Origin of the sequence: Agrobacterium sp. LR_9 (assembly GCF_041954855.1) — a bacterium.
GTDB classification, from domain to species: Bacteria; Pseudomonadota; Alphaproteobacteria; order Rhizobiales; family Rhizobiaceae; genus Agrobacterium; species Agrobacterium leguminum.
In genome coordinates, this window is record NZ_JAVAYA010000003.1 from 228,626 (window position 1) to 284,594 (window position 55,969).

Annotated in this window: 55 protein-coding genes (2 of these 55 cut by a window edge); 22 read left to right on the top strand and 33 right to left on the bottom strand. The window is 59.8% G+C overall.

Going from position 1 to position 55,969, the window contains the following annotated elements; all coding sequences use genetic code 11:
• The 3 genes in view from leuS to holA are tightly spaced (at most 11 nt apart) and all read left to right on the top strand, a layout consistent with a single transcriptional unit that may run on beyond the window.
• Window positions 1-1,494 carry the 3' portion of a leucine--tRNA ligase gene (leuS, locus tag RAC79_RS05615; protein ID WP_125145356.1) on the top strand. 1,137 nt of this gene lie to the left of the window's left edge, so 1,494 of the gene's 2,631 nt are visible here — the last part of the coding sequence; the start codon falls outside the window, past its left edge; it ends in the stop codon at window positions 1,492-1,494.
• Entirely contained in the window at window positions 1,487-2,032 is a 546-nt protein-coding gene (gene lptE / locus RAC79_RS05620) for an LPS assembly lipoprotein LptE (protein WP_161987770.1), read from the top strand. Before leuS ends, lptE begins: the two co-directional genes overlap by 8 nt.
• Window positions 2,033-2,043: 11 nt before the next feature.
• Complete coding sequence (holA, locus tag RAC79_RS05625) at window positions 2,044-3,081, top strand: DNA polymerase III subunit delta (protein ID WP_125145357.1); 1,038 nt, start codon at window positions 2,044-2,046, stop codon at window positions 3,079-3,081.
• A gap of 74 nt (window positions 3,082-3,155) precedes the next feature.
• Here holA and fdxA read toward each other — a convergent pair whose 3' ends face one another.
• The 4 genes from fdxA to RAC79_RS05645 form a co-directional block, all read right to left on the bottom strand.
• The gene (gene fdxA, locus RAC79_RS05630) at window positions 3,156-3,494 is read right to left on the bottom strand and encodes a ferredoxin FdxA (RefSeq protein ID WP_003520294.1); all 339 of its coding nucleotides are present in this window, start codon (window positions 3,492-3,494) and stop codon (window positions 3,156-3,158) included.
• Between the two features lie 158 nt (window positions 3,495-3,652).
• Complete coding sequence (locus tag RAC79_RS05635; protein WP_065656882.1) at window positions 3,653-4,069, bottom strand: RNA-binding S4 domain-containing protein; 417 nt, start codon at window positions 4,067-4,069, stop codon at window positions 3,653-3,655.
• A gap of 4 nt (window positions 4,070-4,073) precedes the next feature.
• Window positions 4,074-7,154, bottom strand: a complete 3,081-nt coding sequence (locus tag RAC79_RS05640; protein WP_065656881.1) for a helicase-related protein — start codon at window positions 7,152-7,154, stop codon at window positions 4,074-4,076.
• Window positions 7,155-7,610: 456 nt separating this feature from the next.
• Window positions 7,611-8,936 (bottom strand): ubiquinone biosynthesis hydroxylase, encoded by a 1,326-nt coding sequence (locus RAC79_RS05645; protein WP_374996949.1) that lies wholly within the window; start codon window positions 8,934-8,936, stop codon window positions 7,611-7,613.
• Between RAC79_RS05645 and tesB the strand changes: the two genes are divergently transcribed.
• The 6 genes from tesB (at window position 8,912) to RAC79_RS05675 (ending at window position 16,361) form a co-directional block, all read left to right on the top strand.
• Window positions 8,912-9,796: an acyl-CoA thioesterase II gene (tesB, locus tag RAC79_RS05650; RefSeq protein ID WP_142844422.1), complete on the top strand. Its 885-nt coding sequence runs from the start codon at window positions 8,912-8,914 to the stop codon at window positions 9,794-9,796. The genes RAC79_RS05645 and tesB overlap by 25 nt on opposite strands.
• 212 nt (window positions 9,797-10,008) lie before the next feature.
• Window positions 10,009-10,359, top strand: coding sequence for a P-II family nitrogen regulator (locus RAC79_RS05655; RefSeq protein WP_004444057.1), 351 nt, complete (start codon window positions 10,009-10,011; stop codon window positions 10,357-10,359).
• Window positions 10,360-10,388: 29 nt separating this feature from the next.
• The gene (locus RAC79_RS05660; protein WP_065656878.1) at window positions 10,389-11,738 is read left to right on the top strand and encodes an ammonium transporter; all 1,350 of its coding nucleotides are present in this window, start codon (window positions 10,389-10,391) and stop codon (window positions 11,736-11,738) included.
• A gap of 214 nt (window positions 11,739-11,952) precedes the next feature.
• A complete protein-coding gene (locus tag RAC79_RS05665) occupies window positions 11,953-14,619 on the top strand; it encodes a DNA translocase FtsK (protein WP_174044952.1) in 2,667 nt (888 codons plus the stop codon).
• 50 nt (window positions 14,620-14,669) lie between these two features.
• Window positions 14,670-15,395 (top strand): outer membrane lipoprotein carrier protein LolA, encoded by a 726-nt coding sequence (locus RAC79_RS05670; RefSeq protein ID WP_052025744.1) that lies wholly within the window; start codon window positions 14,670-14,672, stop codon window positions 15,393-15,395.
• Between the two features lie 162 nt (window positions 15,396-15,557).
• Window positions 15,558-16,361 carry an exodeoxyribonuclease III gene (locus tag RAC79_RS05675; RefSeq protein WP_065656875.1) on the top strand — a complete coding sequence of 268 codons (804 nt, stop codon included), beginning with the start codon at window positions 15,558-15,560 and terminating at the stop codon, window positions 16,359-16,361.
• A gap of 20 nt (window positions 16,362-16,381) precedes the next feature.
• Here the strand turns inward: RAC79_RS05675 and RAC79_RS05680 are convergent, their stop codons facing one another.
• The gene (locus RAC79_RS05680; RefSeq protein WP_003520283.1) at window positions 16,382-16,837 is read right to left on the bottom strand and encodes a cyclic nucleotide-binding domain-containing protein; all 456 of its coding nucleotides are present in this window, start codon (window positions 16,835-16,837) and stop codon (window positions 16,382-16,384) included.
• 147 nt (window positions 16,838-16,984) lie between these two features.
• Window positions 16,985-17,668, bottom strand: coding sequence for a response regulator transcription factor (locus tag RAC79_RS05685; protein WP_003505216.1), 684 nt, complete (start codon window positions 17,666-17,668; stop codon window positions 16,985-16,987).
• A 286-nt stretch (window positions 17,669-17,954) separates the two neighbouring features.
• Between RAC79_RS05685 and RAC79_RS05690 the strand changes: the two genes are divergently transcribed.
• Window positions 17,955-18,458 (top strand): L,D-transpeptidase, encoded by a 504-nt coding sequence (locus RAC79_RS05690; RefSeq protein ID WP_125145361.1) that lies wholly within the window; start codon window positions 17,955-17,957, stop codon window positions 18,456-18,458.
• Between the two features lie 76 nt (window positions 18,459-18,534).
• On the opposite strand, the gene RAC79_RS05695 is transcribed toward RAC79_RS05690, so the two are convergent.
• Window positions 18,535-19,104: a CarD family transcriptional regulator gene (locus tag RAC79_RS05695; RefSeq protein ID WP_003505223.1), complete on the bottom strand. Its 570-nt coding sequence runs from the start codon at window positions 19,102-19,104 to the stop codon at window positions 18,535-18,537.
• 541 nt (window positions 19,105-19,645) lie between these two features.
• On the opposite strand from RAC79_RS05695, the gene RAC79_RS05700 reads away from it, so the two are divergent.
• Together RAC79_RS05700 and RAC79_RS05705 are read left to right on the top strand one after the other, a co-directional pair.
• The gene (locus tag RAC79_RS05700; protein WP_374996943.1) at window positions 19,646-24,406 is read left to right on the top strand and encodes an NAD-glutamate dehydrogenase; all 4,761 of its coding nucleotides are present in this window, start codon (window positions 19,646-19,648) and stop codon (window positions 24,404-24,406) included.
• Window positions 24,407-24,512: 106 nt separating this feature from the next.
• On the top strand, window positions 24,513-25,889 hold the full coding sequence (locus RAC79_RS05705) for an MFS transporter (protein ID WP_174039744.1): 1,377 nt from the start codon (window positions 24,513-24,515) through the stop codon (window positions 25,887-25,889).
• Between the two features lie 56 nt (window positions 25,890-25,945).
• Here RAC79_RS05705 and phaR read toward each other — a convergent pair whose 3' ends face one another.
• Window positions 25,946-26,521: a polyhydroxyalkanoate synthesis repressor PhaR gene (gene phaR / locus RAC79_RS05710; protein WP_003520279.1), complete on the bottom strand. Its 576-nt coding sequence runs from the start codon at window positions 26,519-26,521 to the stop codon at window positions 25,946-25,948.
• 243 nt (window positions 26,522-26,764) lie between these two features.
• Between phaR and RAC79_RS05715 the strand changes: the two genes are divergently transcribed.
• From RAC79_RS05715 to bfr, 4 genes are all read left to right on the top strand, one after another.
• Window positions 26,765-27,946: an acetyl-CoA C-acetyltransferase gene (locus tag RAC79_RS05715; RefSeq protein ID WP_104679599.1), complete on the top strand. Its 1,182-nt coding sequence runs from the start codon at window positions 26,765-26,767 to the stop codon at window positions 27,944-27,946.
• Between the two features lie 171 nt (window positions 27,947-28,117).
• Window positions 28,118-28,843, top strand: coding sequence for an acetoacetyl-CoA reductase (gene phbB, locus RAC79_RS05720; protein WP_003520276.1), 726 nt, complete (start codon window positions 28,118-28,120; stop codon window positions 28,841-28,843).
• Window positions 28,844-29,109: 266 nt separating this feature from the next.
• Window positions 29,110-29,421: a bacterioferritin-associated ferredoxin gene (locus RAC79_RS05725; protein ID WP_003505234.1), complete on the top strand. Its 312-nt coding sequence runs from the start codon at window positions 29,110-29,112 to the stop codon at window positions 29,419-29,421.
• Window positions 29,387-29,872: a bacterioferritin gene (gene bfr / locus RAC79_RS05730; protein WP_003520274.1), complete on the top strand. Its 486-nt coding sequence runs from the start codon at window positions 29,387-29,389 to the stop codon at window positions 29,870-29,872. The genes RAC79_RS05725 and bfr overlap by 35 nt, the downstream gene beginning before the upstream one ends.
• A 42-nt stretch (window positions 29,873-29,914) precedes the next feature.
• On the opposite strand, the gene RAC79_RS05735 is transcribed toward bfr, so the two are convergent.
• The 14 genes from RAC79_RS05735 to rplU all read right to left on the bottom strand — a co-directional run bounded on the left by RAC79_RS05735 (window position 29,915) and on the right by rplU (window position 42,105).
• The gene (locus RAC79_RS05735) at window positions 29,915-30,427 is read right to left on the bottom strand and encodes an RNA pyrophosphohydrolase (protein ID WP_020811992.1); all 513 of its coding nucleotides are present in this window, start codon (window positions 30,425-30,427) and stop codon (window positions 29,915-29,917) included.
• A gap of 46 nt (window positions 30,428-30,473) precedes the next feature.
• Complete coding sequence (locus RAC79_RS05740; RefSeq protein WP_174039745.1) at window positions 30,474-31,673, bottom strand: divergent polysaccharide deacetylase family protein; 1,200 nt, start codon at window positions 31,671-31,673, stop codon at window positions 30,474-30,476.
• 62 nt (window positions 31,674-31,735) lie between these two features.
• Entirely contained in the window at window positions 31,736-33,064 is a 1,329-nt protein-coding gene (locus RAC79_RS05745) for a S41 family peptidase (protein ID WP_065656868.1), read from the bottom strand.
• Window positions 33,054-34,451: a murein hydrolase activator EnvC gene (locus RAC79_RS05750; RefSeq protein WP_080857110.1), complete on the bottom strand. Its 1,398-nt coding sequence runs from the start codon at window positions 34,449-34,451 to the stop codon at window positions 33,054-33,056. The genes RAC79_RS05745 and RAC79_RS05750 overlap by 11 nt, the downstream gene beginning before the upstream one ends.
• A gap of 159 nt (window positions 34,452-34,610) precedes the next feature.
• Window positions 34,611-35,093, bottom strand: coding sequence for a 23S rRNA (pseudouridine(1915)-N(3))-methyltransferase RlmH (gene rlmH, locus RAC79_RS05755; protein ID WP_174039746.1), 483 nt, complete (start codon window positions 35,091-35,093; stop codon window positions 34,611-34,613).
• 167 nt (window positions 35,094-35,260) lie between these two features.
• Entirely contained in the window at window positions 35,261-35,704 is a 444-nt protein-coding gene (rsfS, locus tag RAC79_RS05760; RefSeq protein WP_035236703.1) for a ribosome silencing factor, read from the bottom strand.
• Between the two features lie 113 nt (window positions 35,705-35,817).
• Complete coding sequence (locus tag RAC79_RS05765) at window positions 35,818-36,402, bottom strand: nicotinate-nucleotide adenylyltransferase (protein ID WP_052025747.1); 585 nt, start codon at window positions 36,400-36,402, stop codon at window positions 35,818-35,820.
• A 42-nt stretch (window positions 36,403-36,444) separates the two neighbouring features.
• Entirely contained in the window at window positions 36,445-37,731 is a 1,287-nt protein-coding gene (locus RAC79_RS05770) for a glutamate-5-semialdehyde dehydrogenase (protein WP_174039747.1), read from the bottom strand.
• Window positions 37,724-38,893 carry a glutamate 5-kinase gene (gene proB, locus RAC79_RS05775; RefSeq protein WP_059759775.1) on the bottom strand — a complete coding sequence of 390 codons (1,170 nt, stop codon included), beginning with the start codon at window positions 38,891-38,893 and terminating at the stop codon, window positions 37,724-37,726. The genes RAC79_RS05770 and proB overlap by 8 nt, the downstream gene beginning before the upstream one ends.
• Entirely contained in the window at window positions 38,890-39,960 is a 1,071-nt protein-coding gene (gene obgE, locus RAC79_RS05780; RefSeq protein ID WP_035265258.1) for a GTPase ObgE, read from the bottom strand. Before obgE ends, proB begins: the two co-directional genes overlap by 4 nt.
• A gap of 169 nt (window positions 39,961-40,129) precedes the next feature.
• Window positions 40,130-40,720, bottom strand: a complete 591-nt coding sequence (locus tag RAC79_RS05785; RefSeq protein ID WP_174039748.1) for a GNAT family N-acetyltransferase — start codon at window positions 40,718-40,720, stop codon at window positions 40,130-40,132.
• Entirely contained in the window at window positions 40,717-41,349 is a 633-nt protein-coding gene (locus RAC79_RS05790) for a GNAT family N-acetyltransferase (protein WP_374996944.1), read from the bottom strand. Before RAC79_RS05790 ends, RAC79_RS05785 begins: the two co-directional genes overlap by 4 nt.
• A gap of 131 nt (window positions 41,350-41,480) precedes the next feature.
• The gene (gene rpmA / locus RAC79_RS05795; protein ID WP_003492686.1) at window positions 41,481-41,750 is read right to left on the bottom strand and encodes a 50S ribosomal protein L27; all 270 of its coding nucleotides are present in this window, start codon (window positions 41,748-41,750) and stop codon (window positions 41,481-41,483) included.
• Window positions 41,751-41,790: 40 nt separating this feature from the next.
• Window positions 41,791-42,105 (bottom strand): 50S ribosomal protein L21, encoded by a 315-nt coding sequence (rplU, locus tag RAC79_RS05800; RefSeq protein WP_003492690.1) that lies wholly within the window; start codon window positions 42,103-42,105, stop codon window positions 41,791-41,793.
• Between the two features lie 330 nt (window positions 42,106-42,435).
• Here rplU and RAC79_RS05805 point away from each other — a divergent pair, with 330 nt between their 5' ends.
• The gene (locus RAC79_RS05805) at window positions 42,436-42,876 is read left to right on the top strand and encodes a metallopeptidase family protein (RefSeq protein WP_003520258.1); all 441 of its coding nucleotides are present in this window, start codon (window positions 42,436-42,438) and stop codon (window positions 42,874-42,876) included.
• Window positions 42,877-42,895: 19 nt separating this feature from the next.
• Here the strand turns inward: RAC79_RS05805 and RAC79_RS05810 are convergent, their stop codons facing one another.
• Both RAC79_RS05810 and RAC79_RS05815 read right to left on the bottom strand, forming a co-directional pair.
• Window positions 42,896-43,102: a DUF1737 domain-containing protein gene (locus RAC79_RS05810; RefSeq protein ID WP_003505258.1), complete on the bottom strand. Its 207-nt coding sequence runs from the start codon at window positions 43,100-43,102 to the stop codon at window positions 42,896-42,898.
• Window positions 43,099-44,010: a CoA ester lyase gene (locus RAC79_RS05815; RefSeq protein WP_174039749.1), complete on the bottom strand. Its 912-nt coding sequence runs from the start codon at window positions 44,008-44,010 to the stop codon at window positions 43,099-43,101. Before RAC79_RS05815 ends, RAC79_RS05810 begins: the two co-directional genes overlap by 4 nt.
• Window positions 44,011-44,120: 110 nt before the next feature.
• Here RAC79_RS05815 and RAC79_RS05820 point away from each other — a divergent pair, with 110 nt between their 5' ends.
• The 3 genes from RAC79_RS05820 (at window position 44,121) to leuB (ending at window position 46,457) form a co-directional block, all read left to right on the top strand.
• Complete coding sequence (locus tag RAC79_RS05820; protein ID WP_020809819.1) at window positions 44,121-44,351, top strand: hypothetical protein; 231 nt, start codon at window positions 44,121-44,123, stop codon at window positions 44,349-44,351.
• A gap of 165 nt (window positions 44,352-44,516) precedes the next feature.
• Entirely contained in the window at window positions 44,517-45,122 is a 606-nt protein-coding gene (gene leuD, locus RAC79_RS05825) for a 3-isopropylmalate dehydratase small subunit (protein WP_003520255.1), read from the top strand.
• Between the two features lie 222 nt (window positions 45,123-45,344).
• Entirely contained in the window at window positions 45,345-46,457 is a 1,113-nt protein-coding gene (gene leuB / locus RAC79_RS05830; protein ID WP_142844431.1) for a 3-isopropylmalate dehydrogenase, read from the top strand.
• Here leuB and RAC79_RS05835 read toward each other — a convergent pair.
• From RAC79_RS05835 to cobA, 3 genes are all read right to left on the bottom strand, one after another.
• A complete protein-coding gene (locus RAC79_RS05835; RefSeq protein ID WP_121490422.1) occupies window positions 46,438-47,688 on the bottom strand; it encodes a cytochrome-c peroxidase in 1,251 nt (416 codons plus the stop codon). The two genes, leuB and RAC79_RS05835, sit on opposite strands and share 20 nt — an antisense overlap.
• 222 nt (window positions 47,689-47,910) lie before the next feature.
• Window positions 47,911-49,227, bottom strand: coding sequence for a cobyrinate a,c-diamide synthase (locus RAC79_RS05840; protein WP_080856882.1), 1,317 nt, complete (start codon window positions 49,225-49,227; stop codon window positions 47,911-47,913).
• Window positions 49,224-50,012 (bottom strand): uroporphyrinogen-III C-methyltransferase, encoded by a 789-nt coding sequence (gene cobA, locus RAC79_RS05845; protein WP_080856883.1) that lies wholly within the window; start codon window positions 50,010-50,012, stop codon window positions 49,224-49,226. The genes RAC79_RS05840 and cobA overlap by 4 nt, the downstream gene beginning before the upstream one ends.
• A gap of 58 nt (window positions 50,013-50,070) precedes the next feature.
• Here cobA and RAC79_RS05850 point away from each other — a divergent pair, with 58 nt between their 5' ends.
• Window positions 50,071-51,201 carry a cobalt-precorrin-5B (C(1))-methyltransferase gene (locus RAC79_RS05850; RefSeq protein ID WP_065656858.1) on the top strand — a complete coding sequence of 377 codons (1,131 nt, stop codon included), beginning with the start codon at window positions 50,071-50,073 and terminating at the stop codon, window positions 51,199-51,201.
• On the opposite strand, the gene cobM is transcribed toward RAC79_RS05850, so the two are convergent.
• Genes cobM through cbiE form a run of 3 tightly spaced genes read right to left on the bottom strand, consistent with a single transcriptional unit; the run spans window position 51,156 to window position 53,598 of the window.
• Window positions 51,156-51,929, bottom strand: a complete 774-nt coding sequence (gene cobM, locus RAC79_RS05855; RefSeq protein ID WP_080856884.1) for a precorrin-4 C(11)-methyltransferase — start codon at window positions 51,927-51,929, stop codon at window positions 51,156-51,158. The two genes, RAC79_RS05850 and cobM, sit on opposite strands and share 46 nt — an antisense overlap.
• The gene (locus RAC79_RS05860; RefSeq protein ID WP_162934139.1) at window positions 51,926-52,345 is read right to left on the bottom strand and encodes a cobalamin biosynthesis protein; all 420 of its coding nucleotides are present in this window, start codon (window positions 52,343-52,345) and stop codon (window positions 51,926-51,928) included. Before RAC79_RS05860 ends, cobM begins: the two co-directional genes overlap by 4 nt.
• Complete coding sequence (gene cbiE, locus RAC79_RS05865; protein WP_080856886.1) at window positions 52,339-53,598, bottom strand: precorrin-6y C5,15-methyltransferase (decarboxylating) subunit CbiE; 1,260 nt, start codon at window positions 53,596-53,598, stop codon at window positions 52,339-52,341. The genes RAC79_RS05860 and cbiE overlap by 7 nt, the downstream gene beginning before the upstream one ends.
• On the opposite strand from cbiE, the gene RAC79_RS05870 reads away from it, so the two are divergent.
• Window positions 53,597-54,379, top strand: coding sequence for a cobalt-precorrin-6A reductase (locus tag RAC79_RS05870; protein WP_374996945.1), 783 nt, complete (start codon window positions 53,597-53,599; stop codon window positions 54,377-54,379). The genes cbiE and RAC79_RS05870 overlap by 2 nt on opposite strands.
• Here RAC79_RS05870 and RAC79_RS05875 read toward each other — a convergent pair.
• The 3 genes in view from RAC79_RS05875 to RAC79_RS05885 are tightly spaced (each overlapping or abutting the next) and all read right to left on the bottom strand, a layout consistent with a single transcriptional unit that may run on beyond the window.
• Window positions 54,346-55,107, bottom strand: coding sequence for a precorrin-3B C(17)-methyltransferase (locus tag RAC79_RS05875; protein ID WP_080856888.1), 762 nt, complete (start codon window positions 55,105-55,107; stop codon window positions 54,346-54,348). The genes RAC79_RS05870 and RAC79_RS05875 overlap by 34 nt on opposite strands.
• Window positions 55,104-55,871, bottom strand: coding sequence for a precorrin-2 C(20)-methyltransferase (locus RAC79_RS05880; protein ID WP_142844439.1), 768 nt, complete (start codon window positions 55,869-55,871; stop codon window positions 55,104-55,106). Before RAC79_RS05880 ends, RAC79_RS05875 begins: the two co-directional genes overlap by 4 nt.
• Window positions 55,868-55,969, bottom strand: partial view of a precorrin-8X methylmutase gene (locus tag RAC79_RS05885; RefSeq protein WP_142779903.1) — the end only. The gene runs 531 nt beyond the window's last position; the window shows 102 of its 633 coding nt (coding positions 532-633); the start codon falls outside the window, past its right edge; it ends in the stop codon at window positions 55,868-55,870. Before RAC79_RS05885 ends, RAC79_RS05880 begins: the two co-directional genes overlap by 4 nt.

Sequence of the window (55,969 nt, forward strand, 5' to 3'; positions counted from 1 at the left end):
GATGATACCGCCTTCACCGATGACGGCGTGATGATCAATTCCGGCTTCCTGAACGGCATGAAGACGGCTGAAGCCTTTGAGGCGATGGCGCAGAAGCTTTCTGCGCAGACGCTGGGCAACACGCCGCAGGCCGAGCGCAAGGTCAATTTCCGCCTGCGCGACTGGGGCATTTCCCGTCAGCGTTATTGGGGTTGCCCGATCCCGGTCATCCATTGCGAAGTCTGCGGCGTCGTACCGGTTCCGAAAAAGGACCTGCCGGTCAAGCTGCCTGACGATGTGACGTTCGACGTGCCCGGCAACCCGCTGGACCGGCACCCCACGTGGCGCCATGTCTCCTGCCCGCAATGCGGCCATGACGCACGCCGCGAAACCGACACGATGGATACTTTCGTCGATTCCAGCTGGTATTACACGCGCTTCACCGCGCCGTGGGAAGACGCACCGACCGATCCGAAGGTCGCCAACCACTGGCTGCCGGTCGATCAGTATATCGGGGGCATCGAGCACGCTATCCTGCATCTGCTCTATTCGCGCTTCTTCACCCGCGCCATGCGCGAAACCGGCCATGTCGGCGTCAAGGAACCCTTCAAGGGACTGTTCACGCAGGGCATGGTGGTGCACGAGACCTATAGCCGCGGCGAAGGCACCGCACGCGAATGGGTGCCGCCGGCCGACCTCAGGATCGAGGAAAGCGACGGCACGCGCCGCGCATTCCTGCTCTCTTCCGGCGAAGAGGTGAAAATCGGCTCCATCGAGAAGATGTCGAAGTCGAAGAAGAACGTGGTTGACCCCGACGATATCATCGCGTCCTACGGCGCCGATACCGCACGCTTCTTCGTGCTGTCGGACTCTCCGCCCGATCGTGACGTCATCTGGTCCGAAGCCGGGGTGGAAGGCGCAAACCGATTCGTTCAGCGCGTCTGGCGCATCATCGGCGAAGCAGCGGAAGAACTGAGAACCGTTCAGCCGAAGCCTGCGACCGAAGGCGAAGGCTTGGCGGCCTCCAAGGTGGCGCACAAGACGCTGAAGGCTGTTCAGGAAGACTTGGACAAGCTCGCCTTCAACAAGGCCATCGCCCGCATCTACGAACTGGTCAACGCGCTGGCCGGCCCGCTCGCCGATGTTGCTTCTGGCGGCAAGTCTGAGGACGTCAAGGCGGCCGCGCGCGACGCCGTCGAAATCCTCATCCGCATCATCGCCCCCATGACGCCGCATCTGGCGGAAGAATGCTGGTCCGCACTGGGCAATACGGGCCTCGTGGCCCAGACGCCATGGCCGGCCTTCGTCGCTTCGCTTGTCGAGGAAAACGATGTGGTCATGCCCGTGCAGGTCAACGGCAAGAAGCGTGGCGAATTGACAATCGCGCGCGATGCGGATCAAGATGCGGTCCGAACGGCCGCCCTTGCGCTGGATGCCGTCAAATCCATTCTTGCCGGTGGCGAGCCCAAGAAAGTCATCGTGGTTCCGCAGAGGATTGTGAACATTGTTGTCTGACGTTTTTTCAAGATGGGGCCGCGTCGCGGCAGCGATTTCCGTCGTGACGATGGCTGGTCTTCTGGCAGGCTGCCAGGTGCGCCCGCTTTATGGGGAAGCTTCGGGAACCAAGGAGAGACTGGCGGCCGTCAGCGTCTCCGAGACCGGCGGCAGAGTCGGGCAGGAAGTCCGCAACCAGCTGATCTTTCTGATGTCCGGCGGTGCTGGCGAACCCGCCACGGCGCAATATAACGTCAAGGTTTCCGTAAGCTCGAGCGCGACGTCAACGGAAGTGCAGAATTACGACCTGACGACCCGCGCGAACAACAATTACGATGGCCCATACCCTGGTCGTGTCGTGATGAGCGGTCAATATGTGCTGACACGCGTTTCCGACGGTCAAATCCTTCGCTCTGCACGGCGTAGCGTGACGGCGCAGGTGGACCTGCCGCAGCAGGAATTCGCCAAGATCAGGGCAACCCGCGACGCCGAGAACCGTGCGGCCCGGGAACTGGCTGAAATCATCCGCACCGATATCGCCGCCACGCTCGGCCGCTGAGAGCGGCGGCCGTGACGGAGATAAAGTCCCATGAATTTGAGCGCTTCGCCGAAAATCCGGCGGAGCGCTTTCGCGTTTTCGTGCTTTACGGCCCGGATCGCGGTCTCGTATCGGAACGCGCAGGCGTCATCGCCAAAAAGACCGGTATCGATCCCGATGACGCTTTCGCATCGCTGAAACTGACCGCATCCGATCTGCAGGGCGACCCCGGCCGTCTGCTCGACGAGGTGAATGCCATCGGCCTTTTCGGCGGCGAAAAACTCGTCTGGGTCAAAAGTGCTTCGGCCGAAAAGGCGCTGGTGGATGCACTCCAGATCCTTGCCGAGACGCCGCCGGAAGCAAGCTTCCTCATCATCGAAGCAGGCGACATCAAGAAGGGTACGGGACTGCGCAAGATCGCAGAACCGGCGCGCTCCATCGCTGCGATTCCCTGTTACGCCGACGATGCGCGCTCATTGAACGCATTGATCGATCAGGAACTCTCCGCCGATAATCTGCGCATTGCGCCAGCCGCAAGACAGAGGCTCATCGAATCGCTGGGTGGTGACCGTATCGCCTCGCGCAATGAAATCCGCAAGCTGGCGCTCTATTGCCGTGGGGCAGACGTGGTCGAGGAAGACGATGTGCTGGCGATCATCGGAGACGCCAGCACGGTTTCCGCAGACGATGCCGTCGACGCCATTCTGAAAGGCGACAGAAACGCCTTTTTCCACGCGACGCAGAAGATCGTCTCTTCGAAGACCCCGATCTTTCTTGTACTCCAGGGGTGCCTCAAGCAATTCCAGTTACTCGACCAGATGCGGGCCGAAATGGATGAGAAAAAACTGCAGGCCGGTCAGGTCATGCAGACACTCGGACGCCACATCCATTTCCGCAGAAAACCCATCATCGAAAGAGCCCTGCGAATCTGGCAGCCAGCGGCGATCGCACGCGAGATGAACCGTCTGCAGGCCGCTATCCTGCAAAGCCGTCAGCGGCAAAGCCTGGAAGAAAGCGTGGCCCTTCTGACATTGCTGTCGACCACGCTGCAATCCGGCCGCGGCGGATGAGGCCCAGCAAAAAGCCCTCGCGCTGCTGCTGCGAGGGCTTTTTAAATCATGGTTTCACCGTCAGGCCGTAAAACTCAGTCGCCCTGTCCGGGCTCGGCGGAGAAATAGAGCTCAAGCTTGCCTTCTACACCGTCCATTTCCTTGGCTTCCGGCATCGGGTCGCGCTTGATCGTGATATTAGGCCAGATTGCCGCATATTCGGCATTGAGCTTCAGCCATTTGTCGAGACCCGGCTCCGTATCGGGCTTGATGGCTTCGGCGGGACATTCCGGTTCGCACACACCGCAATCGATGCATTCATCGGGATTGATCGCGAGGAAATTTTCACCCTCGTAAAAGCAGTCGACGGGGCAGACCTCAACGCAATCGGTATATTTGCAGCGGATGCAATTGTCGGTCACGACATATGTCATGATGAACTCCAGAATATGCAGGCCGGGTCTGTGGGCTTCGGAACACAAGCCGTCGCCCGGAATTCAGACAGGGCAATTTCGCAAGTGACGTAATGCCTTTGCTTGCAGATAGCAAGGATAAACAATTCTGAAAAACGGGTGCGACCCGGAGGTTTATTCTAATCTTTGCTTCCGTCGCTGTCAGACAGAAACCTGTCGAGCGCCCTGCGCTCTTTTTTGGTGGGACGCCCGCTGCCCGGCTGGCGCAACGCCTGCTCGAGGGGTGTCAGCCTGTCGGAAGGTTCCCGTGGCGGCGTCTCGTCTTCATAGAGAAGTCTGGCTTCCTCATAGGGTCCACGCCGTGTTCCGCCGGACCTGACGACCAGCACCTTGTCCATCCGCTCGAAGCCGATCTCCAGCCTGTCGCCCGCCTTCACCACATGGCTGGACTGGCGAATGGCAATGCCGTTGACCTTGACGTGGCCAGACTGAATATAGCTCTGGGCAAGCGAACGGGATTTTGCCATGCGGGCAAAGAACAGCCACTTGTCCAGACGCTGACGCGTGCTTTCCAGTGGCTGTTCGTTGCTTCCCATGGGCTTACTTCTTCAGCTGCTCCTTGAGAGCAGCGAGCTTTGCAAAAGGCGAATCCGGATCGAGCGGCTTTTCCTTGCGCGGCGGCTTGGCTTCGAAGCGCTGCTGACCCTGCGGCTTTCCGCCACGGTCATTGCGTTCCGGCCGGTCTTTGCGCTCCCCGCGATCGTGACGATCATTGTTGCGGTTGTTGCCACGGTCCGGACGGCCGCCATCGCGCTTGCGCTCACCGTCGCCACTGCGATTGGCAGCTTCACGGTTTGCACCGTCACGATTGTCGCGACGGCCTTCACCGCGACGCTCGCCCTGTTCGCGCGCTCCTTCACCGCGGCCCTGACCGCGATTGCCGGGACGACGGTTTTCGCCACGCTGATTTTCGTTGCGACCACCCGGACGCCACAGAAGAACGGGCTTGGGCTCGGCGGCCTCGGCGCCTTCCGGCACGGCCTCGGCTGCGACAGCCTCTTCGCTGGCAGCTTCCGCAACCGGCGCCTCGACAGCTTCGCCTTCGACAGCAGCCGCCGTCTCGGACACCTGTTCTTCGGAAGCCGGCTCGTGTTCCTCGGTCTCGACGCTTTCCTCTTCAGCCGTCGCCGCTTCCGCGGCAGCCGGAACAGAGGCACCGGCGTGGCTGGCGAGGAAGGCCTGCGCCTCTTCAGCCGTCACCTGATCGGCGCGGTAACCGAGGCCCTTCAGAATTTCTTCCATGTCATCAAGCGTCGCGCCGAGAATGGAAAGCATGGCGGTCGTTGTCGTGAAACGGCGACCGTCATAGGCGCCTTCCGGCCGCGGCTGCTGACCGGGCTTCCACTGCAGCAGCGGGCGGATGAGATCGGCCAGACGCTCGAGAATGTCGATACGCACGGCGCGCTTTCCGAGGAAGCGGAAACCGGCGAGCTTGTAGAACATGCGCTCGAAGCTGGCATCGGTGACGACCGAGGTACGGCCTGCGGCCAGCACCGGAATGAGATCGCCGTAACCCGGCTTGCCGAGACCGTCATTCTTCAAAGCCCAGAGCAGCGTCACAAGCTCCGCCGGAGCGGGCTTCAGAAGCGCTGGCAGGAAAACGTGATAAGCGCCGAAACGAACGCCGTAACGGCGCATGGAGGCGCGCGCATCCTGATCGAGAGACTTCACGTCTTCGGCAACGTCGCGGCGGAACAGCACGCCTAGATTTTCCACGAGCTGGAACGCCAGACCCTTCGCCAGACCCTGAAGGTCTTCGGCGCGGGAAATATCGTCCAGCGGCTTCAGCACGGTCGCAATCTGATGATTGACGAAACGCTCGACGCGCGCCAGCGCGTGATCACGGGCATTGCCGTTCAGCTGCTCGTCGGCAAGCAAGATCACCCGCGGCTTCATGATGTTGTCGCCGGCCGAAAGGCGGGCAACCGGTTCGCCCAACCAGCGAACCAGACCATCGGAGCTCAAAGCGAGATCGCCATTTCCACTGGCATGCAGACGCGCGGCACGCGCCTCGAATTCGAGCGCAAGCGCCTTCTGCGCCGCAGCCTGCACGGCCTTCTGATCCGGCCCTTCCATTCCCGGCACCGGCGTGAACCGGAACCCGGCCAACTGGCCGACGTGATGACCTTCTACGAAGACATCACCATTTACACTGATTTCAGCTTCAAGCATCGCATTCTCTCTCAGGCGCCTCATGAGCACAGATGTCCTGCGATCAACAAAGCGTTTCGTCAACCTTTCATGTAGCGCATCGGACAATCGATCCTCGATTTCCCGAGTCTTTTCTTGCCAGTGTGTCGGATCGGCAAGCCATCCTGGGCGGTTCGATACATAAGTCCATGTTCTGATCTGCGCAATCCTCGCAGACAAGGTATCGATCTCTCCATCCGTCCGGTCGGCGCGACGCACCTGCTCGGCCATGAAATCCTCGTTCACCGCCCCGCGTTTGACGAGGTCGAAATAGAGCGTGGAGATCAGGTCCGCATGCTGGGCAGGAGCAATGCGGCGATAGTCTGGAAGAGCGCACGCCTCCCAGAGTTTTTCCACCCGCGCATCGCTCGTCGTCACATCGATGATCTCGGGATAACGCGACAGATATTCCAGCGCCTGCTGGTCGATTGCCGGCAGGGCGCGCGAAAGTCCCTGGATCGCCGGCGCGGCATCGAGGCTCAGGCGCAGATTGGCGATGGAGGAAAAATCGAAATTTTTCGTGCGCCACTGCAGAACCTTAACCGCATCGAACTGATGGGTTTCGATCCGCTCCACCAGCTCGTCATCGAACGGATCGACACGCCCCGTCACGCCGAATGTGCCATCGCGAAGATGGCGGCCGGCGCGGCCGGCGATCTGGCCGATTTCGCCCGGATTGAGATTGCGGAACTGATAGCCATCGAATTTGCGGTCCTGCGCGAAGGCGACGTGGTCGACATCGAGGTTGAGACCCATGCCGATGGCGTCCGTCGCCACCAGATATTCGACGTCGCCGGATTGGTAGAGCCCCACCTGCGCATTGCGCGTGCGCGGCGAAAGCGCGCCCAGCACCACAGCCGCACCGCCGCGCTGGCGGCGCACCAGCTCGGCGATGGCATAGACCTCATCGGCGGAAAAGGCGACGATCGCCGTGCGTTGCGGCAGGCGGGTGATCTTCTTCTGACCCGCATAAAAAAGCTGCGACAGGCGCGGGCGTTCCACAACGGTAATTCCCGGCAGCAGTTTTTCGAGGATAGGACGCATCGTGCCGGCGCCAAGCAGCAGCGTTTCCTCCCGCCCGCGCAGATGCAGCACCCGGTCGGTGAAGATATGCCCGCGTTCGAGATCGCCCGCCAGCTGCACCTCGTCGATCGCGACGAAGGCGGCCGTCGTCTCGCGCGGCATGGCTTCCACCGTGCAGACGGAATATTTGGCTTTGGGCGGTGCGATTTTTTCTTCGCCGGTAATCAGCGCCACATTCGGCGCCCCCACCTTTTCAACGAGACGGGTATAGACCTCCCGCGCCAGAAGACGCAGCGGCAGGCCAATGACACCGCTGCCATGCGCGACCATCCGCTCGATCGCGTAATGGGTCTTGCCGGTATTGGTGGGGCCGAGAACGGCCGTGACACCGCGGCCGCTCAGGATCATGGGGCGAAAATTCAACGTACTATCCGCGAATCGACTTCATCTGCTTGCCGTGCGCCCGGCATCACCGATACGGGCCGCACGCACCACACATGGCAACGCCCGCCGACAAAGGCAATAGGCCTCACCCGCAAAGTGGCGCAGGGCGACCGGTCGACGGAATTTTCCGTTCAGATTCAAACAGTTGAACGAACAAAAAGAATCCGGCGAAAATGAAATCGATTCGGCTGCGGAACAGTCTGCGAACGAATCGAATACGAATCGCTGACTCGATGGGATTCAGCTTTTGTTCTCCGCAATATCTGGTTGGTGAGGGCGCAGACCATACCAGATTGTGAATCCGGATAAGTCCTTGGCCGGATTCGGCTTTACGGTAAAGCCGCCGGGCAGAAAATCCCGGAATCGGCTGTCAAGCGGCAATCCCGGAAAAGCCGATCCGAAAGATGACGAAGGGTCGGGTCAGAGCGCCTCGCCGGCAAGCAGACGCGGCGCATTAGCGTCCGTCGTGCCGGCGGCCTGACCGATGAAATAGGATTTGAGACCCGGCAAACGATCCACCACGCCGAGACCGAAATCACGCATGATACGGATAGGGCCAATATCGTTGGAGAAAAGCCGGTTCAGCACATCCGTCGTCACGCCCATCCGCAACGTGTCGAAACGCCGCCACGACTGGTAACGCTCCAGAACGTTGAGTGAGCCGATATCGAGGCCGAGCCGGTCGGCCTCGACCACGGTTTCGGCGAGAGCCGCCACGTCCTTGAAGCCAAGATTGAGGCCCTGCCCGGAAATCGGGTGAATGCCGTGGGCCGCATCGCCCGCAAGCGCGAAACGCGGTGCAACGAAAGAACGCGCCAGCGTCAGACCCAGTGGGAAGGCGCGGCGGGGACCGACCGGACGAAGAGGACCCAGCTTGTGACCGAACCGGCGCTCCAGTTCCTCCTCGAACACCAGATCGTCGGAGGCTACCAGCCTGTCGGCATCGGCCGTGCGTTCGGTCCAGACGAGCGAAGAGCGGTTTCCCTTCAGCGGCAGGATGGCGAAGGGGCCGGATGGCAGGAAATGCTCTTCGGCGCAGCCCTCATGCGGCCGCTCATGCTCAACGGTCGTCACGATACCGGACTGATCATAAGCCCAGTGCACGGTCTTGATACCGGCCATGTCCCTGAGCGCGGAGCGAACGCCGTCACAGGCAATCAGCAATCGCGCTTCGAGCGTCGACCCGTCGGAAAGGCGAATGGCCGTCGACTGGGGACCCGCGGTAAAATCGGAAACACTGAGACCGTGACGGATTTTTATGCCAAGGCGCTCGCACAGGCCTCGCAATGCGCCCACCAGGGCGACGTTCGGAACCATATGGGCAAACGGCCTGTCTTCTTCCACGGCGCCGTCGAAAGTCAGGAACACAGGACGCACCGGATCGGCGGTCTTCGAATCGGTGACGATCATCTTGTGTATCGGCTGCGCTTCCGGCTCGATCTCGTTCCATATGCCGAAAACATCGAGCATCCGGGTGGCTGCGGCAATAATGGCGGAAGCGCGAACGTCCTTCGACCAGACATCCTCGGGAGAGGCCTCAACCACCTGCACATCAAGATGCCGGGCCGCCTGCTTGATTGCGACAGCAACGGAAAGACCGACATATCCGCCGCCTGCCACCACTACGTCCAGCATCGCGCTTCTCCTCGAATCTTGTGCACGCATCATCGGCGCACTATAGACCATGTGACGTCTTCCTACAGCCGGAGCAGGCCGAAAAAATGTCGCATCCCTCGCAAACGTCAGACCCGATGGCCAATCTCATCGCCACACTCGATCTTGAGAAGCTGGAAGAGAACCTGTTCCGGGGCGAAAGCCCGCAGATCGGCTGGCAGCGGGTTTTCGGCGGCCAGGTCATCGCGCAGGCCCTGATCGCCGCGCAAAGAACCGTGGATAACGACCGTTTCGTGCATTCGCTGCATGCCTATTTCATGCGCCCCGGCGATCCGCTGGTGCCTATCGTCTACCAGGTGGAGCGCATCCGCGACGGCGCGAGCTTCTGCACACGCCGGGTGGTCGCCATCCAGCATGGCAAGGCCATTTTTTCCATGTCGGCGTCGTTTCAGATTTTCGAGGATGGTTTCGACCATCAGATCAAAATGCCTGACGTGACGCCGCCTGAAAAACTGATGAGCGAAGAGCAGATGCAGGCGGCCTTTCTTGCCAAGGCGCCCGCCTCTATCCGCAAATACTGGAGCAACAAGCGGCCGATAGAGATACGGCCGGTATCGCTGACCCACTATATCTCCAGGGAAAAACTCGAACCGCAACAGGATATCTGGGTTCGCGCCGTCGGCGATGTGCCTGATGATCCGCGCCTGCAATCGGCCATTCTCGCTTATCTGTCGGATATGACCCTGCTCGACACCTCCCTCTACGCCCATGGCACGACCATCTTCGATCCGTCCATTCAGGTGGCGAGCCTCGACCACGCCATGTGGTTCCACCGCCCCTGCCGACTGGATGACTGGCTGCTCTACACACAGGACAGCCCCAGCGCTTCCGGCGCACGCGGTTTGACCCGTGGCAATATTTTCACCAGACAGGGTGAACTGGTCGCCTCCGTGGCGCAGGAGGGTTTGATCCGCAAAAGGGCAAATGATTAAATAATGTGCTTTTTTTTAAAATCGCACATTTAATAGACGCAAATTTTGGCGACAAATGCCCCTTTCTCAGACGCCCTTCATATAAGTTTTATATTTCAATACGTTAGATACACACTCAAAACTGGCACGCCCTTTGAATGTATGTCCGCAGTCGCTGTTACTGATCTGCCAGCGGCAGGAGAGTCGGCTCCGTGCCGAGGACAAAACAAAGGATGGGAAACCAGATGAAAATTGTGATGGCCATTATCAAGCCGTTCAAGCTGGATGAAGTGCGCGAAGCGCTCACCGGCGTCGGCATCCAGGGCCTGACCGTGACCGAGGTAAAGGGTTACGGACGCCAGAAGGGGCATACCGAGATTTATCGCGGCACGGAATATGCGGTGAGCTTCCTTCCCAAGCTGAAGATCGAGATCGCAGTTCCATCCGACGTCGTCGACAAGGCTGTCGAAGCGATCGCGTCTGCGGCAAAGACCGGGCAGATCGGTGACGGCAAGATCTTCGTCTACTCTATCGAACAGGCCGTGCGCATCCGTACCGGCGAAACCAACACAGAAGCGCTTTGAAGCACGGCTGACAGGGGAGTTTTCTAGCTATGCAACTCAACAAGTTTTCAACGCTCGGCAAGCTGGGCGCCGCAGCGGCGGCCCTGATGGCTCCGGCCATCGCCTTTGCCCAGGATGCAGCGCCGGCAGTGGCCGCGGCCGCTCCCGTTCCGGAAAAAGCCGACACCGCATTCATGTATGTCGCGACGATCCTCGTACTTTTCATGATCGTTCCGGGCCTCGCCCTGTTTTACGGCGGTCTTGTCCGCACCAAGAACATGCTCTCCGTTCTCATGCAGTGCACGGTCGTCGGCGCAGTCATGATGCTCGTCTGGGTAATCTACGGTTACTCCTTCGCCTTTGGCGGCGGCACCGGCCCTTATTTCGGCGGTTTCGGCAAGCTGTTTCTGTCGGGCGTTTCGCTTGACAGCACCTCGGCAACCTTCTCTGAGGGCGTCGTGATCTACGAATACACCTTCATCGCCTTCCAGATGACCTTCGCGGCCATTACGCCGGCGCTGATCATCGGCGCCTTCGCAGAACGCGTCAAATTCTCCGCCGTCATCCTCTTCACCATCCTGTGGGCCACCTTCGTCTATTTCCCGATCGCTCACATGGTCTGGGATGCAAACGGCCTGATCTTCGGCATGGGCGCTCTCGACTTCGCCGGCGGCACTGTCGTTCACATCAATGCCGGCATCGCAGGCCTGATCGGCGCGATCATGGTCGGCAAGCGTACCGGCTTCGGCAAGGACATGATGGCCCCCCACTCGATGACGCTGACGCTGGTCGGCGCAGCCATGCTGTGGTTCGGCTGGTTCGGCTTCAACGCCGGTTCCAACCTCGAAGCATCGGGCGGTGCGGTTCTCGCAACCATGAACACCTTCCTCGCAACTGCAGCCGCCATCGTTTCCTGGTCGCTGGTTGAAAGCTTCACCCGCGGCAAGGCCTCCATGCTGGGCGCCGCTTCGGGCATGATCGCCGGTCTCGTCGCCGTCACGCCCGCCGCTGGCTCCGTCGGCCCGATGGGTGCCATCGTTCTCGGCCTCATCGTCTCGCCGATCTGCTACTTCTTCGTCTCCGTGGTGAAGAACAAGTTCGGTTACGACGACACGGCTGACGTCTTCGGCGTACACGGCATTGGCGGTATCATCGGCGCTCTTGGCACCGGCATCTTCACCTCGCCGCTGCTTGGCGGCACAGGCAAGGAAGACTTCTCCATCGCCTCGCAGGTCTGGACGCAGTTCGTCGCCGTCGCCATCACCATCGTCTGGTGCGCCATCGTCTCCGCGATCCTCTACAAGATCGTCGACGTGATCGTCGGTCTGCGGGTTCCGGTCGAAGCCGAACGCGAAGGTCTCGACCTCGCAACCCACGGCGAAGCCGCGTACCACTCCTGATATCCGGGAAAAGGGGTTCTCCATCCCCTCTCCCAAAAGAAGGCCCGCTCCGGCGGGCCTTTTTCTTTGCCGTAAATCTGAAGCGCTTCAAAAAACCGCATGGTTAACACGACATTAACCAGCAAGCGGTTAGTTTTCCCTGTCAATCCGGGATCAGGTCTCCTGCCGGATCTTGCCGAAACCATAAAACGACGGGTTCAGGGACATGGGCAGAATGCATTCTCCGACATTCGATGGTCGTCACACGCGCTTCGTGTTGACGGCGTTTTTCGTGCGTCAGATCATGGCTCTCGCCGGTTTCGCTCTGCTGGCCACGATTGCACTGGGCATCGCCGCGCTCGCGACATGGAATGTCGCGGATCCGAGCCTCTCCTACGCGACAGGAAACCAGCCCACCAATCTTCTGGGTTACGGCGGTGCGATTTTCGCCGATATCGTGATGCAGTTCCTCGGGCTTTCCGCAATCATCTCGCTCCTGCCTGTCATCGCCTGGGCGATCGCGCTGATCGCCGGCTGCAAATTCCACCGCATACCCGTTCGCCTTGTGGCCTGGGTCGCAGGCGCCATCGTCTGCGCCGCCTCGCTCGGCTGCTTTCCGGCCCCCGTGACATGGCCGCTGCCGAACGGCATCGGCGGCGTCATCGGTGACATGATCCTGCGTTTTCCCGCCCTTTTTATCGGCGCTTACCCCACCGGCACGATTGCCACGGTACTGGGTCTGATATTCGCGGCGCCTGCCGCATGGCTGATGCTGTTTGCCGCCGGTGTCGTTGGCGGTCTGGATGACGAGCTGGAACGCGAAGAGGCCGCTCCCGTCGCCCCCAGCAAGGCCCGCGCCGCCCGTGAGGCCGAAGAGGATGACGAAGACGACGGCGAGGGTTTCTTCGCCAATATGCTCGCCTTCGGCGCGCTGGCGCATTACTGGTACATCACCCAGGCGCGCCTGCGCCGCCTGTTCGGCCTGAAGTCGAAATCACTGCACGATGAATTCGAACATCCTTACGACTTCAACGAATATGAATTCGGCACGCTGAACGAACCGTCGCGCCTCAAGACCGCGATCAACCGCCTCGACCAGCGCGCAGAGCCGTCTTTCGAAGAACGCGCCGCATCGCGTCGCCAGATGTCACCTCCCTCCATCGCGCTCGATCATGACGAGGACATGGATGACGAACAAACCTTCGACGCGGATGGACGCAGGCTGCCGAACGGCATTCTCTCCGACGACGAGTCCGACCAGAAATTCACGGCCCGACAGGCGCCGGGACGCGGGCAGCCCAGAATAACCGCCCCTTCCGCACGCCCGAAGCCCAGTGAGCGCGTGGCAAGGGAAGCGCAGGCCTCTTTCATCGCCGCAGACGGTTTCCAGCTCCCCACCGTCCACCTTCTGGCGGAGCCGAAGAATGTCGTGCGCGACAATATGCTAAGCGAGGAAGTGCTGGAACAGAACGCCCGCCTTCTGGAAGGCGTTCTCGAGGATTTCGGCGTCAAGGGCGAAATCATTCATGTCCGCCCCGGCCCGGTCGTCACGCTCTACGAACTGGAGCCCGCGCCCGGCATCAAATCCTCGCGCGTCATCGGCCTTGCCGATGACATTGCCCGCTCCATGAGCGCGATCGCCGCCCGTGTCGCCGTCGTTCCCGGCCGCAATGCCATCGGCATCGAACTGCCGAACCAGACGCGCGAAACCGTGTTCCTGCGGGAACTGATCGGCAGCCGCGATTTCGAAAACAGCAAGGCCAAACTCGCCATGGCGCTCGGCAAGACCATCGGCGGCGAACCCGTCATCGCCGATCTCGCCAAGATGCCGCATCTGCTCGTTGCCGGCACCACAGGTTCGGGCAAGTCGGTCGCCATCAACACCATGATCCTATCGCTGCTTTACCGCATGTCGCCGGAACAGTGCCGGCTGATCATGATCGACCCGAAAATGCTCGAACTGTCGATCTATGACGGCATTCCGCATCTGCTCTCTCCCGTCGTTACCGATCCGAAAAAGGCCGTCGTGGCGCTGAAGTGGACGGTGCGCGAGATGGAAGAGCGCTACAAGAAGATGTCGAAGATCGGCGTGCGCAATATCGACGGCTTTAACAGCCGCGTGCAGCAGGCGCTAGACAAGGGCGAGATACTCACCCGCACGGTACAGACCGGCTTCGACCGCCAGACGGGCGAGGCGATCTACGAAACGGAAGAGTTCGATCTGAAGCCCCTGCCCTATATCGTCGTCATCATCGACGAAATGGCAGACCTGATGATGGTGGCCGGCAAGGACATCGAAGGCGCGGTGCAGCGCCTGGCGCAGATGGCGCGCGCCGCGGGCATCCATGTCATCATGGCGACCCAGCGCCCCTCCGTCGACGTCATCACCGGCACGATCAAGGCAAACTTCCCGACCCGCATCTCCTTCCAGGTGACGTCGAAGATCGACAGCCGCACCATCCTTGGAGAGCAGGGCGCCGAGCAGCTGCTCGGCATGGGCGACATGCTTTATATGGCAGGGGGCGGGCGCATCCAGCGCGTGCACGGTCCTTTCGTTTCCGACAACGAGGTGGAAGAGATCGTCGCCTATCTGAAAACACAGGGCGCACCGGAATATCTGGAAGCGATTACCGAGGAAGACGACGAGGAAGGCAATGGCGGCGGCCCGGCCAGCGCCGGCAGTTTCTCCGATTCCGAGGACCCTTACGATCAGGCCGTGGCCGTCGTTCTTCGCGATGGCAAAGCCTCCACCTCCTATGTGCAGCGGCGTCTCGGCATCGGTTACAACCGCGCCGCGTCGCTGATCGAGCGCATGGAGCAGGAGGGCATTATCGGCCCCGCCAACCACGCCGGAAAACGTGAAATACTCGTACCGACGGAAGCAGACATCATCGAGCGATAACGTCCGCAACCAAGCGGGGCGAAGAAGCGTTATTACACGCTCTCAACGTCATGAAGCCGCCGCCTTTTATGCGGACAATCGCTGCGATGAAGGAGAATAGAATGAACGACCTCACCACCGGCGAAACGGCCAACGCAAACACACCGCAAAACGGCGTGACGCGTCGTGGCGTGCTGACGGCATTTTCCATGGCCGCAATCATGGCCGGCCTGTCGCCGCTTGACGCCTTTGCCCAGGCGGCCGGCAACACGGCGACAGCGCAGAAAATCGCCAATCACTTCTCGTCGGTCAAAACCATGATGGGGGAATTCGTCCAGTTCGGCCCGCGCGGTGAACAGACCGGCGGCAAGTTCTACATCGAACGCCCCGGCAAACTCCGCTTCAACTACGAAGACCCCTCGCCCATGCGGGTCATCGCCGACGGCAAGAACGTCGTTATCGGCAATATGAAGCTCAAGACCTGGGATCTTTATCCGCTTTCTAAGACGCCGCTCAGCCTGCTTCTGTCCGACAAGATCGATCTCGGCAATCAGAAGGTCCGCAACGTCAAGGAAGAATCGGACCTGACCACCATCGTGCTGGGCGACAAGAGCGTCTTCGGCGATTCCACAATTACCCTGATGTTCGATCCGAAGACCTTCGATCTGAGGCAATGGACCACGACCGATGCCCAGAACAAGGACACGACCGTCATGATCTTCAACGTCCAGACCGGCGTGAACCTCGATGAACGCGTCTTCAACATCAATTACGAGGAAGTTCGCAAAGGCGGCTGAGGCTTCAAGCCCCAAGGAAATTCTTCGAAAGGCGACCCTGCGGTCGCCTTTTTCATTTTACCGCTAAAATACATTCCCGTTTTCGTCGCGATGTTATAAGCCTGCGCCCCGGAAACATGTCACGGGCCAAGCGGTTCGCGGCAGTAAAAGCGGAGCACATGCATGTCGTTTTCGATAACCACCTGGAACATCAACTCGGTCAGGCTCAGAATGCCGATCGTTGAGCAGTTTCTGGTACGTTACAAACCCGACATTCTCTGCCTGCAGGAAACGAAATGCCCGAATGGCGAGTTTCCGATGAAGCCGCTGAAGGCGCTCGGTTATGAGCATGTCATCATCCATGGCCAGAAGGGCTATCACGGCGTCGCCATCGCCTCGAAGATTCCGCTGATCGAAGACCATCGGCAGGATTATTGTGGCGTCGGCGATGCGCGGCATATTTCCGCGATTTTCCAGGTCGGATCGCGCCGCGTGCGACTGCATAATTTTTACGTGCCGGCAGGCGGTGACGAGCCGGATCGCTCGATCAATCCGAAATTCGGCCACAAGCTGGATTTTATCGAGGAAATGAAGGCGCTGCGCGCCGACGGTGTACCTGGCACCTCGTCCATTCTCGTCGGCGATCTTAACATCGCACCGCTCGAAAATGACGTCTGGTCGCACAAGCAGCTTCTGAAGATCGTCAGCCATACGCCTGTCGAAACCGAAGGCATGCTTGACATCATGAAGAAGGGCAACTGGCTCGATCTGATGCGCCTGAACGTGCCGGAGACAGAAAAGATCTATACCTGGTGGAGCTACCGCGCCAAGGACTGGGAAGCGGCTGATCGCGGCCGCCGCCTCGACCACATCTGGTCTTCGCAGGATCTCGGTTCCTCGCTCGAAAAAATCGACATATTGCGCGAGGCCCGCGGCTGGAACCGGCCATCCGACCATGTTCCCGTCACCGCCCACTTCCGGTTCTGAACAGGCTGAATTGTCTGGCGTCAGACGAAGCGGTTCTGCAAACGGGCCGCACCCGCCGCCAGCGACGCGATATTGTCGCGAATACGCGCCGACACGATATCGGCAACCTCCGGAAACTCCTCTACCAGCCGGTGGAAGAGGATGCGCGTTATGCGGATGACTTCGGAATCCTCCACTGCCACGGCAGTAAACTTCCGTTCGCAGAGCGTGAAAAGCGCGAGCTCCGAAAGTAGCGCCCCCTTGCCCGGCGTCGCCTGCAGCACGGGCTTGCCATCCCGCCCTGCCGTGAAAAGCTCGAAATGGCCAGCCGTCACCGCAAAAGCGCATTCGGCCGGTGAGTGTTCCCGAAACAATGTCTGCCCGGCCGATACACGGCGGCGCTCCGCACCGAAGGCGATAAGCCGCAGCTGGTCATCGCTGAACCCCGCAAATAACGGCACTTGCCCCAGCAGCATGATATCGTCCGTCAAGGCCATGTCGATCGTTACTCCGGAAAAACGCCTGCACTACTATAGCGGTTTTCCAATATCGGCCCTCAAAATACAAGCTGTTAGAACGCCGCGCGCCTTTTCGGACGCGCAGCGTGAGCTTTGGACACAATACAGGTGCAAAGAGGCCCCTGCTCAGGGAACGATCTTGTATCCGCCGTTCTCGGTCACCAGAATTTCAGCGTTAGACGGATCGCGTTCGATCTTCTGGCGCAGACGATAGACATGCGTTTCCAGCGTATGCGTTGTCACGCCGGAATTGTAACCCCACACCTCTTCCAGCAGGACGTCGCGGGTAACGACGGTGCTGCCGGCGCGGTAGAGATAACGGATGATCGCCGCTTCCTTTTCCGTCAGCCGGATTTTCTTGCCGTCCTCCGTCGTCAACAGCTTCTGGCTGGGCTTGAACTGATAGGGACCGACGGTGAAAACCGCATCCTCACTCTGCTCGTATTGACGCAGTTGCGCCCGGATACGCGCCAGAAGCACGGCGAAACGGAAGGGTTTCGTCACATAGTCATTCGCCCCGGCTTCCAACCCAAGAATAGTATCGGAATCTGTATCGTGCCCGGTCAGCATGATGATCGGCGCCTTGAAGCCGCCCTTGCGCAACAGCTTTACCGCCTCACGCCCGTCCATGTCCGGAAGGCCGACATCCATGATCAGAAGATCGACCTGGGCGGTCTTGGCGGTCTGCATCGCCTGCGCGGCATTGGCGCCGCTGAGCAGCGAGAATTCCTCATAGGGAGACAATTGCTCGGTCAGCGTCTCCCGAAGATCGTCGTCATCGTCCACCAGAAGGATAGTGCGAGCCGTCATTCGGATTCTCAGCCTTTCTTACTTTAGCGCATCGGCCCAAAAATCAGGCTCGATTTTCGAGAGACACGACGCGTAGTTTAAAAGAGTTAGAACGTCCCTTATGCATCCCAAAAGACGCCTGGCGCTCTAATTACCAGCCAATTCAGCGGTTTGCCGATAAAAGGTCAACCCATTGCCATGATATAACGAAGTGCTATGACTTCACGTTGAATAACCTGCAAAGCAAAATCTCGTGAAAAACATGAGCACCCAGCCTGTAAGACAACGTAAACGCGCATCGACGCTCATGGTTCGGCCCGCCCCCTCGAAAATCAGCCGCGCCATCGTCCAGCTCGGGCATCTCACCTTTCCCGCCGCGATCGGACGCAATGGCCGCACTGCGCTGAAACGCGAAGGAGACGGAAAATCTCCCATCTCCACCATCGGCCTGCTGCACGGGTTTTATCGCGGCGACCGCCTTGCCGGCATCGCCACGGCACTGCCGATGCAGCGAACACGCAAGTCCATGCTGTGGTGCGACGAGCCCCGTAGTCCCAGTTACAACAGACTGGTCAAAGCGCCCTTCGCCCCGAGCCATGAAGAGATGATGCGCAAGGACAGCCTCTACGACGTCTGCCTGGTGCTCGACTGGAATATCACCTCGAGAAGCCGCAACCGCGGCTCGGCGATATTCATGCATCTGATCAGACCGGGATATGAGCCGACGGCGGGCTGCGTCGCCCTCCATCCCCGTGACATGCGGCGCATCCTGCCGCATCTGCGCAAAGGCACGAAAATCCGCATCCTGTGAGTGAATTTCAGCCTGGAATCGGGCAACAAAAAACCCGCCATCAAGGCGGGTTTTTTTAGAGGGAAAAAGCCGGTTATTAAGCGGCTTCGTCCTGAGAATCGTCCTCTTCGACGGTCTTGCCGCGCTTGGGGCCCTTGGCAAGGTTCACTTCCACCAGGCGAACAGCCTCGGTTTCAGACATCTTGTTGACGGCGGCGATTTCGCGCGCCATGCGGTCGAGAGCAGCTTCATAAAGCTGACGCTCGGAATAGGACTGCTCCGGCTGATTTTCCGCACGGTAGAGATCGCGCACGACTTCCGCAATCGCGATGAGATCGCCGGAATTGATCTTCGCATCATATTCCTGCGCGCGGCGCGACCACATGGTACGCTTCACACGCGCCTTGCCCTGCACCACTTTCAGCGCCCGCTCGACAAAATCGCCTTCGGAAAGCTTGCGCATGCCGATGCTGACGGCTTTGGCGACGGGAACTTTAAGACGCATCTTGTCTTTTTCGAAATCAATGACAAAAAGCTCAAGCTTCATGCCGGCGACTTCTTGTTCCTCGATGGCAGAAATGGTACCGACACCATGAGCGGGATACACAATCGCTTCACCGGTCTTGAAACCGTGATGTGCTGGAGATTTCTTCTGCTGGGTCGTCATTCGTTCTAAAAACTCCCTGTTACATACCCGGGGATGCCGGGGTTGGGTCGGTCAGGCCCTGATGAGACGGGGGAACCGTCAGGTGACTCCGCACTGGTCCAGCCGTGCACGCAAAAACACACCTTCCCGTCTTGCGGGGTTCGATAACGTAAACGCTCGATATGTCACGGAAACCGCGTGCAAAAGAGGTGTTGCTTTCGTGGTGTTTTTGGGCACACAAATGCCACGCTGTGGATCAGTGTCGTTGGTGTACCACAAAAATAGGCGCAAATCAATAATTTGCTTCGACCGTGGCCGCAACATCACATGGCAGCCAAAGAACCGCCTAAAAATTAGCCGCAGAAATACTGTCAAAATGCTTCGTGACAGGCCTCACGGCAAAAGGAGCAAAAAAATTTCGTTTCCAAACTGAAGAAACACGAAAGCCTCTTAAACTCTTCGTAATTCCACGCCAATATCCGATTCGACTGAAAAGGCAAAATCCGCAAATTGGCGTTGCTTTTTTATATTAAAGTGTGATTTTTGGAGGAATCCACGTCAAATGGGCTACAGAAACAATCCAAAACGCGAAAAACAGATCGAAAAAGCGCGCCAGCAGGCAATTGCCGAAAATGTCCAATTTCTTGATCCGGGTATTCTTTATGGAAGGGCAAGCGCCGACGATATAGAATATTATTCCGCTGAGATGCTGGCTGCGAGCGCCGCTCACAGTTTCGAGGCGCTTTCGCACTGGACCGGAGACGCTCCGTACATCGACATCTCCCAGGTGGAGGGCGTTTCGCCGCGGGATATTCCGGTAACGGTCCTGACCATTATTGGCCGCAATATGCCCTTCCTTTACGATTCCGTCATGGGCGAAGTCACCAGCAGCTATCGCGGTCTTTACCTCGCGGTGCACCCGATCCTGGTGCGCGACGAAAGCGCGCAGGCAGGCTACCGTCTTGCGGAACCCGAGGATGATCCCGCTGAAAATATCAGCCTCATCCAGCTGCATATCGCGCCGCTCACGCCGCAAGCCGCAGCAGCGCTGGAAGAAAGACTGCGCTTCGTGCTGACGCAGGTTCAGTTCGCCTATCGCGACTGGCGGCCCATGCTGGCGAAACTCGACGAGGCGCTGGATGAATTGTCCAAGCGCGGCTCGTCACGGCGCAAGACCGAGCGTGCAGAAGCCGTCGAATTCCTCAACTGGCTTCGCAACGACAATTTCACCTTCCTCGGCATGCGTGACTACACCTATTCCGGCAAGGGGAACAACGCGAAGATCGAGCGCGGTGACGGCGTCGGCCTCGGCAGCCTCAGCGATCCGGATGTCCGCGTGCTGCGCCTTGGCAAGAATGCCGTGACGACGACGCCGGAAATCCTTGCCTTCCTCGACGGCCCGGATTTCCTCATCGTCACAAAGGCCAATGTGAAATCCATCGTGCACCGCCGCGCCTATATGGATTACATCGGCATCAAGCGCTTCGACGAGGACGGCAATGTCATCGGCGAACTGCGCATCGTCGGCCTCTTCACCGCCACCGCCTATACGCGCTCGGTCAAGCAGATACCGCTGCTGCGCGCCAAGGTGGCGGAAGTCGAGCGGCATTTCGGCTTCGATCCGAACAGCCACTCGGGGCGCATCCTGCAGAACACGCTGGAAGCCTATCCGCGTGACGATCTTTTCCAGATCGAAACCGATCTTCTGATCCGCTTCGTCGAGCAGATCATGGAACTGAGCGACCGGCCGCGCGTGCGCGTGCTTGCACGTATCGACCGTTTCGACCGTTTCGTTTCGGCCCTCATCTTCGTTCCGCGCGAGGAGTATAATTCTTATGTGCGCGAGAAGATCGGCGATTATCTGAGCAGGGTCTATGACGGGCATATTTCCGCCTATTACCCCGCCTTCCCCGAAGGCGCCGTCGCCCGCGTCCACTTCATTGTCGGCCGAACGGAAGGCAAGACGCCGCGCATCGCCCAGGACAAGCTCGAAGACGCCGTCAGCGACATCGCGGCGCGCTGGATAGACCATTTCGTCGCCCTCTCCGAGCCGGGTGCACCGGTGCTGGAGGTCGATCAGGCCTATCAGGAAGCCTTCACGCCGGAAGAAGCGATCGGCGACATGCCGGATATTCTCGGTGCCGCGAAGGGCGAACCGGTCCGCATCGAATTTTACCAGCAGGAAGGTCAGTCGGCGGAAACGCTGTCGCTCAAGATTTTCCACCGCGATGGCCACCTGCCGCTTTCGCGCCGCGTGCCGCTGCTCGAAAATCTCGGTTTCAACGTCATCAGCGAACGCACCTTCGATATCGGCGTCGTTTCGGATGGCGAAAAGCGCGACATCGTGCTGCACGACATGGAACTGTCCGTCGCCAAGGGAACGACGCTCGATCTGCCGCACTATGGACAGAAACTCGAAGAAGCTTTCCTCGCCGCCTTCTCCGGCAAGGTAGACAATGACAACTTCAATCGCCTGATCCTCGCCTGCGGCCTCACCGTGCGCGAAGTCTCCGTGCTGCGCGCCTATGCGCGTTATCTCCGCCAGACCGGCATCGTCTATTCGCAGGAGCATATTTCCGAAACGCTCTATAAGTATCCGGCGATTTCCCGCAATATTTTCGCGCTGTTCAAGGCCGGCTTCGATCCGTCTGTCAATGAAAAGAAGCGGCTGAAGAAACTCGCCGAAATACACAAGGCAATCGAAGCGGCATTGAGCGGCGTTCCCAATCTCGACGAGGACCGCACGCTCAGGCGTTACGTCAACGCCATCGACGCGACGCTGCGCACCAACTACTTCCAGAAAAATGCCGACGGCACGCCGCGTGACCTGCTGGCCTTCAAGTTCGATCCGAAACATCTGGACGGCCTGCCCGACCCACGTCCCTTCCGCGAAATCTTCGTCTACGGAACAGAGGTCGAAGGCGTGCATCTTCGCTTCGGCAAGGTCGCGCGCGGCGGTCTGCGCTGGTCGGATCGCGGCCAGGATTACCGCACGGAAGTGCTCGGTCTCGTCAAGGCGCAACAGGTCAAGAATGCGGTGATCGTTCCGGTCGGCGCCAAGGGCGGCTTCTTCCCGAAGAATCTGCCGGCCGGCGGCTCCCGCGACGAGGTCTTCAATGCCGGCCGCGAGGCCTACAAGACCTATATCCGCACCCTGCTGTCCATCACCGACAATATCGTCGACGATGCCATCGTGCCGCCAGCCGACACGCTGCGGCTCGACGGTGACGACCCCTATTTCGTCGTCGCCGCCGACAAGGGAACAGCAACCTTCTCCGATACGGCAAACGGTCTTGCCCATGAGGCCGGTTTCTGGCTGGACGACGCCTTCGCATCGGGCGGTTCGGCCGGTTACGACCACAAGAAGATGGGTATTACCGCCCGTGGCGCCTGGGAAACGGTGAAACGCCATTTCCGTGAAATGGACACCGACATCCAGACCACCCCCTTCACGGTGGCGGGCGTGGGCGATATGTCCGGCGACGTTTTCGGCAACGGCATGCTGCTGTCGGAAAAGATCAGGCTTATCGCCGCCTTCGATCACCGCGATATTTTCATCGATCCGGACCCCGACACCGACGGGTCCTTTGCCGAACGCAAGCGGCTTTTCGAACTGCCGCGTTCCAGCTGGCAGGATTACGATCGTTCGGCCCTCTCCGCCGGCGCGATGGTCATCTCGCGCTCCGAAAAATCGGTGACGCTGACACCGGAAGCTGTGGCCGCCATCGGCATCGACAAATCCGTCGCCACGCCCTTCGAGATCATGACGGCCATCCTGAAGGCGCCAACCGATCTTCTGTGGTTCGGCGGCATCGGCACTTACATCAAGGCGGCGGTGGAAACCAATGCCGAGGTGGGTGACAGAGCGAACGACCCCATCCGCGTCAACGCAACCGAGCTGCGCGCCAAGGTCATCGGCGAAGGCGCCAATCTGGGCATCACCCAGAAGGGGCGCATCGCCTATGCGCTTTCGGGCGGGCGATGCAATTCCGACGCCATCGACAACTCGGCTGGAGTGAACTCCTCGGACGTCGAGGTCAACATCAAGATCGCGCTTGCCTCCGCCGTTAACAGCGGTCGCCTGACGATGCCGAAACGCAACCAGCTTCTTGCTTCCATGACGCCGGAAGTGGCGCAGCTAGTACTGTGCAACAACTACCTGCAATCGCTGGCGATCTCGCTGACGGAGCGGCTGGGCCTTTCGAACCGCGAAGAACTCGGCCGCCTGATGAGCGCGCTGGAGGCGACTGGACAACTGAACCGCAAGGTCGAGACCCTGCCGAACAATGCCGAATTCAGCGAAAGATACGCCACCGGCAAACCGCTGACCCGGCCGGAAATCGGCGTGCTCCTCTCCTATGCCAAGCTCACCTTGTTCGATGCATTGGTGGCAAGCACGCTTCCCGACGAACCCTATCTCCAGCATCTTCTGGTCGATTATTTCCCGGCCAAGATGCAGAAGAACTACGCAGACGATATCAAATCGCATCGTCTGCACCGCGAAATCGTCGCCACCGCACTCGCCAATGCCGTCGTCAATCGCGGCGGCCCGGGCTTTGTGCAGAAACTTGCCGATGCGAGCGGCCTTCTGGCGGCCGACGTCGTTAAGGCTGCGGTGATCGTCGAGGATGGTTTCGGTCTCAAACGCCTGTGGAGCGAAGTCGACGCGCTTGACGGAAAGGTCGGCGGTGAAGTCCAGAACGGGCTTTATGCCACGATCACGCGCATCTTCTCGGATGCGAGCAGGCTTTACCTGCAAACCGGGAGCGCCGGTGCGACCGCAGGTGACATGGCGACCGAAATCGAGCGCCTGAAAACCGCCATCAAGACGCTATCGCCGGCAGCTGCGAAGTATCGTCGCGAACTCGGCGTCACGGAAATCGACGGCGTTCCCTCCGGTCTTCTGGAGGAACTCGATACGCTTTCCCTGCTCGTCTATGTGCCTGAGATCATGCGCATCGCCGAAAGCGCCGGCACCACGCTTGCCCGCGCCGCCGAAAGCTATGCCACCGTCTCGTCGACCTTCCGCGTCGCGCGTCTGCTGGATGCAAGCCAGCGCATCACACCGGCGGATCATTACGAGAGCCTGGCTCTCCTGCGCAGCCAGGACCAGATCTCCTCGTCGAGACGCCGGATCGTCATCTCCGCGCTGACCGAATATGCCAGGGAAAAGGATCCGGTTCAGGCCTGGTATGCGGCGGACCGCGTGCGGGTCAACCGCATCGTCTCCGAACTCGGCGCGCTCAGCGACAGCGGCGATACCAACCTTGCCCGTCTGACGGTCGCGGCCGGGCTGCTTGGCGATATTGTTCAGGCACGCTGATCAGCAGCCTCAAAAAACGCCATCCGGGTCCTCCCGGATGGCGCCAGACAAGACGGATGCACCCGCATCGCGCATTTTATTTCCCGATTTTCCGATAGGACGATGAATGACTGTCCCTTCCCCAAATGCGGAAACAGTAGTTGCCAAACGCGGCATCTGGGGCTGGGTGATGTTCGACTGGGCGGCGCAGCCGTTTTTCACGGTCGTCACGACCTTCGTTTTCGGGCCTTATTTCGTCGCACGGCTTACCGACGATCCGATTTCAGCGCAGGCGACATGGAGCAACATGGCGACGGTGTCTTCGATCATCATCGCCCTCTTCTCTCCCATTCTCGGCTCCATCGCTGACCAGTCTGGCGCACGCAAGCCGTGGATCGCCTTCTTTGCCGTCATCAAGATTGTTAGTCTATTTTCCCTGTGGTTTGCCGCACCCGGTTCGCCGCTCATCCTGCCAATCGTCTGTATGATCCTCGCCTCCATCGCGGCGGAATTTTCCATCGTCTTCAACGATTCCATGATGCCGCGCCTGACCAACCCACAAAATGTCGGGCGCATTTCCAATCTCGCCTGGGGGCTCGGTTATCTCGGCGGTATGGTGGTGCTGATTGCCGTGGTGACGCTTCTGGCCGCAAATCCACAGACCGGGGTGACCATCGCCGGTATCAAGCCTCTTTTCGGCCTCGATCCTGCAACCGGCGAGGATGCCAGAATAACCGGACCGCTCGCGGCGCTCTGGTATCTCATCTTCATTCTGCCGATGTTTCTTATCACTCCCGATGCTGAAAAGGGCTTGCCCTTCGCAGCCGCGATCCGCTCGGGATTGGGAGAACTAAAGATCACGCTGCGCGAGCTGCGCTACCGCCCCGTGCTGTTGCGGTTTCTGATTGCGCGCATGCTTTATCAGGATGGCGTCAATGGCGTTCTCATTCTCGGCGGGGCCTTCGCCGCCGGCATGTTCGGCTGGGCAACGATGGAAATCGGCCTCTTCGGCATCCTGCTCAATATCGTTGCCATCGCTGGCTGCTTTGCCGCCGGGCGCGTCGACCACAAGCTCGGGTCGCGCATCACCATCCTCATCAGTCTCGTGCTTCTGTTGCTGGCCACGCTCGGAATCGTCTCAACGGAAAAGGGCTCCACCCTTTTCGGGTGGATACAATTGTCGACCGCAGATAATGGCGGCATCTTCGCCACCGGCGCGGAAAAGGCCTATCTGCTTTATGGCGTTTTGATCGGCCTTGCCTTCGGCCCCGTTCAGGCCTCGTCACGATCTTATCTTGCCCGCAACATCACCGTGGCGGAGGCGGGCCGTTATTTCGGTATCTATGCGCTCTCCGGACGCGCCACCAGCTTCATGGCGACGCTGTCGTTTTCCATAGCAACCACAATAAGCGGCTCAGCCCATATCGGCATGGCGACGCTCATCGTATTTCTGGGATCAGGGTTCCTGCTGTTGCTGCGCGTGCCGGAAAGAACGGCAGGCTGAAAATCTGAAGCAAAAGCCGATGCGGTTTGCTGAAACCGGGCATCGGCCCGACAGGATCAAAGCTGATCGAGCTTTTGCTGCAATGCGCGCAACTGCGCCTTCAGCTCATCGATTTCGGATGCATTCGGCTTGCGGGTTTCCTTGGGCGCCTGCGGCATTGCGAAAGGTGTGAAACCCTGCATCGCCTGCCGGAACAGTTCTGTATTGCGACGGATCTGCTCTTCCATCATTTGCAGCGGCGCCTGAAAATTGCGGGCAAGCGAGCCATCACCGAAAGCCTTGGCCATATGCTCCTGCATCTGGCTCTGCTGGTCGGAAAAGGTCTTCATCGAATGTTCGAGAAATGTCGGCACGACCATCTGCATCTGGTCGCCGTAATAGGAGATCAATTGCCGCAGAAACGCCGTCGGCAGCAACGTATTGCCGGTTTTGGCCTCCTGTTCGACGATGATCTGCGTCAGCACCGCATGCGTGATGTCTTCGGAAGACTTGGCATCCTGAACCTTGAAATCCTCGCCGCGCTTGACCATCTGCGCCAGATCATCGAGCGTCACATAGGTGCTGGTGCCGGTATTGTAGAGCCGCCGGTTGGCGTATTTTTTAATGATTGTTTCGCCGTCGTGTTTCGCCATGCCCGCCTCCTCGCGATGATGGTATTTTCTTGTTTTTTGGTCTTCTTGCTCTTCCCGGCGCAAAGTGTATGCGCAAAACGAGCTCTCTGACAAATGTTTTGTGCATCGCAACAGTTTGTTTTTTGCGCAGCAATTTTCCGCAAGATTTTAGTGTGATTTAGCAACATCTTTTAAAGCAACTTTCGCCATTTGACTTGTATTGAAAGCTTTGCCAGTCTCCGCCCGCAAGTGAGGAGAAAACTGATGACCCTGCGTTCAATCGTGATTGCCAGCGCCGCGCGCACAGCCGTCGGCTCTTTCAATGGCCACTTCGCCAATACGCCAGCCCACGAACTCGGGGCGACCGTCATCAGCGCTGTGCTGGAGCGTGCTGGTGTCGCGGCGAAGGAAATCGATGAAGTCATTCTCGGTCAGGTCCTGACGGCGGGTGAAGGGCAGAACCCGGCGCGGCAGGCTGCCATGAAGGCCGGCATTCCACAGGAAGCGACCGCCTTCGGCCTCAATCAACTCTGCGGCTCCGGCCTGCGTGCCGTGGCCCTCGGCATGCAGCAGATCGCGACCGGCGACGCGAACATCGTCATTGCCGGCGGGCAGGAATCCATGTCCATGGCCCCTCACTGCGCCCATTTGCGCGGCGGCGTGAAGATGGGCGATTTCAAGATGATCGACACCATGCTGAAAGATGGCCTTACTGACGCCTTTTATGGCTATCACATGGGCATCACCGCTGAAAACATCGCCCGCCAATGGCAGCTTTCCCGCGACGAGCAGGACCAATTCGCCGTCGCATCGCAAAACAAGGCCGAAGCCGCGCAAAGCGCTGGCCGTTTTGCAGATGAGATCGTGGCTTTCACGGTGAAGGGCCGTAAAGCCGATATCGTCATTGATACAGATGAGCATATCCGCGCCGGAGCTTCGCTGGAAACCATGGCCAAGCTGCGCCCCGCCTTCGACAAGGAAGGGACGGTCACGGCCGGCAACGCCTCCGGTCTGAACGATGGCGCCGCCGCCACGCTTTTGATGTCGGAACAGGAAGCAGGAAAGCGCGGCATCAGGCCGCTCGCCCGTATCGCCTCCTGGGCGACAGCGGGTGTCGATCCGCAAATCATGGGCACCGGTCCCATCCCTGCCTCCCGCAAGGCGCTGGCCAAGGCCGGCTGGTCGATCAGCGATATTGGCCTTGTGGAAGCCAACGAAGCCTTTGCGGCCCAGTCCTGCGCCGTGGTGCGCGAACTTGGCCTTGATCCTGCGATCGTCAACGTCAATGGCGGGGCGATTGCCATCGGTCATCCGATCGGCGCATCCGGTGCGCGTGTCCTCAACACCCTGATTTTCGAAATGCGCCGCCGTAACGTGTCGAAGGGTCTCGCAACGCTCTGCATCGGCGGCGGCATGGGTGTCGCCATGTGCATCGAAGCACTCTGAAACCGCCGCACGACTTGGCAAAAAGCAATTCCGGTTCAGCGCGCAATAGGGTAGAAGCGGCCTCCCATTGGCCGCATTTCTGTGGCCGGTGAGCACGACGAACAAGTTCTGCAAGATATGGAAGCATCCTCGCATATGCAGGCGCTTCAATGACAGGTCATGGAGGCCGATATGAGCCGGGTTGCGTTGATTTCCGGCGGGACGAGCGGCATAGGCGCCGCAATCGCCCGCGCCCTGCAGGCGGCCGGCTACCGGGTGGCCGTCAATTATGCCTTCACGACGGACAGGGCGGAAGCATTCCAGAAAGAAACCGGCATCCCCGCTTTTCAGTGGGACGTGCGCGACTATGACGCCTGCGTCAATGGCATAGCCAGGGTGGAAGAGACCTTCGGTCCCGTCGAGGTGCTCGTCAACAATGCCGGCATCACCCGCGATGCGATGTTCCATAAAATGTCGCCGCAGCAATGGCGCGAGGTTATCGATACCAACCTTACCGGCGTGTTCAACATGACCCACCCCGTATGGCCGGGCATGCGCGACCGCGGCTTCGGCCGCATCGTCAACATCTCCTCCATCAATGGCCAGAAAGGCCAGGCGGGACAGGCCAATTATTCCGCCTCGAAAGCGGGCGACATCGGGTTTACCAAGGCGCTCGCCCAGGAAGGCGCCAGCCGCAATATTACCGTTAACGCCATCTGCCCCGGCTATATCGGCACGGAGATGGTGAGAGCTATACCGGAGAAGGTTCTGGCAGAACGGATCGTGCCGCAAATTCCCGTTGGACGGTTGGGTGAGCCGGAAGAAATCGCACGCTGCGTTCTGTTTCTGGTTTCCGACGAGGCCGGTTTCATCACCGGTTCGACCATGACGGCCAATGGCGGACAATATTTCGCCTGAGGGCCGTCGATCCTGACTTCCCGGCCTCCTGAACCCAGTAAACTTTCCGTGATCTCGGCTTCAATAATCTTGCCGCGCACAAAAACTTGAAGATGAAACACTGGAATGACACGTAGCCTAAACTAATGAAAATACGATAGTTTTGTATAGTTTAGAATGAGTCTAGAAAATCCTCAGCGACTCATTAAGAGGTTTTTCTTGACATTTGCTGTCCTGTTTTGGTTTAAGAACGAAAACAACGTGTTGCGTCATACAGGCAGTCCATCATGCTGGTTTGCAGCTGCAATTACATCACCGATCACGATATCCGGGACGTCATCAACGAGCTCCTCGACGAGGACTGTTGGCAGCTCATTGTTCCTGCAAAAGTGTATCACGCCATGGAAAAACGTGGCCGCTGCTGCGGCTGTTTCCCCACCGTTGTCGACCTGATCATCAAAACCACCGAAGAATATCATGCCCGTCGCCACTCGACTGAGGCCGATGTTTTTGATTTTATGTCCCGCCTGAAGCAATTCCATGAAGAGAACAGGAGAGCGGACATTGAAAGGCGACAAAAAAGTCATCGAGCGGCTTAACGAGGCCCTTTTTCTCGAACTCGGTGCGGTAAACCAGTACTGGCTCCACTATCGTTTGCTGGAAGACTGGGGCTACACGAAGCTCGCCAAAAAGGAACGTGCTGAATCCATCGAGGAAATGCAGCACGCCGACAAGCTGGTCGCACGCATCATCTTCCTTGAAGGCCATCCCAACCTTCAGACCGTCGCGCCCCTGCGCATCGGCCAGAACGTCAAGGAAGTTCTGGAATCCGACCTTGCCGGCGAATATGACGCCCGCACCTCCTACAAGAAATCGCGTGATATCTGTTATGAGGCCGGAGACTACGTCTCCATGAAGCTTTTCGAAGAACTGCTGATCGACGAGGAAGGCCATATTGACTTTCTCGAAACCCAGCTCGAACTGCTCGGCAAGATCGGCGAGGAAAAATACGGCCAGCTCAACGCCGATTCCGCCAACGAAGCGGAATAAGCACTGGCGACAAAACAGAAAAGGCGGCCTTGGCCGCCTTTTTTATTTGCCGGAAAGGTGCTGGAACTCCGCCACGACCTGCTCGTATACCGCGCGCTTGAATGGCACGATGAGCTCCGGCAGGCTTTCCATCGGCTTCCAGTCCCACGCATCGAATTCGGCCGTGTGCCCGGTCGGCGGCGGATCGATCTGGATCTCGCTTTCGTCGCCTTCGAAACGGAACGCAAACCAGCGCTGCGCCTGCCCGCGATATTTGCCCCTGAGACCGATACCGATCAGTTCGGGTGGCAGGTCATAGTGAATCCAGTCACTCGCCTCCGCAAGCAGGCTCACCGTTTTCATGCCTGTTTCTTCGTAGAGTTCGCGAATGGCGGCCGTCAGAGGCCGCTCACCGTCATCGATGCCGCCCTGCGGCATCTGCCACAGATGCGGTGAGCCGTCATATTCGGAATTGCCTTCCTTGATGCGCCTGCCGGCCCAGACAAGGCCCTCGGCATTCAGCACCATAATTCCCGCACAGGGACGATAAGGCAAATCTTCTGCTTTGATTGTCATGGGAAACCCGCACTGTCTGAGCGCCAGAAATGGCCGCACGCAAGGTTTACTGCCCTGCCTGCCCGGAAACAAGCGCAGAAACACCGACAATCTCGATGCCGCGCCCGCCAGCCTCCCGCGACCACTTGGAGATCGCGGCAACGCTTTCATCAAAAGCCGAAGCGACGCCGATCGCCTGGCCGTTACGCCGTGCAATTCGCTCCAGTTCGTCCAGCTTGCGCAGAATGGCAGCTTCGGTGACTTCGCCGTCGAGCAGAATATCGGCAAAACCCTGTGGCGCGGAAATCGCCTTGGCAATGCCGCCGCTCAGCGACTGCGCCGAAGAACCATCATCCAGAAACAGCAGGCCACGCTTGCCGATGTCGCGCATTACCGGCTCCAGCGCCGCCTGCTCGGCAAGGAAACGCCCGCCGAGATAATTCATGATGCCGGTGTAATTGGTGATCTTCGCCATGGAGCGATGCAGCCGGTCGATGTTGACCTTGGCGGGATCACCCGCTAGCAGGGTGTCCGGGCCGGGATTGGTGCCGGGGTAACCGAAAGGCTCAAGCGGTATCTGCAGAAGGATTTCATGTCCCTGTCGGCGCGCTTCCTGCATCCAGCGCTGTAGGCTGTTGCCGCTGGCGGCGAAACCGAGCGTCACCTCCGGCGGCAGCTCCCGGATCGCTTTTTGCGACCCCGTCTGGCTGAGACCCAGCCCGCCGACCACGATCGCCACCCGGGTGCCGCGTGCGCCAGACCAGGGCCGCGCATATTGCTCCATCGGCCGCAAACCGTCCGCACCGACAACCGGCAATTTGCCAAACGCGGTTTCTTCCAACAGTTCCTCATTGGGTCGCGTCGCCATGCGCGGATCCTGACCATAGGTCTGGCCGCTCATCAGCACGGGCCCGTCACTCTCGCGCGGGCGGGGAGAGTAAACCGATACGACATTGCCGTCAGGCATCGTCTCGCGATTGATATTGGCGCCCGAGCGGCCGCTTTGCGGCTGGAGACCGGCGGCGTCGCCGGGAGTCGTTACATCGGCCGGTGCGATTTCAGGCGTCTTTTCGGCAAGCTGAGGCTGTGCATCCGGCCCGTTCGCCGTCTTCTGCAAATTGCCGGGCGAAAGCGCCGTATAGACCGACAGGCCGCCGATTGAGAAAACCGCAAGCACCGACAGAGCCATAATGACGGAAAAGCGCCGGTTGATACCGGCGCTTTTTTTCTGACGACCCAGAAGCGGTTTTCGCAGGTCCGAAGGCAATGAACGATCCGTCCAAACGGTTGGGCAATAGATGGAATGCGCCGGCTGACCGGCGCACTATCTTACTGCTTGTTGACCACAGCCTTTTCCGGGTTCGGCGGGAAAGACGGATCCGTCTTTGCGCCGCGCAACAGGTCCAGAGCATAGTTGAGCTGGATGTCGTCCTTGGCTTCCGGCGGAACATAAGCGGAGGAACCCGAACCTTCGTCGGTTTCGCTCTGACCCTTGATGTGGCCGGAAAGACCGGATTCACCTTCGGTGGTCACCTTGCCCTGCAACTCGGGCGGCAAGGGCTGTTCGACCTTGATGTCAGGCTCAATGCCCGTACCCTGGATCGATTTACCCGACGGCGTATAATAGAGCGCCGTGGTCAGGCGCAGCGCGCCCGCCTCGCCGAGCGGAATGATCGTCTGGACCGAACCCTTGCCGAAGGAACGCGTGCCGACCACGGTCGCACGGCGCAGATCCTGCAGGGCGCCGGCAACGATTTCCGAGGCCGAAGCCGAACCGCCGTTGACGAGAACGATTACCGGCTTGCCATCGGTCAGATCGCCAGCCGTCGCGTTGAAGCGGCGGGTCTCGTCGGGGTTACGGCCACGGGTCGAAACGACCTCACCGCGCTCGAGGAAGGCGTCGGAGACATTGATCGCCTGATCAAGCAGACCGCCCGGATTGAGGCGAAGGTCGAGCACATAACCCTTCAGCTTGTCGGCCGGCACATCCGCCTTGATCTTCTTGATCGCCTTTTCGAGATCGTCATAGGTCTTCTCGGTAAAGGAGATGACGCGCAGATAACCGACATTGTCGCCCTCGACGCGGGACTTCACCGCGCGAACGGCAATGACATCGCGCATGACGGTGAATTCAAGCGGCTTGTCAGCGCCCTGGCGGATGATCGTCAGCTTGATCGGCGTTTTCACCGCGCCGCGCATCTTTTCGACCGCCTGTTCCAGCTTCAGACCACGAACCGGCGTACCGTCAATTTCCGAAATGAAGTCGCCGGCGAGAATGCCTGCACGGGAAGCCGGTGTATCGTCGATCGGCGTAATGACCTTGACGAGCTCGTTCTCCATGGTCACTTCGATGCCGAGACCGCCGAATTCACCCTTGGTCTGGGTGCGCATGTCGTTGGCATCCTTGGCATTCATGAAGCTCGAATGCGGATCGAGCGAGCTCAGCATGCCGTTGATGGCGTTTTCCACCAGCTTCTCATCATCCGGCGGCGTCACATATTGTGCGCGCACGCGCTCGAACACATCGCCAAAGATCGACAGTTCCTTATAGGTCGAAGGCCCGGCCGCCTGTGCCGGCATGCTCGCCGAATAAATCACGCTCATCGCCGTGGCGCCCATAAGCCCACCGATAAGGAGAAGCGAAACCTTACGAATCATTGTGCGCCCTTCCGGTATTTTTTGCGGTCCACCACGGTTGAGAATCAACCGGTACACCATCTTTCCTGAACTCAATGTAGAGCGTTGGCCTGTCGGTTTCCAGCGCCAATGCTGCTGCACTCGCTACTCTTTTTGCACCCATGGAGGCGATGGGCTCTCCGGAGAACACGAACATTCCCTGCCGCGTCCTCACATTGTCCATGCCCGTCATCACCACATGATATCCATCACCCGTATTGAGGATGATCATCCGGCCATAACTGCGAAAATCTCCGGCAAACACCACGAAGCCGTCTGCAGGCGCCGTCACGATGGCTTCCGGTCCGCTCGCGACGACAATTCCCTTGGAAAAGTGGCCCGTTCCGTCCGCATCGCCGAAGCGCCGCAACACTTCGCCGGTAACCGGCAGCTCCAGCTTTCCCTTCAAACTCGCGAACGGATATGCGGGCGCAATACGGTTTTTATCGGGCATTCCAGCCTCGGCCGCGGCCCGCTCCTTTTCGCGTTCCGCTTCCGAAAGACGGGCCAGACGCTGCTCTTCCGCCCGCGCCTTTTCCATAGCCTCCCGCACCGAGGTAATCTCGCCTTCAAGCGAACTGACCAGCCCCTCGAGGCTCGTCGCCTTGCTTGCAAGCTCCTCAGATCGCTTGCGTTCCGCCTCCAGCTCCGCCGCCGTCTGGGTGTTCTTGCGGTCATTTTCGGCAATCAGCAGGTCGAGGCGTTTTTCCTCTTCCAGACTTGCCGTCATCATACCCGTAAGATCGTCCTTTTCGCGAGCGATTGCCTGTCTCAGATCGGTCAATTCTTTGAGAGCGGCAACCAGCTTGTCGGTTTCACCGCGAATGCCGGGCACGACGGCGCCGAGAAGAATGGCGCTTCGCACGGACGCCAGCGCATCCTCCGGCGAGACGAGAAGGGCGGGGGGCGGGTTTCGGCCCATGCGCTGCAACGCCGCCAGAACCTCCGCCAGCACGCCGCGTCTTTCCCGCAGCGACGCCTTGACGCCATCCTCGCGCACCGAAAGCTTGGCCAGTCGATCCTCACCGTCGCTGATCTTGGTTTCCAGCGCCTTGCGCCGGGCAGCCGATGCGATCAGCTCTTCCCGGATGCGGGCGCTATCCTGATTGAGGGAGGCGATGCTTTCCTCAAGCTTCCTTGTCTTGTCTTCCGAAAGACCGATGCTGTCGACCAGCTCCTCCAGATCCTGCCGGTTCTGGTCGCGGCGCTTCTCCAGCGTCTGCAGCGCATCCGGCGACGAATCATCGCCTGCGGCGGGAACGGCGCCCGCATCGTCGCGCGAATAGGTCGGACCGATCCCCATGACGAAAGCAGCAATAACCGCGCCCGCAAGGGCAGCGTGCCGTTTTCGTTGAGGCCTGTTGTCCATGTGAACTTTCTTTGATGCCGAAGCAGAAGCGCCGATATTAGGGATTTTGCTGCGATCTTCCAAGAGGCCCTGGAAAGGCCGCCGCCAAAGCCGTGCGCTGTCAGCGGTGTCGCGGAGCTTCATGTTGAAATTGAGACAATTATCTAAATCGAAACCCGATCAAACGCGATGATAGGGATGACCGGAGAGGATCGTGACGGCGCGGTAAAGCTGCTCGGCGATCAGGATACGAACGATCTGATGCGGCCATGTCAGCTTGCCGAGATTGAGAACGGCCGTCGCCTTGTCGTAAAGCGCGGGATCGAGCCCATCGGCTCCGCCTATGGCGATCACGAGGTCTCGCTTGCCGCTATCGCGCAAATCGCCAAAGAATGAAGCAAAGGCAGGGCTGTCCAGCGCCTTTCCGCGCTCGTCCAGCAGCACGAGGGCTGCTCCGTCAACCAGATGTTTTTCCAGCATCGCGGCTTCTTCGCGCTTGCGGGTCTCCGCATTGGAAGCGCGGCTTTCGGCAACCTCGATCACCCGCGAAAACTCCAGCCCGATCGCCGGGCCGGTCTTTGCCAGGCGCTCGATATAACGGGCCGCAAGATCCTTTTCGGGGCCGGATTTCAGCCGTCCCACCGCAAAAATTGAAATCCGCATCGCAAACCTGCATTCGTCGTGACCCAACAGGGTCACGCTCTTAACAGCATAGCCTACGGATTCCTATGCGGCCGGCCTAATTTCCGGCCAGAGGCACCGTTTCCGAAGTCAGATACGATCTTCGGCAAAAGCGATGCACTCGCTCAAAGGCTCACCGCATCAATGCATCAATGCAGCGTCTCTTCCGGCATGTCCGGCGTCGCCCACATTTTTTCAATATTATAGAAGGCGCGGATTTCCGGGCGGAACACGTGAACGATGATGTCGCCGGTATCGATCAGCACCCAGTCTCCGGTCTCGAGACCTTCGACGCGGGCGTTTCCGAACCCTTCATCCTTCATGTCCTTGAGAAGATGCTCGCAAATCGCCGAAACATGCCTGTTCGACCGCCCGGAGACCACGACCATGTAGTCCGCAAGCGCCGATTTTCCGGCAATGTTGAGAGAGACGATATCTTCAGCCTTGGAGTCCTCGAGGCTCGCGAGGACGGTTTCGAGGGCATGGCCGGCGGCATCGGCGCCACTGTCCTGGCCCTTCGGGATAGCAACAAATGCTCTTCCCTTGGCGTGTACTGTTGTCAGAGGTTTTCCTTTCCAAGAATGACAAAACAGGTACTGGCGACGCGATTCTCTGCGTCACACAATGAAGGTGGCATCAAAGCATTAACTTTTCAAGATATGGACCCTTCGACACCCGGCACATACATCATTTGTGATCGAAGGCGTCATTTACGACCGTTGCGCAGCGCCGTGGAGCTGAGCGTGGAACGCGGACCGTGAATGAAAACCCAGGCAGGGGCCGCTTTTTTCCACAAAACGCCGGCATCGTCCTCATCCACCCGTGCATGGCTGAAGGCCTGCGCCATGGTGGAAGAGAGATAAGAGAGCGTGGAGCCTGGCCGATCGATCACGGCAATCGGGAATGTCTCGGCGATCCGCCGCCATTTCTGCCAGCGATGGAAGCTTTTCAGATTGTCCGCTCCCATGATCCAGATGAAGCGCACATGCGGGTTTTTCGCCTTCACCTTGGCGAGCGTATTGGCCGTATAGCTCATCCCGAGTGATTTTTCGAAGGCCGTCACCTTGATGCGCGGATCGTGAACCAGCTTTTCGCAGGCGGCGATACGATCTTCCAGAGACGCCAGCTCCGAACGGCTTTTCAGCGGGTTGCCCGGTGTGACGATCCACCAGAGCTGGTCTAGACCGAGCCTGCGCAGCGCAATCTCGGCCACAAGCGCGTGACCCGCATGCGGCGGATTGAAAGAACCACCGAACAGGCCGACGACCATGCCGCGCTCCACATGCGGCATGGTGAGATAACGTCTGTCGAGGCGCTTGTCAGCCGGCAAATATCAGGTCCGTGTCTGGCCGGTGCCATGCACCCGGTATTTGAACGAGGTGAGCTGCTCGACGCCGACCGGGCCGCGCGCATGCATCTTGCCCGTGGCAATGCCGATTTCAGCACCCATGCCGAATTCGCCGCCGTCCGCGAACTGCGTCGAGGCATTGTGCAGGAGAATGGCCGAATCGAGTTCGTTGAAGAAGCGCGCGACTACATCGGGATCCTCGGCGATAACCGCCTCGGTGTGGTTGGACGAATAGGTGCCGATATGCTCGATCGCGCCTGAAATACCCTCCACCACGGCGACCGAAATGATCGCATCGAGATATTCGGTGCGCCAGTCCTCTTCCGTTGCCGGTGCGAGACCCGCCACCACGTCGCGAACGGCCTGCGAACCGCGCACTTCGCAGCCAGCTTCGATCAAGGCCTTGACGAGCGGCGCAAGATGGGTGGAAACGGCAGCGGCATCCACCAGCAGCGTCTCAGCCGCCCCACAAATACCGGTGCGGCGCATCTTGGCGTTGACGACGATACGTTTCGCCATGTCGAGATCGGCCGATTTGTCGATATAGACATGACAAATGCCTTCCAGATGCGCGAAAACCGGTACACGGGCTTCCGAATGCACCCGCGCCACGAGGCTTTTGCCGCCGCGTGGCACGATGACGTCAACCGTGCCGTTCAGGCCGCTGAGAAGCGCGCCGACAGCGGCGCGGTCGGTCACCGGCACCAGCTGAATGGCATGCTCGGGAAGACCGGCTATCTTCAGACCTTCCACGAGGCAGGTATGGATAGCACGCGATGAATGTTGCGAATCCGAGCCGCCGCGCAGGATAACGGCATTGCCCGCCTTCAGGCACAATGCGCCGGCGTCCGCCGTCACGTTCGGGCGGCTTTCGTAGATCACGCCGATGACGCCGAGCGGCGTGCGCACGCGCTCGATCTTCAGCCCATTCGGACGATCCCAGGCGGCGATGACTTCGCCTACCGGATCGGGCAGCGCCGCCACCGAACGGATGCCTTCGGCAATACCGGCGATCCTTGCATCGTTGAGGGTCAGCCTGTCCACGAAGGAAGCGGCAAGGCCTGCACTTTCCGCCGCGGCCAGATCTTTCCTGTTGGCGGCGAGGATCGCATCCCTGGATGCCTCGATGGCGGAGGCCATGGCAAGCAGCGCGCGGTTCTTCTGGTCTGTGCCGGCGATGGATAACGGTCGCGAAGCAGCTTTCGCCTGAGCGCCGATGGTGATCATCAGCGCGTCAATATCATGGCTCTGCTTCACGGCCTGTTCAGGCATGGACCTCATCCTTTTTTGCATTTTTAACTTTGACGGCAGCGCCCGTCATCACCAGATCGTCACGATGAATCATGGCCGCCCGCCCGACATAACCGAGGATCGCCTCGATCTCGTTGGACTTGTGACCGATGATAAGACGCGCCTCTTCAGCATCGTAACCCGCAAGACCACGAGCGACTTCACGGCCTTCCGCACCGATAATGGCGATTGCGTCACCACGGCCGAAATTGCCCTTCACCAGTCGCACACCCGCCGGAAGCAGGCTTTTTCCGGCATAAAGAGCCTTTTCCGCACCGGCATCCACATGGATTTCGCCGGCCGGCTGCAATTGCCCGGCAATCCAGGTCTTGCGCGCCGTCACCGGCGTGCCCGAAGGCGCAAACCATGAGGAGCGCGCGCCGTTTTCAATAGCCTTCAAAGGATTAAGCGTCTTGCCGGAAGCGATGATCATGCCGCAGCCGGCAGCCGTCGCGATCTTGCCCGCGTCGATCTTGGTGCGCATACCGCCGCGTGAAAGCTCGGATGCCGCACCGCCTGCCATGGCCTCGATTTCGGGCGTAATATCGGCAATCGTCTCAAGGAATTTCGCGTCGGGATCGAGATGCGGCGGAGCCGTGTAAAGCCCGTCAATATCCGAAAGCAGCACCAGAAGATCGGCGCCCGTCATGGTCGCCACACGCGCCGCCAGACGGTCATTGTCGCCATAGCGGATTTCGGTGGTCGCCACGGTATCGTTTTCATTGATGATCGGGATAGCGCCGATCTTCAGCAACTGGTTGATGGTGGCGCGCGCATTGAGATAACGGCGACGCTCTTCGGTATCGGAGAGCGTCAGAAGAATCTGGCCGGCGACGATCTCATGCCGCGACAGGCTTTCCGACCATGCCCGCGCCAGCGCGATCTGGCCGACAGCCGCCGCCGCCTGGCTTTCTTCCAGCTTCAATGCACCGGAAGGCAGGCCAAGCACGGTGCGGCCAAGCGCGATGGCGCCCGAAGACACAACCTGCACATCCGCGCCATTTTTCTTCAGCGCGGCGATATCCTCGCAGATGGCGTCGAGCCAGTCTTTCTTGAGACCGGTCTTCCGGTCCACCAGAAGCGCCGACCCGATCTTGATGACGATCCGGTGATGGCTCGCCAGCGGCTTGCGCGTCAGGCTCATAGGCGGTCGTCCTCTTCCTCGGCCTCGCTGTCCTCATGCGGCATCGACCGGTCGGGCAGGGCGGTTTCGCCGCCATTGCTCGCCGAGACGATGACATCGCGAAGGGCGCGCAGCGCTTCCGTCATGCCGATATGGGCGGCAGCGGAGAGAAGTAGCGGGGGACGGCCGCAGGCCTTCTCCAGTTCCTTGGCTTTCTTTTTCAGCTCTTTTTCATCAAGCACGTCGATCTGCGACAGCGCCACGATTTCCGGCTTGTCGGTCAGCCCGCCGCCATAGGCGTCCAGCTCGGCCTTAACGGTCTTATAGGCCTTGCCGACCTTTTCTTCCTGCGCGGAAACGAGATGCAGAAGCACACGGGTACGCTCCACATGGCCGAGGAAACGGTCACCGATGCCCACACCCTCATGCGCGCCTTCGATGAGGCCGGGAATATCGGCCAGCACGAATTCACGGCCATCGATTGTCGCGACGCCTAGGTTCGGATGCAGCGTGGTGAAAGGATAGTTGGCAATCTTCGGCCGCGCACGGGTGACCGTTGCAAGGAACGTGGATTTGCCCGCATTGGGCAGACCGACGAGACCCGCGTCAGCGATCAGCTTCAGCCGCAGCCAGACAGTCTTTTCCTCGCCTGCGAGGCCCGGATTGGCATGGGTGGGCGCCTGATTGGTCGACGACTTGAAATAGGCATTGCCGAAGCCGCCGTTGCCGCCGGCGGCAAGGCGAAAACGCTGGCCTTCCTTGGTAAGGTCAACGATCAGCGTCTCATTGTCTTCCTCGAAGATCTGTGTACCGACGGGCACCTTCAGCACCACATCCGAGCCCTTGGCGCCGGTGCGGGTCTTGCCCATGCCGTGCTGTCCGATCGAGGCCTTGAAATGCTGCTGGAAACGGAAATCGATCAGCGTGTTGAGGCCGTTGACCACCTCAACCCAGACATCGCCGCCGCGTCCGCCATCGCCACCGTCAGGGCCGCCGAACTCGATGAATTTTTCACGCCGGAAGGAAACGGCGCCCGCGCCGCCGTCACCGGACTTGATATAAACTTTTGCTTCATCGAGAAATTTCATCGGACTGCCGTTCTATCGGTTTGCGGGCGCACCATCCAATTGTGCCGCGCCAAACAAAAAAATCGTCGTTTCGAATACAAGCGCTTCTTCACGAGGTCAAAGACTATCGTGCGGGAAGCCCCTGCGTGAGACAAGGCCGGTTTGGGACAAACCGGCCTTGTTTTGGTTGCTAGCGATGCGGCGGAATGAAATCCTCAGCCGTGATCATCGTATCGATATGCGCCACCATAGCGGCACGCGCCGTGGCGTAAATCTGGTGGCAGCCGGTCACCCGGAAGCCAAGTTTCTCCTGCACACGCAGCGAAGCGGGGTTATCCGCAAACACGCCGGAATGCAGAACCATTCCGGGCATACGGCGGAAAAACCGCTCGACCACGGCGGCCACCGCCTCGGTCATGTAACCCTTGCCCCAGTAGAAGCGGTTCAGCCAGTAGCCGAGATGCCACTCGCCGTGCCGCAATTCCACCGAGACGACGCCAATCAGGGTGTCGTCACCGCTGGTGATGGCGAAATCCCAGTCGGGCAGCGTGCCAGAGGTACGCAGCACCAGCCATTCCAGCGCATCCTGCTTGTGGTAGGGCGCGGGAACGCGGGCCAGCATTCTGGTCACGGCGAAATCGCCAAGCGATTCCGCAATGCTGCCGGCGTCGGAAAGCCGCTGCGGCCGCAGCACCAGACGCGATGTCTCGATGACGGGGCAGGGGCCGGGCGGCGCCACGGTGGGGGCAGTCCGCCGTCGGGTCAGTTCGAGCGCACTCATCCCATGTCCCTCCAGCTCTTCAGCGAAACCCAGGTCTTGCGGTCGAGCCTGTACCATTCGACCGGCACCATGCCGCCAAGCGCCAGAGACCCGACCATGCCGGAGCCCTGGAACTGGAAACCGCACTTCTGGATGACGCGGCGCGACGCGATGTTGGTGACCCGGCAACGAGCATCGATCTGATCGATTTCACGCGTGCGGAAGGCCATGTCGATCAGCGCATGCGCCGCTTCCGTCATATAGCCGCGGTTCCAGTAGGGTTCCCCCAGCCAGTAACCGATCTCCAGCGTCTTTTCGTCTTCCTGGGGTTCGAGCGCGCAGCAGCCCAGAAACTCGCCATTGTCCATGCGGGTAATCGCATAGACGCACTTGCCAATCTCGCCAGCTTTGGAGCGTCGCACAAAATCCGCGGCGTCTTTGGCCGTGTAAGGGTGCGGCATACGCGACACCATGGTCGCGATATTGGCATTGTTGGCAAGATGGGCAAGGGCGTCGATGTCTTCTTCGTGAGGCTTGCGCAAAACCAGCCTCTGCGACAGTAAAACGGGGCAATCGCTCCTCGACCGATCGGGCCTCGGCCGTTCCTCGGGTGACCGTGATTGGTCAACCCTCAACAATTCAGCTTGCATGGTTCAGTCCCTCCTTGGGGTTAAAGAAAAAGGGGAGTTGGGTGGTGCCCCATCTCCCCTGTTTTCTTGACTGAACCTGATACGTCTCAGCCGGGTCGATGGGACACCGGCTGCATATGACGCTTACCGGCTTATTCTGCGGCTTCCGCTTTCGGGGCCACGGATACGAATACGCGGCCGTTGGCCTTCGTACGGAAGTTCACGTTACCTGCGGTCAGTGCGAAAATCGTGTGGTCCTTGCCGATGCCAACATTGGCGCCCGGATGCCACTGCGTGCCGCGCTGACGCAGAATAATGTTGCCTGGAATGACAGCTTCGCCGCCGAACTTCTTTACGCCAAGGCGCTTGGATTCGGAATCGCGACCGTTACGCGAGGAACCGCCAGCTTTTTTGTGTGCCATTGGAGTTCTCCTTTAAACCTTGTTTCCCGTGTCGCGCCGATCAGGCAGCAACGATGTCCGTGATGCGGACGACAGTGTGATGCTGACGATGGCCGCGCGAACGCTTGGAGTTCTGACGACGACGCTTCTTGAAGGCGATGACCTTCTTGCCGCGATTGTGCTCGACAACTTCAGCCTTGACGATGGCGCCCTTGACGAAGGGAGCACCGAACTTGGCGTCGGCGCCTTCGCCAACAACGAGAACTTCGGTGAATTCTACAGTTGCGCCTGCCTCTGCTTCCAGCTTTTCGATGGTCAGCACGGCGTCGGCCGCTACGCGGTACTGCTTACCGCCGGTCTTGATGACTGCGAACATTTTTTATCCTTTCATGTTCGTTCCGGCTCTGCCCGCAAATGCAAGCTGGCCGTCTTTTTATCAGTCGGAGTAGCGGAAATCCGTCAGGACTGAACGCCCTTTTGAATGTCTGCCGGTGAAGCCGCCTTTTGAAGGGCGGAATAAACAGAAGGCGCACTACGCCATCAATTTGGGTGCCGATTACGCGAGACGCCCGTTTATGTCAAGATGACGACGGCTTGAAAAGTAACTGTAACGCCAAGAATTTCATGCTTTTTCGGCGGGTGAAGCAGTCGGGTCTCGAAATTTGTCCAGCAAGTGTTTATATGGGCCTTCCAACAAGGAGCAGAAATGGCCCGCATAGACCAGACCGACGATTGGCGGGACCGCCATGCGCCGACACTTTCCGCCTTCGAGTCGCTTGCGATCGAGGCATATGGCCACCTGCCGGAAGAATTTCGCGCGCTGACGAAAGATCTCATCATCGAGATCGCCGATTTTCCGACCGATGACGTGTTCGAAGACATGGCGCTCGAAACACCCTTCGATCTTCTCGGACTGTTCGAAGGACGCGGCATCTCCGAACGTTTCACCATGGAAACGGGTGAGATGGTGAACCGCATCACGCTTTATCGCCGTCCCATTCTCGACTACTGGGCCGAGAACGAGGAAACCCTGGGCGATATCATCACCCATGTCCTCATCCACGAAATCGGCCACCACTTCGGCCTGTCGGATGACGACATGGAGCGGATCGAAGAAAGCGCCGACGAGGCCGCCGCCGATCGCTGATCGGGGCGGCTACCGCCGCTCACTGCTCGCCGAGCTTCATATCCGGATGGTATTCCTTGCCCTCGACCACCTTGGTCACGGCCTGGCCGCAATGCATGACGCCGCTTGCGGCGTTGAAGGCGTAGCTTGGCGAACCCGCGAGTTCCCATCCCTTGTTCAGCGCCTCGGTGACCCGGTGACAGAATTTCGCGTCGTCGGGACCGGTTATGAAACGATAGACCTTCACGTCTTATTTGCCTCTCTTTGTGCGATGATATCGGCCATGGCGACCAGCCTTTCGGCCTGCCCCACATGCAGCCGCTCGATCATGCGGCCGTTCATGTTGATGACGTTCAATTCCACAGATTCGGGTTTTGCGAAAGCGGCAATGATCTCGCGGGCTTCCGCAACCGCTGCCTCGTCCGGGGCGAAGCGCCGGTTGGCCGGCTCGATCTGTGCCGGGTGGATCAGCATCTTGCCATCGAACCCCATGGCGCGACCCTGCTCACATGCGGCTTCGAAAGCGGCGATATCGCGGAAATCGTTCGAGACGCTGTCGATGACATCCAGACCATAGGCACGGGCGGCAAGCACCACCTGCATCATCCAGGGCACGAGATAAGTGCGTCCGGGAAGGGCCGGCACCCGCGTTTCCTTACGCAGGTCGTTGAGCCCGATGACAAAAGCCGAAAGCCGCGCATCCGGCGTATGGGCTGCGTCAGCAATCGAGGCCGCATTCAGGACACCAAGCGGTGTTTCGATCATCGCCCAGATTTTCAGGTGCTCCGGCGCATCCGCCTCGGCCAGAAGATCGGCCACATCGTGAATATCGGCCGGCTGCTCCACCTTCGGCAAAAGAATTGCATCCGGCCGGCAGGAAAGCACAAGCTGTAAATCCGCCTTACCGTCGGGCGTGGAAAGCGGGTTGATGCGGATAATGATCTCGCCCCCGGCCAAGGGCGCTTGCGAAAACAGCTTTTGCAGATTGTCCCGCGCCTCTTCCTTCATCCCGGGGGCGACCGAATCCTCCAGATCGAGGATCACTCCGTCACAATCGAGATCGCGGATTTTTTCCAGTGCCCGGACATTGATGGCCGGCACGGAGAGCAGCGAACGACGTGGTCTCACAAGAATATTTTCGGAAAAGTTGACCATGCCGCACTTGTGTCAAGCTTTTGTGACATCCGCAAGCTGACAATCCACTGAATCCTCTTGCAAGCCGGAAGAAGAAGGCCCACATTCGTCTGGATAGAAAGGTTTGGATCATGCAAGGCATACGTTCGTTTTTCATCGCCGCATCCGGCATTGCAATTCTCGCGATAGTCGCCCTTTTCACCGCGTCGCTCACGGTCGCTTTTATCGGCGTGCTCGCGGTTCTCAGTGCTGCCCGCCTGCTTTCCGCGCGTCTGAAGCCGGCCCCCATTCCGGTCAAGCCCCGTAACCAGCGCGATATGCGCGTCTGGAACGACGGCAAGGGCACGATTATCGATCTCTGAGATCGTCTCGAATCGGCAAAATGCCAGAGCGCCGCGCGCGGCGTACCGAAGAACGCGGGTTTGCGCTTCTAAAGTGATGAGTTTTGCAGTATTTCCCGGCAGAACACGTCCGGTGAGCTTTAACCAGCCCCGGATTTTGTTGAAGGGAAACACGGGAAGCGACAGATGGAAAAATTCACCAAGCTGACGGGCGTTGCCGCGCCCATGCCGGTGGTCAATATCGACACCGATATGATCATTCCGAAAGACTATCTGAAGACCATCAAGCGCACCGGCCTCGGCAAGGGCCTCTTCGCCGAGTCGCGTTATCTTGAGGATGGTTCACCCAATCCGGATTTCGTACTGAACAAGCCCGCCTACCAGAACGCCCAGATTCTTGTCGCCGGTGACAATTTTGGTTGCGGCTCTTCGCGCGAACATGCGCCATGGGCGCTTCTCGATTTTGGCATCCGCTGCGTGATCTCCACCAGCTTCGCCGACATCTTCTACAATAACTGTTTCAAGAACGGCATCCTGCCGATCGTCGTCAGCCCCGAAAACCTCGAAAAGCTGCTGGACGATGCGTCGCGCGGATCGAACGCCGTTCTCTCCATCGATCTGGAAAGTCAGGAAATCAGCGGCCCCGATGGCGGCACGATCACCTTCGAGATCGACGAATTCAAGCGTCACTGCATGCTGAACGGGCTTGATGATATCGGCCTGACGCTCGAACATTCGGGTGCCATCGACACGTTCGAAAAGGCAAACGCCTCGGTCCGCCCCTGGGCCTGACCACATTTCCGCTCTTCAAAAAAGCCGATCCCGTACCAAACAGTACCGGATCGGCTTTTGCTTTGCTTGAAAAGCCCTTGAGGCGGAGATAAGAAGCCTCCGATCCCGTCCGGCTGCGACACGATTTGCCATGTGCAGGACGGAATGAGTTTGACGCCGCGCTCGCCGCAATCGAAAACCCTTCAGGATGTTTTTCGGCGCGCCGCCCAAGGAGGGTTTCTCATGACAGTCCGTTCGCTTTTCCTGCTGCCCGGTGACGGTATCGGCCCCGAAGCCATGGCCGAAGTTCGCAAGCTGATCGATTATATGAACAGCGCGCACAAAGCCGGTTTCACCGTCTCGGAAGGTCTGGTCGGCGGCTCTGCCTATGACGCGCATGGCGTGGCGATTTCCGATGCGGATATGGAAAAGGCGCTTGCCGCCGATGCGATACTGTTCGGCGCGGTCGGCGGCCCGAAATGGGATGGCGTCCCCTACGAGCACCGCCCGGAAGCCGGTCTGCTTCGCCTGCGCAAGGATCTCGAACTTTTCGCCAATCTGCGCCCGGCCATCTGCTACCCGGCGCTTGCCGCGGCCTCTTCGCTGAAGCCGGAACTGGTCGAAGGCCTCGATATCCTCATCGTCCGCGAGCTGACGGGCGGTGTTTATTTCGGTGAGCCGAAGCAGATCATCGATCTCGGCAACGGCCAGAAGCGCGGCATCGACACGCAGATTTACGACACTTTCGAAATCGAGCGCATCGCCAGCGTCGCTTTCGAACTGGCCCGCACCCGCGACAACCGCGTCTGCTCGATGGAAAAGCGCAACGTCATGAAATCCGGCGTTCTTTGGAACCAGGTGGTCACCGAAACCCACGCCGCCAAGTTCAAGGATGTTCAGCTGGAACATATGCTGGCCGATGCCGGCGGTATGCAGCTGGTGCGCAAGCCCAAGCAGTTCGATGTGATCGTAACCGACAACCTCTTCGGCGACATGCTCTCCGACGTCGCCGCCATGCTCACCGGCTCGCTCGGTATGCTGCCGTCCGCTTCGCTCGGCGCGCCTGACGCCAAGACGGGCAAGCGCAAGGCCATGTATGAGCCGGTCCACGGTTCGGCCCCGGATATTGCCGGCAAGGGCATCGCCAACCCCATCGCCATGATCGCGTCCTTCGCCATGTGCCTGCGTTACTCGTTCAACATGGTGGATGAGGCAACGAAGCTCGAAGCAGCGATCGCAAACGTGCTGGACAAGGGCATCCGCACCGCCGACATCATGGCCGAGGGCAGCCGTCAGGTCGGCACCTCCGAAATGGGCGACGCGGTTCTCGCCGAATTCAAGGCGCTTTCGGCGTAACGCTCGACGAAACCGGCTGGGCAGGCGGCACCTTTGCCTGCCCATCTTCCTTCGGCAGAAGATGCTCATATCTTTTGTCAGTCAGCGTCTTCAGAAAGGCGACGATGGCGTCCACACGCTTGTCGTCCAGCGCCGGAGCGGATGTCAGTTCCGCCATGGCGATATTTTCAGGCACTTCCGGCGCATCCCACGTCTTGCCCGTTTCCGGATTGATCTGGCGGCTCGGCTTCTTGCTTTTATATTTCACATAAAACAACACTACCGTACGCAAATCCTTGAACACGCCATTGTGCATGTAAGGACCGGTGACGGCGACATTGCGCAGCGTCGGCACCTTGAACTTGCCACGCTGGGCGGCATCGCCGGCAACTTCCGGATTTTGCGCCAGACCCAGATCGACCGCGCCCGGTTTGGAGCCGTTCACGGCCCGAACCGATGTATTGGCGGGAACGCCGATGTTGAAATATTTGTGGTTGGTGAAGAGGCCGTCTTCCAGACCCCTAGCGCCACGGATTTCATGGCAGGTATTGCAATTGGTGAATTGCGTCGAGGAGATCAGAACCCGACCCAGCTCTTCCTGATCGGTCAGCTTCTCCTCACCGCGCAGGAAGCGGTCATATTTGGAATCGAAGGTGGAGAACTCATCCGAACGCTCAAAGCTCGCCAGCGCCTTCGTCATCGCGGCATAGGCGGTGTCGTCGCTTTCAAAAACATCCTTGCCGAACTGCGTGCCGAAAGCCGCGACATAGTCCGGGTTTTCCCTGAGCCGTTTGACGACCGAGGCCTTGTCCGGCATGCCCATTTCGAGGGGATTGAGCGGCGGACCGCCCGCCTGATCTTCAAGCAGGGAGGCGCGGCCATCCCAGAACTGCCCGCCGACATACTCTCCCGCCGCATTCCTGCCGAATGGCGGCGTGAAGCGAGCATAAGCTGCAGTCGGCGCGTTGCGGTCGCCCAGTGAAATGCCGTCATCGCCAAGCGATACATCCCGTCCCACCTTGTCGCTCTCCCGCGCATCGGAAAAACCGGCGGCCTGCATATGGCAGGTGGAACAGGCCATGGTGCGGTTTATCGAAAGATTGGGGTCGTCGAATAGCGCGGCACCCAGCTTTTCCAGCGTCGCATAGTCTTCACCGCCGTGGGCAGCCATACCATCGACACCGGTGCCCAAGGGGGCCAGCAGAATGGATGCGGCAAGAGCAGCGGAGACAAAAAATCCGGGTTTCATCATCGGTAGGCACGCTCGATATAAATGCGCGAGAGCAGGTTCGGACCGGGACATATGAAGCGGCTTTCGGTCCTGCCGCGCTTCACCGAACATGGATCACGGGAGATAACTCCGTGCTTCCATGCCCTATAAAGAAATCTATAGCACTTTCCCGTGATCCAGGCCTACAAACTTTCGCAGCTTGGTCCACTTTGCCGCAGGTCCACGGACCAAACCCGGAAACGATCAACTGCCTCTGGCGATGGCATGGAAAAAGGTGCCCGAGACAAACCCTCTTCTGCCACCTGATGGCCCGAGCGGACGACCCTGCCCGTCCGCAATCTGGGCGAAGGGCTCATCGCGACCGGGATCGGTAACCCGAGCATAATGGAATTCATGGCCGCGCAGAACATCTCCCACCGCGCCGAGCGGTCCGCTTGCCGCGATTGTTGCCTGCCGGTAGCCGAGATTCATCTTGCGCGTCGCGAAGCTGGTGGCATGCGACAGAAGCCCGGTCATGGCATGGGTCACGCCATCCGCATCTTCCAGCGCCTCGCCCAGCACCATGTAGCCGCCGCACTCGCCATGAACAGGCTTTGCCGCGGCAAAGCGGGCAATACCCGCCTTGAAACCAGCCGCATCCGCAAGCTTTCCGGCAAAAAGCTCGGGATACCCACCCGGCAGCCAGCAGATATCGCAGCTCCCGTCGGGCGCCTCATCCGCGAGCGGCGAGAACGGCACGATCTCGGCCCCGGCCGCCTGCCAATGCTTTCTGAGATGCGGATAAAGGAAAGTGAACGCCGCATCCTCTGCCAGCGCGATGCGCTGGCCGGGCGGTGCAATCGCCGCGTCCACCGAGCCAGAAGGCACATTCACCGGCGCGGCGAGTGAAAGCAGGGCATCGAGATCGATGGATTTTTCCATCGCATCCGCGAGCCGTTCGATATGCGCATCGATTTCCGGATGTTCGCTGGCCTGCACCAGCCCCAGATGCCGTTCAGGCAGGATGAGCGAAGGATCACGCAGCACACAGCCGGCAACAGGAAGGCCGATTTTTTCGATGGCTTCCGTGCACAGCGTCCGGTGTCTTTCGCTGCCCGCCCGGTTCAGCACCACCGCCGCCATGGTAACGGCCGGATCGTAGTGGGCAAAACCATGGGCGACGGCAGCGGCCGTCTGCGATTGGCCGGACACATCCAGCACCAGCAACACGGGAATGCCGAACAGCCGCGCCAAATCCGCCGCCGAACCTGTGCGATTTTCCGCAACCGGAATGCCGTCGAACAGGCCCATGGCGCTTTCGATCAGAACAAGCTCCGTATCCTCGGCCTGCTGCGAAAACAGGTGCCGCAGCAATTCCGGCCGCATGGCCCAGCTGTCCAGATTGAGGCCGGCTGTGCCGGTGGCGAAGGTATGGAAACCGGGATCGATGTAGTCAGGCCCGGTCTTGATGCCGCGCACCTTGATGCCGCGTCGGGCAAAGGCCCGGAGCAGACCGATAGTTACGCTGGTCTTGCCGGAACCCGAACGCGGCGCACCGATGATGATCGCCCGCGCCGTCATGAGCCGGAAACTCCAAGACGCGCCCGCATCGAAACAATCTCGCCGATGACGATCAAAGCCGGCGCTTCGAAATTTTGCCTGATTGCATCGTCAGCTATGCTTTTCAGCGAGCCGATGAAAATCCGCTCCTGCGCTGTCGTTGCCGACATAATGACGGCGACCGGCGTTTTGGCGGAACGGCCACCCTGCATCAGAAGGCTGGCGATCGTGCCGATATTCTTGAGCCCCATATAAACGACGATGGGTTCGCGTGTTTTCGCCAGCGCCAGCCAGTCCAGATCCTCTTCGGTGCCCGCCGCGTGGCCCGTGGCCAGCGTCACCGCGCGGCTGATGCCGCGCATGGTGGCGGGGATGCGGGCGGAAGCAAGCGCGGTGAACGACGAGGTCATGCCCGGCAATATGCGGAACGGAATGCCGGCATGGACAAGCGCCTCCGCCTCTTCACCGCCGCGCCCGAAAATAAAGGGATCACCGCCCTTCAGCCGCAGCACCTTTTTGCCTTGGCTAGCGAAATCGATCAGCGAAGCAGTAATGTCATCCTGCGTCGCAGAAGGCTTGCCACCCCTTTTGCCCGCAAACACAATCTCCGCCTGCGGACCAAGCGCTATGACTTCGTCGCTCACCAGCGCATCGCGCACGATAATATCGGCCTGAGACAGCGCGAGCGCCACTTCCAGCGTCAGATAACGCACATCGCCCGGCCCTGCGCCCGCGAGCCAGACGTGGCCGGCTTCGAAGACCGGACCTTTTGCGGCAATGCTGTTCAAAATCTGCGCTATCGACATTCTTCCTGGCTGCTTTTTAACGATGACGGAAAAAGCCGTCCCGGCTATAGAAATTCATATGGATACGGATGGAAAGACCCTTCGCCGCGGCTGGACCACGGGCACCTGCGCGGCAGCCGCCACGAAGGCGGCCTGCGCCGCCCTTCTGACCGGCGAGTTTCCTTACCCTGTCGAGGTCGAACTTCCAAGCGGCGCGAGACCGGCATTTTCCCTCGCCACCGAGGAAAAAGGCGAAAACTTCGCGCGCGCCGGCGTCGTCAAGGATGCCGGAGACGATCCGGACGTTACCCACGGTGCCCTGATCGAAAGCACGGTGCGGCGAGGTCAACCGGGACGCGGGATTATCTTCAAGGCCGGAAAGGGCGTCGGCACCATCACCCGGCCGGGCCTGCCCCTGCCGCCGGGAGAACCCGCCATCAACCCCGTGCCGCGCAAGATGATCGAAACCGCCATTCGCGAAGTGGCTGGCGAGGAGGCCGATTTCGAGGTCGAGATTTCCGTCCGCGACGGCGAAAAACTGGCGGAAAAAACCCTGAACGGCAGGCTCGGCATCTTGGGTGGCATTTCCATCCTCGGCACCACCGGCATCGTCATTCCCTTTTCCTGCTCGGCATGGATCCATTCCATCTGGCGCGGCATCGATGTGGCGCGTGCGACCGGATGCACCCATGTGCTTGGCGCCACCGGCAACACCTCCGAAAAAGCCGGGCAGACGCTTTACGATCTGCCGGAAACCGCACTGATCGACATGGGCGATTTCATCGGCGGCATGCTGAAATATCTGCGCAGCCACCCCATCGAGCGGGTGACGATTGCCGGCGGTGTCGCCAAGATGACCAAGCTCGCCCAGGGCATGCTCGACGTGCACTCCAAAAAGGGGCTGGCCGATCTCGATGCGCTGGCGGCATTGGCGACGGAAGCCGGAGGAGATGAAAATCTCGCCCTTGCCATCCGTCAGGCCAACATGGTCGCACACGCCTTCGAATTGGCCGAAGGCGCGGGGATAGACCTCGGTGCGGTAGTTGCGGAAAAAGCCTGGGTAACCGCAGCGGCGGCGCTGAAGACGCCGGCCATTGCGCTCGATATTCTGGTGTTCGATCGTCAGGGCGCGCTCAAGGGCCGCACCGCCTCCACGCCGTCGCATCAGCCCTTTGCATCTTCCTTCGGAGAGCGGAACCGCCGGACATAGTCGGTGCTATAAAGCGCGCTTTCGCGAAAATCTGTGGAGGCAAGTCCACGCCCGACGAAGATAAGGGCGGTCCGCTCCACCGGTTCGGCGGCGAGCTTGTCCTCAATGTCGAACAGCGTGCCGCGAATGACCCGCTCATCCGGCCAGGAAGCTCGAACGACGATGGCGACCGGGCAATCCGAACCGTAAAGCGGCATCAGCTCTTCCACCACCTTGCCGATGGCATGAATGGCGAGATGGACGGCGAGCGTTGCGCCCGTCGCACCGAAAGCCTTCAGCGTCTCACCCTCCGGCATCTTCGATGCGCGCCCGGAAATACGGGTCAGCACAAGGCTCTGCGCCACTTCCGGCACCGTCAGTTCCCGCTGCAAAGTGGCGGCCGCAGCGGCAAAGGAGGGCACGCCGGGCGTGACGGTATAATCGAGACCCAGCCGCTCCAGACGGCGGATCTGCTCGCCCATGGCGCTCCAGACGGAAAGATCACCGGAATGCAGCCGCGCCACATCCTTGCCGGCCTCTGCTGCGGCCACGAATTCCGCCTCGATCTCGTCCAGCGAAAGTGCTGCCGTATCGATGATCCGTGCACCCGGAGGGCAATAATCGATGAGCGCCCTCGGAACCAGCGACCCGGCATAAAGGCACACCGGGCAGGCGGCGATAAGATCGCGCCCGCGCACCGTGATGAGATCGGCGGCGCCCGGACCGGCGCCGATGAAATGAACCGTCATTGTTGTTCTCCATATTCGATGGCGCAGCCGCTATCGCGTGGGGCATCGTCAGTCGTTGCGATGGCCACCGTCACATCGCCAACCACAAGACGCGGCGCGACCAGCCTTGCATTCTCTCCGGCGGCGGCAAGCGCCACCGCTTCACTGACACTTGGCGAGCCGGCATGATTGAGGCTTGCCTGTGAAACTGTCATTGTTTTCGAAGCAACCGCCTCGAGCCGTTCCTGCGAGACGATTTCAAGCGACAGCGACAAGCTTTTCGCCGCCTCCACAAGACCGGCTTCATCGGCTTTGAGCGGCGCAGTCGCCAGGCATTCCGCCATCATGCCGAAAGCATGCTCCGCAGCGCGCACGGCGGCAACAACAGCATCTGAACCCGTGCCTCTGCGGCAGCCTATGCCAGCCACGGTCACCATGGCTTGGTCCAGCTCCACTGCGTCACCGGCATTGCCGGACGCCAGCCCGACATGGAGCCAACGGCCGTCACTCGCGACACATCCAGGCGGATCATCGATCCGCCGTGCCGCGCATGGGCGGCAAGCAGCACGGCCTCCATTTCCAGTGTCACCGCATTGGCAACCAGCCGCCCGCCCGGTTTCAGGGCCTCCATGGCACCCTCAAGCACGCCCGCTTCACTGCCGCCGCCACCCATGAAAATAGCATCCGGCTGAGGCAGGCCTTCAAAAGCCGCAGGCGCCGCGCCGATCATCACCTCAAGTCCCGGCACACCGAAAGCTTCGGCATTGCGGGCGATACGCTCCGCCCTTTCCGGGTGTTGTTCTATGGCGATGGCACGGAGCGAGGGATGGGACAGCATCCATTCGATGCCGATCGAACCCGAACCGGCACCGATATCCCACAGCAACTCGCCCCGCCGTGGGGCAAGAGAGGAAAGTGTCACGGCGCGGATTTCACGTTTGGTGATCTGCCCGTCATGTTCGAACAGGCTGTCATCAAGCCCACATGTGAAAGGCAGAATACGCGCACCTTCATCAGCCACGACATCAATCGCCACCACATTCAGTGCATCAATATCAGCAAACGTAAAATCAACCGCCTTGACCTGCCGCCGCTTCTCCCGCTCTCCGCCCAAGGCTTCAAGCAAGACGAATTCCGACTGGCCGAAACCCAAATCGGACAACAATTCCGCGATCAAGGCCGGGGCGTGAGCGTCCGAGGTGAGCGCGATGATCCGCGCACCGGCATGAAGATACGGCCGCAGGAGATCGATGGAACGTCCGTGCAGCGAAACGCAGTCGACCGCTTGCAGCGCCCAACCGAGCCGTGCGGCAGCCAGCGAGAAAGCGGAGGGCGAGGGATAACAAACTGTCTCACCCGCATCGATACGTCGCAGAAGCGTAACACCGACGCCATAAAAGAACGGGTCGCCGGAAGCCAGCACACAAACCCGCTTGCCACGCAGCGCTACGACATCGCTCATATCCGTATCGAACGGCACCGGCCAGCGTTGTGCTTCACCACGAATGGCCGCGGCCGCCAGTTCCAGATGGCGTTTGCCGCCGAAAACCACCTCGGCCCCTTCTATCGCCTCTATCGCATTCCGGCCCAGCCCCCCGAGCCCATCTTCACCAATGCCGACGATGGAAAGCCAGGGCTTTTCTTTCTTTTCGGTGGAAGCATCACCCGTTCCAGAATATTCAGACGTCATGACACGCTCCATACTCATCCTTGGCGGCACGGCGGATGCCCGCATTCTGGCCGGCAGGCTGGCCGAAGAATCCGGCTACCGAATTCTGCTCTCCATGGCCGGCCGCACGCTCTCGCCGGTCGAACAGCCGGTGCCGATGCGCAGCGGCGGTTTTGGCGGCGCGGGCGGTCTCGCGGATTTCATTCGCGCAGAGAATTTCGATATTCTGGTGGACGCCACCCATCCCTATGCGGCGAAGATTTCCGCCAATGCTATTGAGGCCGCAGGGCTTGCCAAAGTTCCGCTGGTCGTCCTTTCGCGTCCTGCCTGGCAGCGCCAGCCGGGTGATAGGTGGCATGAGGTGGACAGCGTCGAACAGGCTGTCACCGCGCTCGGCAGCGAAGGCAGGCGCGCGTTTCTCGCGCTCGGCCGACAGGAGCTTCTTCCTTTCGAAGCCGCGCCCCAACACAACTATCTCATCCGCAGCGTCGACCCGGTGGAGCCGCCACTGAAACTGCCGCATGCGCGCTATATTGCCGCGCGCGGCCCCTTTGCGCTGGACGACGAAATCCGCATGCTGGAAGAAAACCGCATCGAGACGGTGGTCTCGAAAAACTCCGGCGGCAGCGCGAGCTATGGCAAGATCGAAGCAGCGCGACGGCTCGGCCTGCCGGTCATCATGATCGACCGGCCGCAACAGCGGAACGACGCGTCGCTGGATGGCGCGACCGTGACGGATATTGCAGCTGCGCTCACCGCCATTCGCCATCAGCTCTCTCTTCTCGAAAAACGCGGCGAATAAACCAGCGGTTCTTTGCCGGAACGTTCGATCAGACGGGTTTCAACCGAGCCGACGATAATGCAGGTGGCCATATCCGCCATGTCGCTCGTTGCTTCCGAAAGAGGCACGACCCGAATACGCTCATCCGCCCGGCCTGCCGCACGACCAAAAATCACCGGCACTGAACCGGGCAAATGCGCCCTCAACAGATCAAAAGCGGTACCTAGCTGGTGCGGCCGCGCCCTGCTGACGGGATTGTAGAAAGCCATCACAAAGCCTGCTTCCGCCGCCGCGATCAGCCGTTTTTCAATGATGCCCCAGGGTTTCAGATTATCAGACAGCGAAATGGCGCAGAAATCATGGCCAAGCGGAGCGCCGGCCTTTGCTGCCACGGCCAGCATGGCAGTCACACCCGGCACGACGGAGAAATCGATATCGCGCCATTCGGCGGGGCCAGTTTCGATCGCCTCGCAAACGGCCGCCGCCATGGCGAAAACACCGGGATCGCCGCCGGACACCACACAGACTTTGCCGCCGGAAGCCGCAAGCCGCAGCGCCTGTTCGGCGCGTGAGATTTCCTCACGATTGTCCGAAGCATGGCGGCGTTGATCGGGTCTCAGCGATAGACGGTCGAGATAGGGAATATAGCCGAAGAAATCCTCCGACGCCTCGACGGCGACAAGCGCCTCTGGTGTTACTTGCGCCGCACTGCCGGGGCCGAGGCCGACAACGACCAGCCTGCCGGTCATGGCTTTTCACCTGCAGAGGGTCTGGTTTTCCAGCCCGGTACCAGAACCAGCGAAAAATAGGGGGCAGGCGATGTATCGCGTTCGATGAGCCGCACCGCATGGCTGTTGGCCATTGTGCCACGCTCGACATAAAGCGCGTCTTCAAGCTTACCGGCCTTTTCCAGCGCCCGGCGAATCTTCGGCAGGTTGCGCCCCACCTTCATGATCACCGCACCATCCGTGCCGGACAGACGTTCGGTCAGCACATCTTCACCAAGCGTGCCGGGAAGCACGCTCAAAACATCGTCGCCCTGCACTAGCGGCAAACCAGCCATGGACCAGCAACCGGACATGGCCGTGATGCCCGCAACGACTTCCGCCGGGTAAGATGGCGCAAGCCGCAGATGAAGGTGCATATAAGAACCGTAAAACAGCGGATCGCCTTCCGACAGCACGGCGACGTTGCGCCCGGCTTCGAGATGTACAGCGATGTCCTTCGCCGACTGATCGAAAAAGGCGGCGATGGCATCACGGTAATCGTTGCCGTTTTTATCGCTTTCGACTGTTACCGGATAGACCAGCGGCATTTCCAGCGTTCCGGGCCGGATGAAAGCTTCGACAATACCGCGACCATTACCGCTGCTGCCTTTCTTGCAGAAGAAGGCAAGCACATCGGCATTTTCAATGGCGCGGACAGCCTTCAGCGTCAGAAGCTCGGGATCTCCGGGGCCGGTGCCGACGCCCACGAGTTTACCCTTCGGATGTTCAAAAAGAGCCGCACTCACAGGCCAGCCCTCGCAACGGCATTTATAGCGGCAGCCGTCATGGCCGAACCGCCCATGCGTCCCTTGACGATGGCATAGGGAATGCCAAGCGAACTTGC

What these genes read in the sequence shown, in the direction of transcription:
- RAC79_RS05875 (WP_080856888.1), bottom strand. Translation starts at nt 55,107, where the DNA reads ATGACCGGCAGGCTGGTCGTTGTCGGCCTCGGCCCCGGCAGTGCGGCG.
- RAC79_RS05695 (WP_003505223.1), bottom strand. Translation starts at nt 19,104, where the DNA reads ATGACGACCCAGCAGAAGAAATCTCCAGCACATCACGGTTTCAAGACC.
- rplU (WP_003492690.1), bottom strand. Translation starts at nt 42,105, where the DNA reads ATGTTCGCAGTCATCAAGACCGGCGGTAAGCAGTACCGCGTAGCGGCC.
- phbB (WP_003520276.1), top strand. Translation starts at nt 28,118, where the DNA reads ATGAGCCGGGTTGCGTTGATTTCCGGCGGGACGAGCGGCATAGGCGCC.
- RAC79_RS05850 (WP_065656858.1), top strand. Translation starts at nt 50,071, where the DNA reads ATGGATACGGATGGAAAGACCCTTCGCCGCGGCTGGACCACGGGCACC.
- RAC79_RS05715 (WP_104679599.1), top strand. Translation starts at nt 26,765, where the DNA reads ATGACCCTGCGTTCAATCGTGATTGCCAGCGCCGCGCGCACAGCCGTC.
- RAC79_RS05655 (WP_004444057.1), top strand. Translation starts at nt 10,009, where the DNA reads ATGGGAAACCAGATGAAAATTGTGATGGCCATTATCAAGCCGTTCAAG.
- RAC79_RS05660 (WP_065656878.1), top strand. Translation starts at nt 10,389, where the DNA reads ATGCAACTCAACAAGTTTTCAACGCTCGGCAAGCTGGGCGCCGCAGCG.
- RAC79_RS05690 (WP_125145361.1), top strand. Translation starts at nt 17,955, where the DNA reads ATGGTTCGGCCCGCCCCCTCGAAAATCAGCCGCGCCATCGTCCAGCTC.
- RAC79_RS05820 (WP_020809819.1), top strand. Translation starts at nt 44,121, where the DNA reads ATGCAAGGCATACGTTCGTTTTTCATCGCCGCATCCGGCATTGCAATT.
- RAC79_RS05675 (WP_065656875.1), top strand. Translation starts at nt 15,558, where the DNA reads ATGTCGTTTTCGATAACCACCTGGAACATCAACTCGGTCAGGCTCAGA.
- cbiE (WP_080856886.1), bottom strand. Translation starts at nt 53,598, where the DNA reads ATGACGTCTGAATATTCTGGAACGGGTGATGCTTCCACCGAAAAGAAA.
- RAC79_RS05805 (WP_003520258.1), top strand. Translation starts at nt 42,436, where the DNA reads ATGGCCCGCATAGACCAGACCGACGATTGGCGGGACCGCCATGCGCCG.
- RAC79_RS05785 (WP_174039748.1), bottom strand. Translation starts at nt 40,720, where the DNA reads ATGAGTGCGCTCGAACTGACCCGACGGCGGACTGCCCCCACCGTGGCG.
- cobA (WP_080856883.1), bottom strand. Translation starts at nt 50,012, where the DNA reads ATGTCGATAGCGCAGATTTTGAACAGCATTGCCGCAAAAGGTCCGGTC.
- phaR (WP_003520279.1), bottom strand. Translation starts at nt 26,521, where the DNA reads ATGGCGAAACACGACGGCGAAACAATCATTAAAAAATACGCCAACCGG.
- RAC79_RS05860 (WP_162934139.1), bottom strand. Translation starts at nt 52,345, where the DNA reads ATGGTGACCGTGGCTGGCATAGGCTGCCGCAGAGGCACGGGTTCAGAT.
- RAC79_RS05670 (WP_052025744.1), top strand. Translation starts at nt 14,670, where the DNA reads ATGAAGCCGCCGCCTTTTATGCGGACAATCGCTGCGATGAAGGAGAAT.
- RAC79_RS05665 (WP_174044952.1), top strand. Translation starts at nt 11,953, where the DNA reads ATGCATTCTCCGACATTCGATGGTCGTCACACGCGCTTCGTGTTGACG.
- leuD (WP_003520255.1), top strand. Translation starts at nt 44,517, where the DNA reads ATGGAAAAATTCACCAAGCTGACGGGCGTTGCCGCGCCCATGCCGGTG.
- RAC79_RS05750 (WP_080857110.1), bottom strand. Translation starts at nt 34,451, where the DNA reads ATGGACAACAGGCCTCAACGAAAACGGCACGCTGCCCTTGCGGGCGCG.
- RAC79_RS05770 (WP_174039747.1), bottom strand. Translation starts at nt 37,731, where the DNA reads ATGCCTGAACAGGCCGTGAAGCAGAGCCATGATATTGACGCGCTGATG.
- leuB (WP_142844431.1), top strand. Translation starts at nt 45,345, where the DNA reads ATGACAGTCCGTTCGCTTTTCCTGCTGCCCGGTGACGGTATCGGCCCC.
- RAC79_RS05680 (WP_003520283.1), bottom strand. Translation starts at nt 16,837, where the DNA reads ATGGCCTTGACGGACGATATCATGCTGCTGGGGCAAGTGCCGTTATTT.
- RAC79_RS05700 (WP_374996943.1), top strand. Translation starts at nt 19,646, where the DNA reads ATGGGCTACAGAAACAATCCAAAACGCGAAAAACAGATCGAAAAAGCG.
- RAC79_RS05835 (WP_121490422.1), bottom strand. Translation starts at nt 47,688, where the DNA reads ATGATGAAACCCGGATTTTTTGTCTCCGCTGCTCTTGCCGCATCCATT.
- fdxA (WP_003520294.1), bottom strand. Translation starts at nt 3,494, where the DNA reads ATGACATATGTCGTGACCGACAATTGCATCCGCTGCAAATATACCGAT.
- RAC79_RS05640 (WP_065656881.1), bottom strand. Translation starts at nt 7,154, where the DNA reads ATGATCCTGAGCGGCCGCGGTGTCACGGCCGTTCTCGGCCCCACCAAT.
- tesB (WP_142844422.1), top strand. Translation starts at nt 8,912, where the DNA reads ATGTCGCATCCCTCGCAAACGTCAGACCCGATGGCCAATCTCATCGCC.
- proB (WP_059759775.1), bottom strand. Translation starts at nt 38,893, where the DNA reads ATGAGCCTGACGCGCAAGCCGCTGGCGAGCCATCACCGGATCGTCATC.
- RAC79_RS05765 (WP_052025747.1), bottom strand. Translation starts at nt 36,402, where the DNA reads ATGCCGCATGTGGAGCGCGGCATGGTCGTCGGCCTGTTCGGTGGTTCT.
- RAC79_RS05790 (WP_374996944.1), bottom strand. Translation starts at nt 41,349, where the DNA reads ATGCAAGCTGAATTGTTGAGGGTTGACCAATCACGGTCACCCGAGGAA.
- RAC79_RS05705 (WP_174039744.1), top strand. Translation starts at nt 24,513, where the DNA reads ATGACTGTCCCTTCCCCAAATGCGGAAACAGTAGTTGCCAAACGCGGC.
- RAC79_RS05870 (WP_374996945.1), top strand. Translation starts at nt 53,597, where the DNA reads ATGACACGCTCCATACTCATCCTTGGCGGCACGGCGGATGCCCGCATT.
- RAC79_RS05685 (WP_003505216.1), bottom strand. Translation starts at nt 17,668, where the DNA reads ATGACGGCTCGCACTATCCTTCTGGTGGACGATGACGACGATCTTCGG.
- RAC79_RS05725 (WP_003505234.1), top strand. Translation starts at nt 29,110, where the DNA reads ATGCTGGTTTGCAGCTGCAATTACATCACCGATCACGATATCCGGGAC.
- RAC79_RS05735 (WP_020811992.1), bottom strand. Translation starts at nt 30,427, where the DNA reads ATGACAATCAAAGCAGAAGATTTGCCTTATCGTCCCTGTGCGGGAATT.
- RAC79_RS05840 (WP_080856882.1), bottom strand. Translation starts at nt 49,227, where the DNA reads ATGACGGCGCGGGCGATCATCATCGGTGCGCCGCGTTCGGGTTCCGGC.
- rlmH (WP_174039746.1), bottom strand. Translation starts at nt 35,093, where the DNA reads ATGCGGATTTCAATTTTTGCGGTGGGACGGCTGAAATCCGGCCCCGAA.
- cobM (WP_080856884.1), bottom strand. Translation starts at nt 51,929, where the DNA reads ATGACGGTTCATTTCATCGGCGCCGGTCCGGGCGCCGCCGATCTCATC.
- RAC79_RS05745 (WP_065656868.1), bottom strand. Translation starts at nt 33,064, where the DNA reads ATGATTCGTAAGGTTTCGCTTCTCCTTATCGGTGGGCTTATGGGCGCC.
- RAC79_RS05815 (WP_174039749.1), bottom strand. Translation starts at nt 44,010, where the DNA reads ATGGTCAACTTTTCCGAAAATATTCTTGTGAGACCACGTCGTTCGCTG.
- rpmA (WP_003492686.1), bottom strand. Translation starts at nt 41,750, where the DNA reads ATGGCACACAAAAAAGCTGGCGGTTCCTCGCGTAACGGTCGCGATTCC.
- RAC79_RS05635 (WP_065656882.1), bottom strand. Translation starts at nt 4,069, where the DNA reads ATGGGAAGCAACGAACAGCCACTGGAAAGCACGCGTCAGCGTCTGGAC.
- obgE (WP_035265258.1), bottom strand. Translation starts at nt 39,960, where the DNA reads ATGAAATTTCTCGATGAAGCAAAAGTTTATATCAAGTCCGGTGACGGC.